General features: G+C 70.0%; 52 protein-coding genes and 1 tRNA gene (1 of these 53 only partly in view). 25 read left to right on the top strand and 28 right to left on the bottom strand.

Going from position 1 to position 56,871, the window contains the following annotated elements; translation table 11 throughout:
* Positions 1-516, top strand: a 516-nt coding sequence (locus BDW27_RS22545; protein WP_146223290.1) for a LytR C-terminal domain-containing protein, incomplete at its 5' end; no start/stop codon positions are given.
* 67 nt (positions 517-583) lie between these two features.
* On the top strand, positions 584-1,408 hold the full coding sequence (locus BDW27_RS22550; RefSeq protein ID WP_158543597.1) for a universal stress protein: 825 nt from the start codon (positions 584-586) through the stop codon (positions 1,406-1,408).
* An 18-nt stretch (positions 1,409-1,426) separates the two neighbouring features.
* Here the strand turns inward: BDW27_RS22550 and BDW27_RS27295 are convergent, their stop codons facing one another.
* The 6 genes from BDW27_RS27295 to BDW27_RS22580 all read right to left on the bottom strand — a co-directional run bounded on the left by BDW27_RS27295 (position 1,427) and on the right by BDW27_RS22580 (position 7,477).
* Positions 1,427-1,561: a hypothetical protein gene (locus BDW27_RS27295; RefSeq protein WP_370446545.1), complete on the bottom strand. Its 135-nt coding sequence runs from the start codon at positions 1,559-1,561 to the stop codon at positions 1,427-1,429.
* A gap of 701 nt (positions 1,562-2,262) precedes the next feature.
* Entirely contained in the window at positions 2,263-5,463 is a 3,201-nt protein-coding gene (locus BDW27_RS22560; RefSeq protein WP_146223291.1) for a hypothetical protein, read from the bottom strand.
* A gap of 269 nt (positions 5,464-5,732) precedes the next feature.
* Positions 5,733-5,806: transfer RNA gene (locus BDW27_RS22565), tRNA-Val, on the bottom strand.
* Between the two features lie 52 nt (positions 5,807-5,858).
* Positions 5,859-6,326, bottom strand: a complete 468-nt coding sequence (locus BDW27_RS22570; RefSeq protein WP_110051574.1) for a peroxiredoxin — start codon at positions 6,324-6,326, stop codon at positions 5,859-5,861.
* Between the two features lie 134 nt (positions 6,327-6,460).
* Positions 6,461-6,886: a DUF3052 domain-containing protein gene (locus tag BDW27_RS22575; RefSeq protein ID WP_026129353.1), complete on the bottom strand. Its 426-nt coding sequence runs from the start codon at positions 6,884-6,886 to the stop codon at positions 6,461-6,463.
* A gap of 180 nt (positions 6,887-7,066) precedes the next feature.
* Positions 7,067-7,477 carry a secondary thiamine-phosphate synthase enzyme YjbQ gene (locus BDW27_RS22580; protein ID WP_017545088.1) on the bottom strand — a complete coding sequence of 137 codons (411 nt, stop codon included), beginning with the start codon at positions 7,475-7,477 and terminating at the stop codon, positions 7,067-7,069.
* A gap of 128 nt (positions 7,478-7,605) precedes the next feature.
* Here BDW27_RS22580 and BDW27_RS22585 point away from each other — a divergent pair, with 128 nt between their 5' ends.
* Positions 7,606-9,273: an alkaline phosphatase D family protein gene (locus BDW27_RS22585; RefSeq protein ID WP_110051575.1), complete on the top strand. Its 1,668-nt coding sequence runs from the start codon at positions 7,606-7,608 to the stop codon at positions 9,271-9,273.
* Positions 9,274-9,365: 92 nt separating this feature from the next.
* Here the strand turns inward: BDW27_RS22585 and BDW27_RS22590 are convergent, their stop codons facing one another.
* Both BDW27_RS22590 and BDW27_RS22595 read right to left on the bottom strand, forming a co-directional pair.
* A complete protein-coding gene (locus BDW27_RS22590) occupies positions 9,366-10,301 on the bottom strand; it encodes a hypothetical protein (protein ID WP_017545090.1) in 936 nt (311 codons plus the stop codon).
* A gap of 296 nt (positions 10,302-10,597) precedes the next feature.
* A complete protein-coding gene (locus BDW27_RS22595; RefSeq protein WP_017545091.1) occupies positions 10,598-11,845 on the bottom strand; it encodes a CdaR family transcriptional regulator in 1,248 nt (415 codons plus the stop codon).
* A 330-nt stretch (positions 11,846-12,175) separates the two neighbouring features.
* Here BDW27_RS22595 and BDW27_RS22600 point away from each other — a divergent pair, with 330 nt between their 5' ends.
* The 5 genes from BDW27_RS22600 to BDW27_RS22620 all read left to right on the top strand — a co-directional run bounded on the left by BDW27_RS22600 (position 12,176) and on the right by BDW27_RS22620 (position 17,105).
* Entirely contained in the window at positions 12,176-13,084 is a 909-nt protein-coding gene (locus tag BDW27_RS22600) for an ACP S-malonyltransferase (RefSeq protein WP_017545092.1), read from the top strand.
* 2 nt (positions 13,085-13,086) lie between these two features.
* Positions 13,087-14,043 (top strand): beta-ketoacyl-ACP synthase III, encoded by a 957-nt coding sequence (locus BDW27_RS22605; RefSeq protein ID WP_017545093.1) that lies wholly within the window; start codon positions 13,087-13,089, stop codon positions 14,041-14,043.
* Positions 14,044-14,141: 98 nt separating this feature from the next.
* The gene (locus tag BDW27_RS22610) at positions 14,142-14,384 is read left to right on the top strand and encodes an acyl carrier protein (RefSeq protein WP_017545094.1); all 243 of its coding nucleotides are present in this window, start codon (positions 14,142-14,144) and stop codon (positions 14,382-14,384) included.
* 131 nt (positions 14,385-14,515) lie between these two features.
* Positions 14,516-15,754, top strand: coding sequence for a beta-ketoacyl-ACP synthase II (fabF, locus tag BDW27_RS22615; RefSeq protein WP_110051577.1), 1,239 nt, complete (start codon positions 14,516-14,518; stop codon positions 15,752-15,754).
* A 181-nt stretch (positions 15,755-15,935) separates the two neighbouring features.
* A complete protein-coding gene (locus BDW27_RS22620; RefSeq protein WP_233515889.1) occupies positions 15,936-17,105 on the top strand; it encodes an EAL domain-containing protein in 1,170 nt (389 codons plus the stop codon).
* 133 nt (positions 17,106-17,238) lie between these two features.
* Here BDW27_RS22620 and BDW27_RS22625 read toward each other — a convergent pair whose 3' ends face one another.
* Positions 17,239-18,180, bottom strand: a complete 942-nt coding sequence (locus BDW27_RS22625) for an SGNH/GDSL hydrolase family protein (RefSeq protein ID WP_193374242.1) — start codon at positions 18,178-18,180, stop codon at positions 17,239-17,241.
* Positions 18,181-18,800: 620 nt separating this feature from the next.
* On the opposite strand from BDW27_RS22625, the gene BDW27_RS22630 reads away from it, so the two are divergent.
* Positions 18,801-21,152, top strand: coding sequence for a hypothetical protein (locus tag BDW27_RS22630; protein WP_110051578.1), 2,352 nt, complete (start codon positions 18,801-18,803; stop codon positions 21,150-21,152).
* A 119-nt stretch (positions 21,153-21,271) separates the two neighbouring features.
* A complete protein-coding gene (locus BDW27_RS22635) occupies positions 21,272-22,030 on the top strand; it encodes a DUF2470 domain-containing protein (RefSeq protein ID WP_017545099.1) in 759 nt (252 codons plus the stop codon).
* 83 nt (positions 22,031-22,113) lie between these two features.
* On the opposite strand, the gene BDW27_RS22640 is transcribed toward BDW27_RS22635, so the two are convergent.
* The 8 genes from BDW27_RS22640 to BDW27_RS22675 all read right to left on the bottom strand — a co-directional run bounded on the left by BDW27_RS22640 (position 22,114) and on the right by BDW27_RS22675 (position 28,933).
* Positions 22,114-22,491 carry a metal-sulfur cluster assembly factor gene (locus BDW27_RS22640; RefSeq protein WP_017545100.1) on the bottom strand — a complete coding sequence of 126 codons (378 nt, stop codon included), beginning with the start codon at positions 22,489-22,491 and terminating at the stop codon, positions 22,114-22,116.
* Complete coding sequence (gene sufU, locus BDW27_RS22645; RefSeq protein ID WP_017545101.1) at positions 22,492-22,965, bottom strand: Fe-S cluster assembly sulfur transfer protein SufU; 474 nt, start codon at positions 22,963-22,965, stop codon at positions 22,492-22,494.
* Positions 22,966-23,163: 198 nt separating this feature from the next.
* Positions 23,164-24,462, bottom strand: a complete 1,299-nt coding sequence (locus BDW27_RS22650) for a cysteine desulfurase (protein WP_110051580.1) — start codon at positions 24,460-24,462, stop codon at positions 23,164-23,166.
* 2 nt (positions 24,463-24,464) lie between these two features.
* Complete coding sequence (gene sufC, locus BDW27_RS22655; RefSeq protein WP_017545103.1) at positions 24,465-25,226, bottom strand: Fe-S cluster assembly ATPase SufC; 762 nt, start codon at positions 25,224-25,226, stop codon at positions 24,465-24,467.
* Positions 25,227-25,234: 8 nt separating this feature from the next.
* Positions 25,235-25,570, bottom strand: coding sequence for a non-heme iron oxygenase ferredoxin subunit (locus BDW27_RS22660; RefSeq protein WP_017545104.1), 336 nt, complete (start codon positions 25,568-25,570; stop codon positions 25,235-25,237).
* The gene (sufD, locus tag BDW27_RS22665) at positions 25,563-26,723 is read right to left on the bottom strand and encodes a Fe-S cluster assembly protein SufD (RefSeq protein ID WP_110051582.1); all 1,161 of its coding nucleotides are present in this window, start codon (positions 26,721-26,723) and stop codon (positions 25,563-25,565) included. The genes BDW27_RS22660 and sufD overlap by 8 nt, the downstream gene beginning before the upstream one ends.
* A 1-nt stretch (position 26,724) precedes the next feature.
* Positions 26,725-28,137: a Fe-S cluster assembly protein SufB gene (gene sufB, locus BDW27_RS22670; protein WP_017545106.1), complete on the bottom strand. Its 1,413-nt coding sequence runs from the start codon at positions 28,135-28,137 to the stop codon at positions 26,725-26,727.
* Between the two features lie 19 nt (positions 28,138-28,156).
* Entirely contained in the window at positions 28,157-28,933 is a 777-nt protein-coding gene (locus BDW27_RS22675) for a metalloregulator ArsR/SmtB family transcription factor (protein WP_017545107.1), read from the bottom strand.
* A 475-nt stretch (positions 28,934-29,408) separates the two neighbouring features.
* On the opposite strand from BDW27_RS22675, the gene BDW27_RS22680 reads away from it, so the two are divergent.
* The 3 genes from BDW27_RS22680 to BDW27_RS22690 are packed head-to-tail and all read left to right on the top strand — an operon-like array spanning position 29,409 to position 32,044.
* Positions 29,409-30,347, top strand: a complete 939-nt coding sequence (locus tag BDW27_RS22680) for an ABC transporter ATP-binding protein (RefSeq protein ID WP_017545108.1) — start codon at positions 29,409-29,411, stop codon at positions 30,345-30,347.
* Positions 30,347-31,183: an ABC transporter permease gene (locus BDW27_RS22685; RefSeq protein WP_017545109.1), complete on the top strand. Its 837-nt coding sequence runs from the start codon at positions 30,347-30,349 to the stop codon at positions 31,181-31,183. The genes BDW27_RS22680 and BDW27_RS22685 overlap by 1 nt, the downstream gene beginning before the upstream one ends.
* A gap of 57 nt (positions 31,184-31,240) precedes the next feature.
* Positions 31,241-32,044: an inositol monophosphatase family protein gene (locus BDW27_RS22690; RefSeq protein ID WP_110051584.1), complete on the top strand. Its 804-nt coding sequence runs from the start codon at positions 31,241-31,243 to the stop codon at positions 32,042-32,044.
* Here the strand turns inward: BDW27_RS22690 and BDW27_RS22695 are convergent.
* Positions 31,986-33,296: an MFS transporter gene (locus tag BDW27_RS22695; RefSeq protein ID WP_110051585.1), complete on the bottom strand. Its 1,311-nt coding sequence runs from the start codon at positions 33,294-33,296 to the stop codon at positions 31,986-31,988. The genes BDW27_RS22690 and BDW27_RS22695 overlap by 59 nt on opposite strands.
* A gap of 175 nt (positions 33,297-33,471) precedes the next feature.
* The gene (locus BDW27_RS22700) at positions 33,472-34,170 is read right to left on the bottom strand and encodes an RICIN domain-containing protein (RefSeq protein ID WP_017545112.1); all 699 of its coding nucleotides are present in this window, start codon (positions 34,168-34,170) and stop codon (positions 33,472-33,474) included.
* Between the two features lie 159 nt (positions 34,171-34,329).
* On the opposite strand from BDW27_RS22700, the gene BDW27_RS22705 reads away from it, so the two are divergent.
* From BDW27_RS22705 to BDW27_RS22715, 3 genes are all read left to right on the top strand, one after another.
* Entirely contained in the window at positions 34,330-34,707 is a 378-nt protein-coding gene (locus BDW27_RS22705) for a hypothetical protein (RefSeq protein WP_110051587.1), read from the top strand.
* Positions 34,708-34,713: 6 nt separating this feature from the next.
* Entirely contained in the window at positions 34,714-35,652 is a 939-nt protein-coding gene (locus tag BDW27_RS22710; protein ID WP_110051588.1) for a DMT family transporter, read from the top strand.
* 178 nt (positions 35,653-35,830) lie between these two features.
* A complete protein-coding gene (locus BDW27_RS22715; protein ID WP_017545115.1) occupies positions 35,831-36,025 on the top strand; it encodes a hypothetical protein in 195 nt (64 codons plus the stop codon).
* Positions 36,026-36,327: 302 nt separating this feature from the next.
* Here BDW27_RS22715 and BDW27_RS22720 read toward each other — a convergent pair whose 3' ends face one another.
* Positions 36,328-36,996 carry a flavin reductase family protein gene (locus tag BDW27_RS22720; RefSeq protein WP_110051590.1) on the bottom strand — a complete coding sequence of 223 codons (669 nt, stop codon included), beginning with the start codon at positions 36,994-36,996 and terminating at the stop codon, positions 36,328-36,330.
* Between the two features lie 64 nt (positions 36,997-37,060).
* On the opposite strand from BDW27_RS22720, the gene BDW27_RS22725 reads away from it, so the two are divergent.
* Together BDW27_RS22725 and BDW27_RS22730 are read left to right on the top strand one after the other, a co-directional pair.
* Entirely contained in the window at positions 37,061-37,771 is a 711-nt protein-coding gene (locus BDW27_RS22725; RefSeq protein WP_110051591.1) for a helix-turn-helix transcriptional regulator, read from the top strand.
* 253 nt (positions 37,772-38,024) lie between these two features.
* The gene (locus BDW27_RS22730) at positions 38,025-39,146 is read left to right on the top strand and encodes a heme A synthase (protein WP_199560743.1); all 1,122 of its coding nucleotides are present in this window, start codon (positions 38,025-38,027) and stop codon (positions 39,144-39,146) included.
* On the opposite strand, the gene BDW27_RS22735 is transcribed toward BDW27_RS22730, so the two are convergent.
* A complete protein-coding gene (locus tag BDW27_RS22735) occupies positions 39,082-40,395 on the bottom strand; it encodes a PrsW family intramembrane metalloprotease (RefSeq protein WP_026129356.1) in 1,314 nt (437 codons plus the stop codon). The two genes, BDW27_RS22730 and BDW27_RS22735, sit on opposite strands and share 65 nt — an antisense overlap.
* Positions 40,396-40,566: 171 nt before the next feature.
* Here BDW27_RS22735 and BDW27_RS22740 point away from each other — a divergent pair, with 171 nt between their 5' ends.
* The gene (locus BDW27_RS22740) at positions 40,567-40,998 is read left to right on the top strand and encodes a hypothetical protein (protein ID WP_110051593.1); all 432 of its coding nucleotides are present in this window, start codon (positions 40,567-40,569) and stop codon (positions 40,996-40,998) included.
* Between the two features lie 809 nt (positions 40,999-41,807).
* On the opposite strand, the gene BDW27_RS22745 is transcribed toward BDW27_RS22740, so the two are convergent.
* Positions 41,808-42,782 (bottom strand): heme o synthase, encoded by a 975-nt coding sequence (locus BDW27_RS22745; protein ID WP_017545121.1) that lies wholly within the window; start codon positions 42,780-42,782, stop codon positions 41,808-41,810.
* 708 nt (positions 42,783-43,490) lie between these two features.
* On the opposite strand from BDW27_RS22745, the gene tkt reads away from it, so the two are divergent.
* From tkt to pgl, 5 genes are all read left to right on the top strand, one after another.
* Positions 43,491-45,584, top strand: coding sequence for a transketolase (tkt, locus tag BDW27_RS22750; RefSeq protein ID WP_110051594.1), 2,094 nt, complete (start codon positions 43,491-43,493; stop codon positions 45,582-45,584).
* Between the two features lie 70 nt (positions 45,585-45,654).
* Positions 45,655-46,761 (top strand): transaldolase, encoded by a 1,107-nt coding sequence (tal, locus tag BDW27_RS22755; protein WP_017545123.1) that lies wholly within the window; start codon positions 45,655-45,657, stop codon positions 46,759-46,761.
* A 117-nt stretch (positions 46,762-46,878) separates the two neighbouring features.
* Positions 46,879-48,429: a glucose-6-phosphate dehydrogenase gene (gene zwf / locus BDW27_RS22760; RefSeq protein WP_017545124.1), complete on the top strand. Its 1,551-nt coding sequence runs from the start codon at positions 46,879-46,881 to the stop codon at positions 48,427-48,429.
* Positions 48,430-48,457: 28 nt separating this feature from the next.
* Positions 48,458-49,378 carry a glucose-6-phosphate dehydrogenase assembly protein OpcA gene (locus BDW27_RS22765; protein WP_017545125.1) on the top strand — a complete coding sequence of 307 codons (921 nt, stop codon included), beginning with the start codon at positions 48,458-48,460 and terminating at the stop codon, positions 49,376-49,378.
* A 2-nt stretch (positions 49,379-49,380) separates the two neighbouring features.
* Entirely contained in the window at positions 49,381-50,127 is a 747-nt protein-coding gene (gene pgl / locus BDW27_RS22770) for a 6-phosphogluconolactonase (protein WP_026129357.1), read from the top strand.
* 78 nt (positions 50,128-50,205) lie between these two features.
* On the opposite strand, the gene BDW27_RS22775 is transcribed toward pgl, so the two are convergent.
* The 4 genes from BDW27_RS22775 to BDW27_RS22790 all read right to left on the bottom strand — a co-directional run bounded on the left by BDW27_RS22775 (position 50,206) and on the right by BDW27_RS22790 (position 53,515).
* Entirely contained in the window at positions 50,206-51,060 is an 855-nt protein-coding gene (locus BDW27_RS22775) for a MerR family transcriptional regulator (protein ID WP_110051596.1), read from the bottom strand.
* A 545-nt stretch (positions 51,061-51,605) separates the two neighbouring features.
* On the bottom strand, positions 51,606-52,112 hold the full coding sequence (locus BDW27_RS22780) for a hypothetical protein (protein WP_146223292.1): 507 nt from the start codon (positions 52,110-52,112) through the stop codon (positions 51,606-51,608).
* Positions 52,113-52,828: 716 nt separating this feature from the next.
* Positions 52,829-53,035: a hypothetical protein gene (locus tag BDW27_RS22785; RefSeq protein WP_199560744.1), complete on the bottom strand. Its 207-nt coding sequence runs from the start codon at positions 53,033-53,035 to the stop codon at positions 52,829-52,831.
* Between the two features lie 63 nt (positions 53,036-53,098).
* Complete coding sequence (locus BDW27_RS22790) at positions 53,099-53,515, bottom strand: DUF6069 family protein (RefSeq protein ID WP_110051601.1); 417 nt, start codon at positions 53,513-53,515, stop codon at positions 53,099-53,101.
* Between the two features lie 120 nt (positions 53,516-53,635).
* On the opposite strand from BDW27_RS22790, the gene BDW27_RS22795 reads away from it, so the two are divergent.
* Positions 53,636-54,724 (top strand): AraC family transcriptional regulator, encoded by a 1,089-nt coding sequence (locus BDW27_RS22795; RefSeq protein WP_110051602.1) that lies wholly within the window; start codon positions 53,636-53,638, stop codon positions 54,722-54,724.
* On the opposite strand, the gene BDW27_RS22800 is transcribed toward BDW27_RS22795, so the two are convergent.
* Positions 54,667-56,184, bottom strand: coding sequence for an alpha/beta hydrolase (locus BDW27_RS22800; protein ID WP_110051604.1), 1,518 nt, complete (start codon positions 56,182-56,184; stop codon positions 54,667-54,669). The genes BDW27_RS22795 and BDW27_RS22800 overlap by 58 nt on opposite strands.
* A 162-nt stretch (positions 56,185-56,346) precedes the next feature.
* Positions 56,347-56,871: the 3' portion of an alpha/beta hydrolase gene (locus BDW27_RS22805; protein WP_370446541.1), read on the bottom strand. 1,065 nt of this gene lie beyond the right edge of the window; only the last 525 of its 1,590 coding nucleotides appear in the window; its start codon lies beyond the right edge, outside the window; its stop codon occupies positions 56,347-56,349.

Raw genomic sequence — 56,871 nt, forward strand, 5'->3', positions numbered from 1 at the left:
TTCGTCACCGTCCCCAACGGCGCCCATCCGGCCGACGAGAACCGCATCATCATGAGCGACGCGGCCCCGGCCCTGTTCGAGGCGATCAACAACGGCGCTGATCTGGCCGACGGTGACGACGGCGACAGCGACGACACGTCCGAGGAGGTCTCGGTGGAGCCCGGGGACGTCGCCGTCGAGGTGGTGAACAACACCGGGATCGAGGGGCTGGCCCTGGAGATCCAGTCGGTGCTGGTCGACGAAGGCTTCGTGGTCACCGGCACCGGTAACCCCGAAGAGCGCGCCCCCGAGGCGACCACGGTCTTCCACGGCCCCGGCGACGAGGAGGCCGCCGAGCTGCTGGCGGGTTCGATCACCAACGCCCGGACCGAGGAGGTCGGGGGCCTGGAACAGACCCTCGAACTGGTCGCCGGGTCCGACTGGGAGGGCTTCGGGGGTTCCTCCTCCGAGTCCGACCTGTCCATCACCGACGACCTCGGCGGCGTCACCGCCGAAAAGCAGGAAAGCGCCTGCTGACAGGGAACCGACCGTGTCGGCGGGACGGCGCCCACCTCGTGGCGACCGAGTTCTGATGAGGAGAACCGTGGACGTTCGACCGACCGTGACCGTGGGTGGTGACGGCTCCCGGGCCAGTCTCGACGCCGTCGAGTGGGCGAGCGCCTACGCGCGCCTCTGGGAGGCCTCGCTCAGGGTCGTGACCGTGGGGTCCGGCCCGGCCAACAGGAGCCCGATCGCGGACTCCAGGAGGCAGATCTCCCGGGAGGAGTTCCAGAGCAACCAGCGGCTCCAGCGCAAGGCCGAGGCGGCCTTCTCCCGAGCCGTGGGGAGCGTGCCGGCGGACCGCATCGAGATGCTGGTCGTCTCGGGTGACCCCGTCGACGCTCTGATCGCCTCCGCTGAGGGCGGCCCGCTGGTGGTCGGCACGCGCCGGCTGGGGTTCCTGTCCGGAACCATCGCCGGGTCCGTGAGTCGAAGGCTGATCGGGCGATCCACCGGCCCCGTGGCCGTCGTATCCGGGGTCGCTTCGCAGGAACGCGGACGCGTCGTCGCGGGCATCGACGGAGGTGCCTCCACACGTGCGGTGGTGTCCTTCGCCCTGGAGGAGGCCCGGGTGCGCGGTGCGGAACTCCTGGTCTTCCGTGCCCTCGGAGATTCCCGGGACGACAGCTCGTCGGAGGCCGCGGCGACGGTGATCGAGGACGCGAAGAAGTCGGACCGGGACGTGCGGGTCCGCGAGGAGAGCCAGCAGGGGGACCCCGTCGATCTCCTGGTGGAGCGCTCCTCCGACGCCGACCTGCTTGTCATCGGGACCCGGAGCCTGGGCCTGACCGCCGGGTTCCTCCATGGATCGGTCGGCCAGAGGCTGACCGTGCGGGCCAGGTGCCCGGTCGTGGTGATCCCCGGCTGAGGGCTCCGGAGCGGCCGCTCAGCGGTCGGCGACCGGCTGCCTCAGGATGGTGCGCAGCTTCTCGGGAGCGGTCCTGCGGGTGTCGCTCAGGTAGATCTCGTGGTGCCTGCCGACCATCCGCAGACCGTGCTCCGGGATGAACCCTTCGTGCATCCGCCCCCTCCAGGGGCGGGACGGCATAGCCCCACATCCGGGGTCCGGGGGTCGTCCCCAGAGGAAACGACGGAACGACCCGGCGAGTCGGAGGACATCCCCCGAGTAGGGTCGTTCCGGAGTGGAGTGGACCCTGGACAAACTAACTACAACCCGACCCAGCTCGCTGCCAAGCGCAAAGCACTCATTCGCGAGCTACCCGTGCCAACAGCGCCACTCACCGAGCGCAAGAAACCCGCGAATAAGCCATGCACCGCAAAGCGCCTCAAGCCCCACGCAATAGATGAGCTGATCGCCGCCTTCCAGGTAGGCACGAACGTCCACAAGTTGGAAGAACGCTTCGACATCACCCGTAAGAGGGAGAGCAACATCTCAAAAGCCACGGCGTCCAGATACACAAGTGTGACCTGACGGACGGAGAGATCGGCGAAGCCGTACGGCTCTATGAGCAAGGCCGGTCGATGACCCGGATCGAGAAACACTTCGGGGGGGACAGCCGGACAGTATGAAGTCGACTGCTGGAGTATGGTGTTAACTCCCACTACTCAACGGGCCACTCTAAACAGGACCACGACAACACGAAAGACACCCCTGATTTACTCACTAGTACTCCTGCGCTTCAAGCCGTGCAGGGTATAGGTGAAAAAGCGCATCCCACGACGGCCCCAACCAGGACGCTCAGCATTGATCTAATCACGGCCTCAAGCGCGCTTCCGGCGCTTCCACCACCTTCCACGTTTCGACCTCAATACCCTTACCAGCGCCTGTTCTTTAGTAGCGATAATATCGCGAACCGTAAGGTCAGCCGCATCCCGATAAATAACGCGCAGCATCCTAGTCTGATTAACAGCCCCCCACCACTCTTTGATGTGCGGATCACCCGGGCCAACGGTTGCTTCCAAGTAAGACTTCCCCTGTGGACCCTGCAAAATAATGGTGTCCTGTTCGACGAGAAAACTCCATCCCACTGCCAACCGTGGATGACCGCTCTCGTCCAATTCATCAGGGAATCCGGCAGCGATCAGGACATCGCGCAATGGATCGATCACTTTCTCGCCGACGTACATCGACGCACTAACAGTGACAAAAGCGAGCAAAGGTTGGTCGTGCATCATCACCGGCCACCACCGGACCTCGCTACCGCCGTCGATGGTCCGAATCAAGCGCACCCCATCAGGCACGCCCGCGCCACCCAGAAGTCCCTCAAACCGCTGCTGCGCTGTGAACGTTTTGAGCGCGACCTCACCAAAATCGACCCAATCCTGCACCTGCTGCGACCCGGCCCCCACACGGCAGATCTCGTCGAGCATCGCACGCAGCTTCGGCACATCTTGGTCGGCGCACGGAACAAGTATCGACAGCTGCTGGCACTGGATCGGGTCGAAGGAGTCGATGTTCCCCTCTCCCCATTCCGCAAGGCGGTTGATCGCAGCTGTCCAACTGGCAGCCGGCGCCGAATGCGGGCGCTCCAGCCTCGAGTGCATCAGCGCCAAACCAGTATCGAGGACCGCTGTGACAGCGTCATGTACGAGCATGCCCGAACTCACAGCCTGGTTCGCCCCGGTGAGAACGCTGTCCACAGCACGTGTCCACTGTTCAGTAATCGCGTATACGCGCCCCCGTTCGTTGACTGAATTAAAATAAAGAAGCCGCCGCTGCAGAGTTGACTCCTCAGACCCGATCAGCTCATGCCCTTTCAGAGCCGTGTCAATCTGCTCACGTAAATGCGCAGAATCTTCCGGCATGAACTGTGTCACCTCGCTCAGGACACGCAGTGAGGGCAAAACCGGAAAGCCTGTATGTTCAAGCTCATCGACCGACCTGCCGTTCAAATGTCGCAGTGACTCTTCAACGATCGGTTGGATCTCGTCAAAGTGACTCTGCCGAAAGACGACTTGCGCCAGGGCTGCGAGTGTTTGGATCTGAGTGGCTACGAGAACAGGCGTGCGCTGCTGATCTGAGACCAGCTCCTCGCGTGTGTTGACCGCGAGACGAAGCCACATTGATGCCGCGTCCAATAGCCCTGTTAGGGTAGCGAGCGTGCCCAGGTTGTGCATCATCGTGGCCGCTATGACTCTCATCATCTGCAGTGCTTGATCGCCATCGTCCTCTGCTACACGTGCCGTCATCAAGAAGATCAAGAGCTTTTCAGCGGCGGGAAGAAGGGCGGACGCCTCGACGAGTCTGGCACCGTCCAAAAATTCGTTCACGATGCCGGCATAAGTCTCCATCCATGGGTAGAAAAGTCCGATCTCAGTTGCGATGGCCTTTGAGAGTATCGCCTGAATTCCCTCGTGCACGTAGAGGGCCTCATCAATACCGCTTATGTTGCCCACATCGCTCCGCAGGCGCCTTTGCAGCAGCGCTGCCCCGGCTAGCTCGTCCAGCACCGCCCGTGAGTCGATATCCAGACCACCCTCTGTCCGCAAGGAAGCAGCCCAGCGGTCGATCACGATGAGCGGGACATGGGCGCCGCCACTGATAATGACGATGCCGAGCACCGCACGACTCGGCGGTGAGAGTCCTTCCCATAGTGCACGGATTACACCTGAGACGTTTCTCGGGTAGCTGCCCAATTGCGTCTCGTCTTTCAGGAGGTCCAACCGGTCGAGCCGCGCCACGAACTCCTGCAAACGTGTATGGTCACCGCCGAGACCACGAACCCAGGCGCAGGCTAGGTCGATAGCCAGTGGCCACCGCCCGAGCCTGGTGGCGAATCGCAGAGCCGTCTCGTCGTCGCCTACCGCCTCCTGCGGCGCGGGCAGCCGCTGCCGAATCAGCGCGATCGCATCCGCATCCTCCATGCCCTTGACCGCCCTCTGCGGTGCGATGTCGATCGGCCAGTCACCGCGACTGGTGGTGATGACGACATGGCCATAGCCGGATGCTGGTATCCAAGCGCTCAACTCTGCACTATCAAGCGCGCCATCGAGGATGAGCAGCCAGGGAACGGGCAGCTCCGCCAGCACATCGCAGAAGATCTGCGCGGGGTCGTCGCTGAGTGTCTCGCCCGCCCCGAGCCATTCCAAGAGCTCCGGGGTCTGCTCAGCGAGAGCCTGGTCAGACGTTGCGTCGACCCAGACAGTGACGGCATAGTGCTCCCGGCGGGCAGACGCCCAAGATGCGACTGCAGCCGACTTGCCCGATCCCGACAACCCCGACAGTACGGCCACGGCCGGGCTGCCTCCATGAAGAGCATCCTCGGTTAGGTGCTCCGCGAGGAAGTCGACAACTGCCGGCCTCGGGACGTACGTTCCCAGGGGCATCCCGTACGCTCGCCCCCAGGAACGCTGCCCGCTCGCATCGGCAAGCACCGCCGCTGACTCATCTAGGATGTCCGCGACCTGGCGGTAATCGATGATCTGCTCTGTGGTCTGCGAGCCACGTGCTAATACGAGATCGATGAGCTGGGCGAGCAAAATATAATGCAAACGCTGACCCAGCCCACCCTTTCCACGCGCTCGAACCCTCGCGATGCGGTCGAGCAATCGCGACACGATGTTGCGCACGTCCTCTTGCCGCACATCGATGAACCTGCGGAGGGATCTCTTCGTCCGCTGTTTTCGCAGCTGCGCCGCGTACTCCGCTGCGGGCGCACCAAGCGTCCGATTAGTCAGCAGCACCAGATTGGCCGCCCCCGCATGTTCGGAGGCCAGCGCGTCGAGGCACCGTTTCGCCGTCGGCAGATCCATCTTCGTCACAGAGGATGTCATCGACGCCTTGACCTGCACAGCCCGCGACGGTGGCCCGACGGAACGGGGATAGACAAGGATGTCGGCCGAATCCTGGCCGTGCAGGTCTACACCGACACGCCAATCCAATGTAGGCGCATGCTCAAAGAGATCCAGAAGCTCCTCGACCGTAATGAGGTACTGATAACGGAACCCGAAGGCCGCTGCCACCCCGCCAGACCCACTAACCATGTCCAACATCGTAGTTTGGAGACACGTCCCTGTGTTGGGAATCTGACAATCACGCCCCCGCAGAAACGACGGATGTCCTGTCGGAAGGACGCAGTCCCCAGGCAAGGGGCGAACGTCAGCGAGTGCCGAGCACTCAATAGCACCCAAGGACCAGCAAGCGCACACCGGGGGTCTGGGGTCGCCCTCAGAAGAAACGATGCCGCGACCCCGCGAGCGTGGTCACGCGCGGGGTCGCTTCCGGAGTCAAGTGGGCGCGAAGGGACTCGAACCCCTGGCCTATTGCTTGTAAGGCAATTGCTCTAACCAACTGAGCTACGCGCCCTTGTGTGCGTCGCGAGAGATCATACCGCTTCGCGGTGGTTCTCGCGCCGGATTTATCCGGCCAGGAGGCGGGCCCGGGCCACGTACTCGGCGACGTCCCGGGGACGGTCGACGGGGGTCAGCACGGTCCAGCGGACGGTGCCTTCGGCGTCGACGAGGAACGTGCCGCGCCGTGCGACGCCCCGCTGGTCGTCGAAGACCCCGTAGGCGCGAGCGGTCGCGCCGTGCGGCCAGAAGTCCGAGAGCAGCGCGAACGGGAAGCCCTCCCGGTCCGACCAGGTGCGCAGCGCGAAGGTCGAGTCGACGGACACCGCCAGCACCGTCACGCCCAGCTCTCGGAGCGCGTCGTGGTGTTCACGCAGGTCCGCGAGCTCCCCGGCGCACACCCCGGAGAAGGCCAACGGGTAGAACACGACGAGCACGGGACCGCCCCGCAGGGAGCTCAGGACGGTGTCCTGGCCGTACTGGTCCCGGAGGCTGAACTCGGGCGCGCGGGCACCCACGGTGACGGTGTCGGTCATGCTCGCGTTCGTGTCGGGCGGCCGCACGGGCCGGTACCGGCGCCCGCCGGTCGGCGGGCGCCCCTCAGCGCCGCGCGCCCTTGTTCGCCGGGGCGCGCGACGCCGGACGTCTCACCCTGTACGGGTGGTGTCCGTCACCGCTTGGGAACGACCAGGCGGGTGCCCGACCAGTCGGCGCCGATGCTGACCGCGCTGGTCTGGGACAGGCCCGAGGTGGTAGCGGCCTCGGCCACGTCGTTGGGGGACACGTGCAGCTCACGACCGGCCTTCGGGGTCAGGACCAGGATGGTCCCTCCGTCGGCGATGGTCGTCACCGTGTCCATCAGAGCGTCGGTGAGGTCGCCTTCCTCGTCGGACCGCCACCACAGCAGTGCCGCGTCGACGTCGCCGTCGAAGTCCTCGTCGACCAGTGCCTCGCCCGTAAGCTCGGCGATGGAAGCGCGCAGTCCCTCGTCGACGTCATCGTCGAACCCGAATTCCTGCACCACCTGACCCGGCTTGAATCCGAGTCGGTCAGCCAAGCCGCGTTCGCTTTGTGCCTGGCCCGCGGTCGCGCTCACGAAAGTTCTCCTCCACAGATGGTTTTTCTCAATCTTGCCTGCACGAAGCAGTTGTCACAACGATGCCGGGCTTTTTTGTCACCCGTCACGTGGGTCCGTAACCATCGCTGATGGCCTAGTTCACACGCTAGTGGCATATCCCGTCAACGCACGGCCGAACCCGGCCCGAGTCGAATCAGCTCATCCGGACTCCAGGAAGGACAACCGGACCTGCCGATCCGGGTTGTCCACGTTCAGGTCCACGATCGCGATGGACTGCCACGTTCCCAGTTCGAGTCTGCCGGATAGTACTGGCACCGTGGTCTGCGGTGCGACGAACGCCGGCATGACGTGCGAGCGTCCGTGCCCCCGGGACCCGTGTCGGTGGCGCCACCGGTCGTCGGCCGGCAGCAGGTCGTCGAGGGAGGCAAGGAGGTCGTCGTCGGACCCCGCGCCCAGCTCGATGATGGCCACACCCGCGGTCGCGTGCGGGACGAAGACGTTGAGCAGGCCGTCGCCGCCGCTCTCGGCGACGAAGTCACCGCACTGCGCGGTGATGTCGGTAACGCTCTCCGATCCGCCTGTGTGCAGCTCAAGGATCAGTGTCCGCATAGCGACACCTTCGCGCAGCCTGGCTCCCGGTGCAACCATCACCTGTGAATCCGCGGGTGGCCGAAGCCCCCTGAAGGGGCCATACTCCTCTCCGACGTGTGTGAAACTGGACGAAAGAAGGGATAAGGGTGACTGTCTCGTTACTTTTGGGACCCGTGCTTCGCCACGTGGGTCCCACCACGGCGACGGTGTGGGTGGAGACGGACGCCCCCTGTGACGTCCGGGTTCGCGTGGACGGCGGGCCGGTCTCGGCCAGCCGCACCTTCACGGTCCACGGCCACCACTACGCCGTGTGCGAAATCGAGGGCCTGGAGCCGGGTGCCGTCCTTCCCTACGAGGTCTTCCTGGGTGAGGACCGGGTGTGGCCCGAGCCCGACAGCCCGCTGCCGCCCAGCGTCCTGCGCACCCTGTCCCCCGGTGCGCCGACGAGACTGCTGTACGGCTCCTGCCACACCCCCACCGGTGACACTCCGGAGGGCCTGGTCCGCTACGGGCCCGACATGCTCCGCGCCACCGCCCGCCGTCTGGCCCGCGAGGGCGCGACCGGGGACAACCAGGTCCTGCTGCTGATCGGCGACCAGGTCTACGCGGACGAGGTGCAGGAGCCCATGCGGGCCTTCCTGCGGGAGCGGCGCGGCGAGGTCGACCCGGACGGCGCTCCCGAGGACGAGGTCGTCCGCTTCGAAGAGTACGCGGAGCTCTACCGCCAGGCCTGGTCCGACCCCCAGGTGCGGTGGCTGCTCTCGACCGTGCCCACGCTGATGGTCTTCGACGACCACGACATCCGCGACGACTGGAACACCTCGGCCGCCTGGCGCGGCGCGATGGACCGGCAGCCGTGGTGGCGCACCCGGGTGACCAGCGGCATCGGCGCCTACTGGGTGTACCAGCACGTGGGCAACCTCTCCCCCGACGCGCGTGCCAAGGACCCGCTGTGGGCGTCCGTGCGGGACCACCGCGATCGCGGAACCGACGCCGGGGACACCGTGGACTCCTTCGCCTGGCGGGCCCACGACGAGCCCTCCTCGTACCGGTGGAGCCACCACCACGACGTGGGCGACGTGCGGGTCCTGGTCGCCGACACCCGCTGCGGCCGGTCGCTGGAGGAGGACGACCCCTCCGGCGGCTCACGGTCCATCCTGGGCGCCGAGGGGCACGATTGGCTGGACCGGCACCTCACCGGCGGCCCCGACCACCTCGTGGTGGCCTCCACCGTCCCGGTCCTGCTGCCGCCCTCCGTGCACCACCTGGAGGCCTGGAACGAGGCTGTGTGCGCGGGGGCCTGGGGTTCGGCCGCGCGGGGCCCCGCGGAACGCCTGCGCCAGGCACTGGACCTGGAGCACTGGGGCGCTTTCCAGTACTCCTTCCACCGCCTCGCGGAGGCCTTGCTCGACGTCGCCCGTGGCGCTCGGGGTCCGGCGCCCGCCACGATCCTCCTGCTCGGCGGGGACGTCCACTTCTCCTACCTGGCGCGTGCGCGTGCGCGCGAGGGGCGGACGACCTCCCGGATCGCCCAGCTGGTCTCCTCCGCACTGTGCAACCAGCTCCCCCCGAACCTGCGCCGTGCCGCCACGCTGTCCGCGAGCTGGCCCCTGCACGTGGCCGGGCGGGTCATGACCCGGCTGGCCGGGGTGCGCCGCAGCCCGCTGTCCTGGGGTCTGGCGGAGCGGCCCTACTTCGGCAACACCATCGGTGAGGTGGTCTTCGACGGCCGCGAGGCCGAGGCCCTCTGGTACCACTGCCCGCAGGGCGGGGACGACGCCCTGCCCGAGGTACGACGCCGCACCCGCGTCTGAACCCCTGGAAACGAAGCAGCTCCGGCGGCGCCCGTCTGGGCGCCGCCGGAGCTGCTTCGGACCGCTCGTGCCGGGAGTCCGGCCGAAGGGCCCTAGGGCTTGTGCGAGGGCGGTCGGCGGTTGGCGTGTCCTCGACGCCGGTTGCGCACGCTCAGGCCGAGCGCGCCACCCTCCTCCAGGAGTTGCCGGGCGGCCCGGTTGACCGTGCCGCGCGTCCCCGATCCCGTCGAGGGGGTGTCCTCGGTCTCGACCAGCTCGGGCTTGGGGAGCAGCGTGGTGGGCTCGTTGTCCTGGTCGTCCAGTTCCTCGGGGAGCGCGTGCAGCTTGCGGGTGCGCTGGAGCCGGGGCCCCTCGGTCCCGGGCTCCTCCCCGACGGGGGCGGCCGCCTCGGTGGGGTTGCGCTTCTCCTCGTCGACGGCCTCCTTCCACGCCTGGTCCTGCTGCTGGTCCTCCTGCTTCTGGCGGGCCAGACGACGCGCGCGGTCGGTGCGCCAGGCGCGGTAGGACCGGGCCAGCGGGGTGAGGACCGGCCAGGTGACCTTGGCGGGGCGTGAGAGGGCGTGCCACAGGTAGGCGGTGGTGCCCCAGGCCTCCATGGCGCGGCGGGCCCTGGTGATGGTGAAGAAGGTGGGCATGGCCAGCAGCAGCTGCGGCCAGGCCAGGGCCAGCGCGGCGAACAGCGGGTACATGCCGCCGCCAGCGATCGCGGCGGCGGCGCCGATGACCACCGGCACCAGGGCCAGCGCCACCCGCAGCTGGGTGAACTGCCGGAACCGGTGCAGGGAGCGGCGGGCCGAGACCGGTGGGGCCAGACCCTCGGGGAGCGGGGTGGGCTGCACGATCACCGCGAGCAGCAGCGTTCCCACGCCCACGCTCGCGGCCAGCAGTATCGTCCATCCGGCGGCGGACATCGCCCCGCCCACCAGCAGGTACACCAGTCCCAGGACCGGGATCGGCGCGGGGAGCCAGAACAGCACCCGCCTGCGCAGCTCACCCTCCTGCGTGGGTTGGAGTACGAAATCGATCACCGGGCGTAGTATCCGGAACCTCTTCCTCGGTCGCTCGACCACAGCGTTGGACCCCCCAAGAACGTCGTGACGGAGCGGTGCGGGGAGCGACGCCCGTGGGTTTTCGTCGTCTGTGGCTCCACCTGCAACCTGCCCGTATCAAAGCTATCTCTTTTCGCGTAGTCCCCGGGCGCGCACAGTCAGTTACACACCTACCCGACGCTGGTGAAACTTCCATAAACCCACGGAAAAGGGAGGCAACGATCAGATTACGACGTGACGGAGGTCACTCTCCCGAGCATGGCCGACACCGGACATCAGGGTGATCCGTCCCGGGTTTCGGACAATCGGCCGAGGGCGACCGCGACCCGGAGCACGAAGGACCCGCGGCCGTCCGAGGGGATGTGCCCGGTGAGCTCGGAGATCCGGCTCAGCCGGTAGCGCACCGTGTTCGGGTGCACGAAGAGCATGCGCGCGGTGGCCTCCAGCGACGAGGCGTGCTCCAGGTACACCGACAACGTGTCCAGGAGCGGGGAACCGGCACCCTGGAGGGGCAGGTACACCTCCGTCACCAGCTGCTGGCGGGCCTCAACGTCACCCTCCAGCGCGCGCTCGGGCAGCAGGTCGTCGGCGAGCACGGGCCGTGGAGCGTCCGGCCAGGCCACCGCGGCCCGCAGGCCGTTCACCGCAGACCGCACCGAGGAGCCCGCCGCGTGCAGGTCGGCCACGGCCGGACCCACCACCACGGGACCGTCCCCGAACAACCCCGCCAGGGGCTCCACGGGTTCGACCGGGAGATCGTCGACCGGGTGGCGCTCACCCACCCCCACCACCACGACCACACGGCGCCCCTGCATGCCCGCCAGGACGTCGTAGCCCAGACGGCGCGCGGCCGAGCGCAGGTCGTCCATGACCTTCCCGCCGTCCTCGTCGCCGATGTCCCCGGCCATCGCGATCACCGGCGTGTGCGACCAGCCCAGCGCCGAACCCCAGGTCTGGAGCCCCTCCACCTGGTCACCGTGCAGGAGCGCGTCGACGATCAGCGCCTCCAGCCGCGCGTCCCAGGCACCGCGGGCCTCGGCCGCGCGGGCGTAGACCTTGGCGGAGCTGAAGGCCACCTCGCGTGTGTAGCGGAGCATGGCCTCGCGCAGCTGCTGCTCGCCTCCGGCGGCGGCCAGGTCGTCGACCTGGTTCTCCACCACCTCGATGACCACGCGGATCATGTCGACGGTCTGCTGGAGGGAGACGGAGCGGGTGAGTTCGCGCGGGGCGGTGCCGAACACCTCCACGGTGATGGCGGGCCGACCGCGGTCGGGGTCGCGGAACCAGTCCACGAAGGCGGCGACCCCGGACTGGGCCACGAGGCCGATCCAGGACCGGTCCTGTGCCGACATCCGGCGGAACCAGCCGAGCCGCTCCTCCATCCGGCTCACGGCGGCGGTGCCCAGCGCTCCCATGGAGCGTTCCAGGCGTCGTACGGTCTCGGCGCGGATCTTGTCCTGTGGGGCGCCGCTCCCGGTCGGCGCGCTCGCGCCGTCCTCGGTCGGTCGGGGTTCGGTGTTCACTTGTCTAGGTTCGCATCCTCTCCGCACCCGGTCCCGGGTTCGCCTCCGTGTCGGCTGTCACCCCCCGGGGCGACCCGGTCCCGGAGGGGGCCGCGGACAGCCCCGCGTAACGTCGGAAAGTGATCTCCTCCACCCGTTTCGGGTTTGTGGGCACATGACCGGCGTCGTTTTGTGGATTACCTACAAACGGTGTCCGGTGAACTTCGTGTCTCTCCCCATCCAACTGGTGATCTCCTACAGGGCAAGGTTGATGTCGTGCTTGTAATCGTTGCTCCAGGCCAAGGCGCCCAGGTTCCCGGTTTCCTCTCCCCGTGGCTCGAACTCCCCGGCATGGCCGAGACGTTCGCGTCGTGGTCCGAGGTGACCGGTCTCGACCTCGTGCGTTACGGCACCACGGCGGACGCGGACGAGATCCGTGACACCGCCGTCGCCCAGCCGCTGCTGGTCAGCGCCGGTCTGGCCGCCGCCACCGCGCTGCTCGGCCCGCAGTCCGCCCCCGGGGCACCGCTGCCCGCCTCGCCCTCCCTCGTGGACGCGACGGCCGGACACAGCGTCGGCGAGTTCACCGCCGCCGCGCTGGCCGGTGTGCTCTCCCCCAAGGACGCGCTGGCCCTGGTCGCCGAGCGCGGTCGCGGGATGGCCGACGCCGCCGCCCGCACCGAGACCGGGATGACCGCTGTCCTGGGGGGTCAGCGCGAGGACGTGCTGGCCGCCATCGAGGCCGCCGGTCTGACCCCGGCCAACGACAACGGCTCCGGGCAGATCGTGGCCGCCGGTACCACCGCCCAGCTGGCGGCGTTCGCCGAGAACCCGCCCGAGCGGGCCCGGCTGCGCCCCCTGTCCGTGGCGGGCGCGTTCCACACCGAGCACATGGCCCCGGCCGTGGAGCGGGTGCGGGCCGCCGCCCGGGACCTGACCCCGGCCGACCCCAGTGTCCGTCTGCTGTCCAACGCGGACGGCGCCGTGGTCGACAGCGGCGCCGAGTACCTGGAGCGTCTGGTCTCGCAGATCTCCTCGCCGGTCCGGTGGGACGCGTGCACCGACACTCTCGCCGACCTCGGAGTGACCGCGTTCATCGAGCTGACCCCGGCGGGCACGCTCACCGGGCTCGCCAAGCGTGCGCTGCGCGGCATCGAGATCCTCGCGGTGAAGACCCCCGACGACCTCGAACGCGCCGGCGCCCTCATCAAGGAGCACGCGGGGACCATCTCCCCCGCGAGCGGCCAGCAGGAAGGCTGAGCATGTTCAACGTCCCGAGCGCGCCCGGCGGCGCCTCGATCCGTTCCTTCGGCGAGTACCAGCCGTCACGGGTCGTGACCAACGCCGATCTGGAAGCCCGTGTCGACACCAATGACGAGTGGATCCAGAGCCGTGTGGGCATCAGGGAGCGTCGCATCGCGGGCCCCGAGGACACCGTCGCGAGCATGGCCGTGGCCGCCGGAGGCAAGGCACTCGCCGCGGGCGGGTTCTCCCCCGAGGACATCGACCTGGTGATCGTGGCCACCTGCACCGTGCAGGACCAGATCCCCAACACGGCGGCGACCGTCGCCGCCCGGCTCGGCATCGCCGCCCCGGGTGCCTTCGACGTCAACGCGGCCTGCGCGGGCTTCGTCTACGCGCTCGGGCTGGCCTCGGACTCCGTCCGGGTCGGAAGCTCCCGCAACGTCCTGGTGATCGGCTCGGAGAAGCTCAGCGACTGGGTGGACTGGCAGGACAGGTCCACCTGTGTGATCTTCGCCGACGGCGCCGGGGCCGCCGTGGTCTCGGCCTCCGAGGACCACGGCGTCGGACCGGTCGTCTGGGGCTCCTCGGGCGAACGCGCCGACACGATCCACCTGCGTGAGGGCAAGTACCTCCACCAGGAGGGCCAGGCCGTCTTCAGGTGGACCACCACCGAGCTGTACAAGGTGGCCCTGGAGGCCCTGGAGCGCGCTGGTGTGGAGCCGTCCGAGCTCACCGCCTTCGTTCCCCATCAGGCCAACCTGCGGATCGTCGAGTCCATCGCGCGCAAGCTGGGGGCGCCGCAGGCGCTCGTGGCCCGCGATATCGTCACCGCGGGCAACACCTCCTCCGCCTCGATCCCTCTCGCGCTGTCGCGCATGGTCGAACGCGGGGAACTGCCGTCGGGGAGCATCGTGCTCACTCTGGGATTCGGTGCGGGCCTGGTCTACGCCGCACAGGTGATCCGCATCCCCTGATCCGTTGGTCCGGTCCCGGCCGGGCGGGCTCGCCCGCTCCCGTTCGGGAACGCCACCCGACTCCACATTCGTCAAGCGTCAAGCAAGGAGAAATAGACATGGCCGACCACAGCGAGCAGGACATCCTCAAGGGCCTCGGCGAGATCGTCGAGGAGATCGTCGGCACCGACCCCGCCGAGGTCACCCCGGAGAAGACGTTCGTGGACGACCTGGACATCGACTCGCTGTCCATGGTGGAGATCGCCGTCGCCGCGCAGGACAAGTTCGGCGTCGAGATCCCCGACGACCAGCTCAAGGACCTGAAGACGGTCCAGGACGTCATCAACTTCATCCAGAAGTAGCGTGTCCGGCCGCCGGGCCGCACACCGGCCCGGCGGCCCGCAAGTCCCCACCAGGACGCCCCAGACCCACTCATTCGCCACGCCTCCCGGCACACGCGCCGGGATCGACCCACGAGAAGGGCGATCGGATCATGTCCAAGACCGATGTCGTCGTCACCGGCCTCGGCGCCACCACCCCCCTCGGGGGTGACGTCGCGACCACATGGTCCGCGCTCCTCGACGGCCGCTCCGGGATCAGCATGCTGCCGGAGGACTGGCACGAGAAGCTTCCGGTGCACTTCGCCGGGCGGATCGCGCAGGAACCCTCCGAGAAGCTGCCGCGCCCCAGGCTGCGCCGCCTCGACCGGACCCAGCAGTTCGCCCTCATCGCCGCGCAGGAGGCGTGGGACCACGCGGGCACCCCCGACGTCGACCCCCTCCGTCTCGGTGTGGTGGTCTCCAGCGGGATCGGTGGCATCCTCACCATCCTGGAGCAGTACGACACCTTCCGTGAGAAGGGCTGGAAGCGGGTCTCCCCGTTCACCGTGCCCATGCTCATGCCCAACAGCCCGGCCGCCGCCGTGGCCCTGGAGTTCACCGCGCGCGCGGGCGCCCACGCCCCCGTCAGCGCCTGCGCCTCCAGCGCCGAGGCCATCGCCAACGGTGTGGACATGATCCGCGCCGGCCGGGCCGACGTGGTGATCGCGGGCGGTACCGAAGCCGCGATCCACCCCCTGAACATCGCCTCCTTCGCCTCCATGCGCGCGCTCTCGACGCGCAACGAGGACCCGCAGACCGCCTCCCGTCCCTGGGACAAGGACCGCGACGGCTTCGTCATGGGCGAGGGCGCGGGCATTCTCGTCCTGGAGTCGGCCGAGCACGCCGCCAAGCGCGGCGCGCACGTATACGCCCACGCCGCCGGTGTCGGCTACACCGACGACGCCCACGACATCGTCATGCCCGACCCCGAGGGCGCCGGTCAGGCCCGCGCCATCACCCAGGCGCTGGCCGACGCCGACCTCAAGCCGAGCGACATCGTGCACGTCAACGCGCACGCCACGTCGACTCCGGCCGGGGACGTCGGTGAGACCCGGGCGATCCGCACGGCGCTGGGCGACTCCGCCGCCGACCGGGTCGCGGTGACCTCCACCAAGTCCATGACCGGGCACCTTCTGGGCGGCGCGGGCGCGGTGGAGTCGATCGCGACGATCCTGGCGCTGCACGAGGGCCAGATCCCGCCGACCATCAACATCTCCGAGCTCGACCCCGAGGTGGCCGTGGACATCGTCCGCGACAAGCCCCGGGAGATGCCGAGCGGGGACGTCGCCGCCGTCAACGAGTCCTTCGGCTTCGGCGGCCACAACATCGCCGTGGCCTTCCGCCGCGCCTGATCCGACCGGCCGCGCCCCCGCGCGCGGCACCTGGTCCTCCAGTGGGCGTCACCGCACGGTGACGCCCACTGTCGTGTCCGTGACCTCGGTCAACCGTTCGTGAACGTTCGGGGGCCCGTGCCGCAAGAACGGTTGAACTCCGCCGCGAGGGTCTTCAGGTGGGCGCGTCCCGCGCGCGACCATGGATGACGTGTCCACGCTGCCCCATCCACACGCCCCACCGGGTCCCGGCGACGACGGCCGGGCCGGTCGTCGTCGCGGTCCGGCCTTCCGCCCCGTCGTGGACCTGGACTCCGGCGCCGTGGTGGCCGTGGAGGTCGTGGCCGCCGTACCGGCGGGGTTGGGCCGCCCGGACGGGAGGGGCGGCGGGTCGGCGGTGGTGGCCGAGTGGCTGGCCTCGCTGGTGCGTGCCGGGGCCGGTGTCGAGAGCCTGCTGCCGCTGGTCCTGCCACTGCCCTCGGCCGCGCTCGTCGACGGCACCGACCTGCCCGGGCTGATCGACGGTGCGCTGCGCCGGGACGGCCGCCGCCCTCGCGACGTGACCCTGATGCTCACCGCGGACCTGGTGGACCTGCCCCGGGCCTCCGTGCTGACGGCAGTCTCGGGGCTGCGCTCCCTCGGGTTCCGCTGCGGCTTCGGCACCGCGATGGCCCGGCCGGATCTGGTCGTGGAGGCCACCCCGTTCCTGATCCGGTTGGACCCGGTCCTGGTGTCGGGGATCGAGGGCGACCAGCGCAACGGGGGGATCGTGGACGGGCTGGCCCGGATCGGGCGCAGCAGCGGCGTGTACGCGTTGGCCTCCGGTGTGGCCCGGGGCGAGGAGATCGTGCGCCTGCGCGAGTGCGGAGTGCGGCTGGGCAGCGGTACGTTCTTCGCCGAACCGGACTGGCGGCCCGGCGAGCGGGTGAACCCGGTGCCGGAACCGGCCGCCACCGCTCTGGCCGACACCGACGCCGGTCCCAGGGTCACCGAGTTCATGGTGCCTCCGCTGGACTTCGACGCCGAGTCCACGGGCGAGCACGTCCTGGAGGCGTTCACCGGCGACACCGCGCTCAACAGCGTGGTCCTCATCGACCACCGGGAGCGGCCGATGGGGGTGATCGACCGGACCCGGTTCCTGCTGTCGGTGACCGGTCGGTACGGGCACGCGCTGCACGCCAAGCGCCCGGCCCTGCGTCTGGCGGAGTCGCCTCGGACGGTGCCCGCGTGGATGTCGGCGATCTCGGCCCTGCGGGTGGCCGGGCAGGACCGCGAACGGGTCTACGACGACCTGATCGTGACGAACCCGTACGGCCAGTGCGTGGGGGTCGTGCACGTCAGCGACCTCATCCAGTCGCTGTCCCGCCAGTGAACCCCGGGGAAGCGGGGACCCCGCTTTCCCACCGCCGGGCTCCCGACGGATCCGACGACCCGTGACGGCACCGTGGCCGCGACCCCTGAGGAACAGGGGGCGCGGCCACGGTGGGGGCGCGGATCCGGCGCGGTCAGCGCAGGGGCTCGGGGCCCTTGGTGCCCGAGGGGCTGCTGGTCGGGGGCGTGTCGTCCGCCGAGTAGTCGTTGTAGTGCGTGTCCGCTCCGCTCCTGCGCAGTTCCTCCCGCAGCTGGTCGCGGGTCTGCTCGTCGTGCAGGTAGTCCAGCTCGGGGCGGCGGGGCAGCAGGCCGTCGCCGGAGGAACGGCCCATCGCGCGGCGGCGCAGCCACGGTACGAGGTACTGACGGGCCCAGCGACGGCCCTCCCTGCGACGCAGGATGCGGGGCAGCTGCTGGGGCGGGGTCGCCCACGGGTCGGTCCAGGACTCGGGCGGACCCATCGGGTGTCCGAGCAGGTCGGCGACGCGCGCCGCGACGATCTGGTGTCCGGCGCCGTTGGGGTGCAGCCGGTCGTCGCTCCAGGCCCGCGGGTCGTTGAGGGCGTTGAGCGCCCACAGGTCGACGATCTCGGTCCCGGTGCGTTCGGCCACGGCCCGCATGTGCATGCTGAACACGGCGATCCGGCCCCGGTACAGGCGCAGAACGGGGATCCACCCGGTGTCGTGGCCCGCGAGGATCACCACGCGGATGCCCGCGTCGCGCAGCTGGCGCACGCCCCACTCGAACTTCTCGGCCAGCTCGTCGAGGTCGCCGCCGGGGCGGAGGACGTCGTTGCCTCCCGCGAGTACGGTGACGAGGTCGGGCTTCCAGGCGAGGGTCTGCTCGAGCTGTTCACCGAAGATGTGTTTCATCCGACGTCCTCGGACGCCGAGGTTGGCGTAGCGGAAGTCCGGGGAGAGCGTGCCCAGGTGTTCGGCGAGGCGGTCCGCGAACCCCCGGTACTCGCCGCCGGGGCCGCTGTCGTCCTCCATCCCCTCTGTGATGCTGTCACCGATCGCCACGTAGGACCGGATGAGCTCCGGTCTGTCCGCGGGCGCAGCAGCGGGGGGATTCATCTCAAGGTCTGTCACGTCAACCAATCATCCGGATCGACCGTCCCCGCGCCTGCCATGCGCCGGGGTGCGTGGGAACGGAAGTCTTGGGCGGGTCGCGGTGTGCCGCTGGCCCGAATGTCCGAGCACCGTCGGCCCCGAGGTGAGCCGCGTCGCGGGCACCCGGCCGGGGGGCGCTCGGGCGAGGACAGTGCCCATCCAGCATACCCGCGCCGAACGTCAGCGCGCCGGGCTCGCACAGGGCTTCGGGGCACCCTGGGAACAACGCCCGGAGCACCCAAGAAGAGCCAAAAGCCCGATATGAGGTAGCTCACAGCACTTGCTGGCCTCTCGGGGCGAATGTCCTTTGTCACGGTGATCACACGCCGAGGTCACCTCCGGGTATCGGTGGACCCGGTCACCCTGGGACTACCCATGAGCGCCCGGGGCACGTACGATCTCGGAGAAGTGCTCACGGCACCCCTGTCCCTCGGCCCGCCGTGCCCCCACGCGGAACGACCGAGTCGGTTCAAGATCCGTCCTCCTCCGGGTCAAGGGCGCGTACTGTGGTGCATCGAACCGAAGGCCCGTGCGGTTCCTCCCCAATTCACGTGCAGACACCAGGAGGTCGAGGTCCCCAGCGGATGAACGCCGTCTCTCCGATCTGCCTCGTCGACCTCGCACCCGCCCTGCGGTGGTCGAGATCGCCGGACGTGGCACCCCTGCTCCACCACGACCGTCTCATCGACGGCTGGTGGCACTCGCTGCCCGTCACCCGCGTGCTGGACATCGCCGGTCCGCCCTGGCTCGCCAACGGGTTGGCCCGCCTCGCGGTCGAACACTGGGGGCACATCGCCCTCTCCGAGTTCCTGCCGAGCCTGCGCACCCAGCACGTGGACTGCTCCGACCTCGCCGAACCGGTCCGCGGCGCGGTCTTCGCCACCGCCGGTGACTGGGACCGCCTCATCGCGTCCAGCCCCCAGGAGATGCACGAGTGGCGGCTCCCGGGCTGCGGTGTCCTGGACATCGTGAGCACCGTCGCCTGGCGTGCCCTCCAGCCCTGCTGTGAGCTTCCCGGAGGCCCCACCCCCTCCCCCGCGCTGATGACGGAGGCCGTGCGCACCATCGCGCACTGGCTGCCCGACTCCGCTCCCGAACACGTGCGCAGCGCGCTGGACTACCTGGAGACCGCTACCGGAACCGGCGACGCACCGGAAGGGGACGGCGACTCCGAGGACCCGGCGAACCCGCCGCAGACCCCGGCCACCCGCGCGATCCGGACCCTGCGTGCCCTGCGCGCCCAGCGGGACCAGGAGCAGCCCTCCGCCGAACACGTCGAGCAGCGGCCCGCCCCCGTGGCCGAGGCCCCGGCAGCGGTCGGCGGCATGGTCAGCTCGGCGGCGATGATCCCCGGCTCGGTCCTGAGCGCCGAGGCGGTGAGCAGCGAGGCGGCCGCCCCCACGACCAGCGGTGTCGGTGACCTGCGTTCGCAGTTCCGCAGTTCGCTCCTGGGCCCCGGACGCACTCTGCGCCGCCCCAGCTTCAGCCGCACCAAGGCCCCCTCCCCCGAACGGGTGGAGGAGCCCCCGGCACCCGTCCTGGGCCAGCACCCGTTGGTGGACCAGGTCGAGGAGATGTTCCGTTCCTGGCCCGAGCTGGAGCGGACGGTGGCCGCCGAACGGCTCTTCGCCACCGACCCCATCAGCATCCGCGTGCTCTCCGAACAGATCTCGGTGGACGTGACCGAGATACGCGGAGCTCAACGCAAGGTGGAGGAACGCCTCCTGCGCTGGCTGGGCTCCCCCGAGGGCGCCGCCATCACCAGGCACCTGCGCGAACTCTCCGAGCAGCTCGGTTCGGCGACCACCATCGACCGGCTCATCAACGCGCACCCCGACCACCCGGTGGACGTGCCCACGCTGCACACGCCGCTGTGGCGCGTGATCATCACGCTGTTCACCGACCGGCGGATGCACAACGGCTGGCTTATCGCCGACGACCCCAACAAGCTGCGCTGGCAGACCCGTGAGCTGCTGGGCGACGCGCCCAACCTGACCGAGGCGGGCATCCGCCTGGGCCGGATCGGTATCCGCCAGCAGGAGCTGCGCGCCTGGCTGCTGAGCACCCCCGGTGTGAGCCTGCGCGACGGCCAGGTGTACGTGGACACCTCCGTCCCCATGGAGGCCCCTGGCGACGGCCACTCCACCGAGGGGTCCGGCGCCACCACCGAGAACGGCCTCCCGATCCGGCGCCGCCCCGACGGCCAGCCGGGTCCCGAGCCCGCGACCCACGCCCCCGAACACATCCACCACCACAGACCCGAACCCGAGCAGGGCGGGTTCGTGCCCGGCCTCCCGTCCGTCCCGTTGGCCCCGCCGCCGGTCCCGCCCCTGGCTCACCCGGCGCACCCGGCCCACCCGGGGCACCCGGGGCACGCCGCACCGGTCCGCCCCGGGGCGAGCGACCCGGCCGCCTCCGCGCGCTGCTTCCGGGCCCCGGACGGCCGCTGGTGGCACCGCATCGACATCACCGCGGACCACCTCAACGGCGCGCCGGTGGCCGTGCCCACCGGATACGCCACCCATCTGGGGTTGCAGCCCGGCCGGTTGCTGTGCCTCACCGCTCCCGGCGCCGACCTGCTCGTGCTGGTCTGGCGCGACCAGCCCGCCTTCGACTCCCTTCGTCCGCTGCTGCGCCGCCAGGCGGCCCAGCCGGGTGACCGCATGTTCATCACGGTCTCCGGCGACCGTCTGGACGCGCGCAAGCTGCCCGCCGGGGACCTCAGCGGTCACCCTCCGGCCGCGCGTGCGCTGCACCTGATCGGGTACACCGCCCCGGCCGCCACGGAGGAAGCGCTCAGGATCCTGTCGCGTCGGATCACCGACAACGGCGACGAGTCGCTGTCGGACCCGCAGGCGCTGTTGGAGGCGCTGTCCATGCGCGGGGACGAGGACATCGCCGGGGAGCTGCGCTCGGCCATGTTCGCCACACACTAGATACCTGGTCAGGAGGGGCCGCACCGGACACGTTCCGGTGCGGCCCCTCGTCGTTGGCGCGGGAGGGGTACCGAACCGAAGCCGGAGGATGTAGGTTAGCCTTACCTAATTGATTTGAGGTGGTCCTCCTGCTGTCGTACCCGAACTCCCTCACGCCCTCCCCCGCCGAACGGGCGCGCTCCGTCCTCTCCCGCCCCAACCCGGCCACGGTCACCAGTGCGGACGTCTCCCTGCACCTGACCGGAGCCGTCTGCCACACCACCTTCCAGGGCGAGGTCACGCTGCTGGTCCCCGACCAGCACCGCGTCCTGGCCGAGATCGGTGAGGGGGTGCTGGAGGCCACCGTCGAGTTCACCGACACGGCCCCGGTGGACCTGCGCGATCCGACCCGCTCCCTGCTGTGGATCAGCGGCGAACTGCGCGCCCCCTCCCCTCGCGAGGCCCGTGACCGCGCGCTCGCCGCCCTGGTCGACGACCCGGACGAACGCCTGCTCGACCTGGGCCACGGCCGCACCCTGATCGTCATGGACCCCCACCTGATCATCCACTCCGACCACGACGGCTGCCACCTGCTGCACCCGGAGGAGTTCACGGACGCGGCGGCCGACCCCTTCGGCCGCTGGGAGGGTCCCTGGCTGCGCCATCTGGAGGACGACCACCCCGACGTGCTCTGGGCGCTGGTCGCCCACTGCGGCTCCCCGCTCCCGCCGGGGCGGCCCCGCCCGCTCGGCGTGGACCGGCACGGGCTGCGGCTGCGACTGGAGGGTCCGGACGGCGATCACGACGTCCGCATCCCCTTCAGAAGACCGGCACGCACTCCGCACGACGTCGCACACGAGGTCCAGGAGATGGCCGGGCTCGACCGGCACCAGTGCTGAGCCCGGGGCGGGGCCAGCGACCCCGGACACACGACGGGGCCGGAACCCCCAGGGGTCCCGGCCCGCGCTCCGACAGGGTCGGATCAGACGTTGAAGCCCAGCATGCGCAGCTGGTCCCGGCCGTCGTCGGTGATCTTGTCCGGACCCCACGGCGGCATCCAGACCCAGTTGATCTTCACTTCGCGCTCGAACTCGTCCAGGGCACTGTTGGCCTGGTCCTCGATCACGTCGGTCAGCGGGCACGCCGCACTGGTCAGGGTCATGTCCAGGGTGATCGACTCGTCGTCGTGGTTCACCCCGTAGACCAGGCCCAGGTCGACGATGTTCACGCCGAGCTCCGGGTCGATCACGTCCTTGAGCGCCTCTCCGATCTCCTCGGCCAGCGCCTCCTGCTCAGGAGAGAGCGGAGCGGCCTCGGGCTTCTCGGCGGTCTCGGTCTTCGTGGTCTCGTTGTCGCTCATTCAGGCGCCTTCCTTCTCCAAGGACTGCGACACCGCGTCCTTCCAGGCCATCCACCCCAGCAGGGCGCACTTGATCCGAGCCGGGTACTTGGACACACCGACGAACGCCACGGCGTCCTCCAGCACGTCCTCGTCCGGCTCACCCTTGCCCTTGGACTGCATCAGCTCGGTGAACGCGTCCAGGGTCGTCATCCCCTCGGCCACCGTCCTGCCGATGAGCAGGTCGGTCAGCACCGAGGTGCTGGCCTGGCTGATCGAGCAGCCCATCCCCTCGTAGGAGACGTCGCTGACGACGGCTCTCTCGTCCAGCTCCGAACCGGAGTCGGGGGTCAGCGTCACCCGGAGCGTCACCTCGTCCCCACAGGTGGGGTTGATGTGGTGCGCCTCGGCGTTGTACGGATCGCGCAGCCCCTTGTGGTGCGGGTTCCGGTAGTGGTCCAGGATGATTTCCTGGTACATCGCGTCCAACTGCATGGTCAGGCAGAATCCTCGTACTAGGAGTGCTCTCTTTGGGCCTCCGCTTCGCTTCGGCCCGTGCTCGGCGCCTTCGCGGAGGGATGCTTCGATCTCGTCTACGCCTGGCTCGTTCCTCGCTGGCGGCTTGACTCGTCCTGCAACACCCTCCCCGGCGCCCGACCGGAAGAACACCCCCAGTAGTTCACCGAACCGTTCCTAGGCCCTGGTCCCGAAGAACCTCTGGGCGGCCCGGATGGCCTCCACCAGCGCGTCCACGTCCTCCAACGTGTTGTAGAGGTAGAAGGACGCGCGTGTGGTCGCGACGATACCGAGCTTGCGGTGCAGGGGCCAGGCACAGTGGTGACCGACCCGGACCTCGACGCCCCTGTCGTCCAGGACCTGCCCGAGGTCGTGCGGGTGGATGTCGTCCACCACGAACGACACCGCGCCGCCCCGGTCGACCGCCTCGGTCGGGCCCACGATCCGCACGCCCTCGACCGCGCCGACCTGCTTGAGCGCGTACTCGGTGAGCCTGTGCTCGTGCGCGGCGACCCGGTCCATGCCCACCTCGGAGAGGTAGTCACAGGCCGCGGCCAGGCCGACGGCCTGCGGGGCCATCGGCACACCGGCCTCGAAGCGCTGCGGCGGGTCCGCCCAGGTCGAGTGGCTCATGTGCACGACGCCGATCATCGAACCACCGCTGATGAACGGCGGCATGGCGGCGAGCAGCTCCCGGCGACCCCAGAGCACGCCGATCCCGTTGGGACCGAGCATCTTGTGCCCCGAGAAGGCCAGGAAGTCCACGTCGAGTTCACGGACGTCCACCGGCATGTGCGGCACCGACTGGCAGGCGTCCAGCAGCACCAGCGCGCCGACCTCCCGGGCCCGCGCGGTGATCGTGGCCACCGGGTTCACGGTCCCGAGCACGTTGGACTGGTGCGCGAACGCCACCAGCTTCGTGCGCTCGTTGACCAGTTCGGCCAGGTCCGACAGGTCCAGCCGGCCCTCGTCGGTCACCGGGAACCAGCGCAGCGTCGCGCCGGTGCGCTGGCAGAGCTGCTGCCAGGGCACCAGGTTGGCGTGGTGCTCCATCTCGGTCACGACGATCTCGTCGCCGGGACCGACCTGGAAGCGGCGCAGGCCCTCCTCGGCCGTGGCGGCGTTGCTCATCGCGTACGCGACCAGGTTCACCGCCTCGGTGGCGTTCTTGGTGAAGACCACCTCGTCGGAGTCGGCGCCGACGAACCTGGCGATCGTCTCCCGCGCCGACTCGTAGGCGTCGGTGGCCTCCTCCGCGAGCTGGTGCGCCCCACGGTGCACCGCCGCGTTGTGGCGTTCGTAGAACCCGCGCTCGGCGTCCAGCACCTGGCGCGGTTTCTGCGAGGTCGCCCCGGAGTCGAGGTACACCAGCGGGCGCTCGTCACGGACGGTCCGGGAGAGGATCGGAAAGTCCTCCCGGATCGCCTTCGTGTCGAGCGGAGCCGTGTCGGGCTGACCGGGCTCGCGGAGGGTCATGGTTACGCGCCCGCCTTCACGAACCGCTCGTAGCCCTCGGACTCGAGGACGTCGGCCAGCTCCGAACCGCCGGACTCGGCGATGCGGCCGCCGGAGAAGACGTGCACGAAGTCGGGCTGCACGTACTTCAGGATGCGGGTGTAGTGGGTGATGAGCATGACGCCGAGGTCGTTGCTCTCCTGGGCACGGTTGATGCCCTCGGAGACGATCTTGAGCGCGTCGACGTCCAGGCCGGAGTCGGTCTCGTCCAGGATGGCGACCTTGGGCTTGAGCAGCTCCAGCTGGAGGATCTCGTGGCGCTTCTTCTCACCGCCGGAGAAGCCCTCGTTCACGCCGCGGGCGGCGAAGGACGAGTCGATGGACAGGTCCTTCATCGCGCCCTGGAGCTCCTTGGAGAACTGGCGGAGCTTGGGCGCCTCGCCGCGCACCGCGCTGACGGAGCTGCGCAGGAAGTTGGACATGGACACGCCCGGGACCTCGACCGGGTACTGCATGGCGAGGAAGACGCCGGCGCGGGCCCGCTCGTCCACCTCCATCTCGAGGATGTTCTCGCCGTCGAGGAGGACCTCGCCCTCGGTGATCTCGTAGCGCGGGTGGCCCGCGATCGCGTAGGCGAGGGTGGACTTGCCGGAGCCGTTGGGGCCCATGATGGCGTGGGTCTCACCGGAGTTGATGGTGAGGTCAACGCCCTTGAGGATCTCCTGCCGCTCGTCCTCGTTGATGAGGACGTCGGCGCGCAGACCGCGGATTTCGAACTTCGTCATTTCAGGCCTCAGGAATTCTTGTCATCCAGCGACACGAGCACGTCGTCGCCGTCGATCTTCACGTCGTAGGTGGGGACCGGCTGGGTCGCGGGCGGGTTGACCGGCGCTCCCGAGCGCAGGTCGAAGCACGAGCCGTGGAGCCAGCACTCGATGGTGCCGTCCTCGACCTCGCCCTCCGAGAGGCGGACCTCCGCGTGCGAGCACACGTCCCGCAGCGCGTAGAGCTCGCCCTCGGTGCGCACCAGCGCGATGGGGGTCTCGTCGTCGGTCTCGATCCCCAGGACACCTTCCTCGGGGATCTCGTCGAGTTCGGCGACCTTGACCCAACCGCCCTGCTCACTCATGCGCGGAGAGCTTCCGCTCGACCTTCTCCATGACGTGGTCGCGCAGGTCCTGGTCGTCGATGCGGTTGACGATGTCCAGGAAGTAGCCGCGGATGATGAGGCGACGGGCCTCCTCCTCCGGGATACCGCGAGAACGCAGGTAGAAGAGGTGGATGTCGTCGAGCCGCCCGCTGGCGCTGGCGTGCCCGGCGCCCGCGACCTCACCGGTGAAGATCTCCAGGTTGGGCACGGAGTCCACACGGGTGTCGTCGGTGAGCTGGAGGTTCCGGTTGTTCTCGTAGGAGTCCGTACCGGTGGTCCCCTCGCCGATGATCACGTCACCGATCCAGACCGCGTGGGCGTCCTTGCCGCTCAGCGCGCCCTTGTAGTCCACCCGCGAGCGGGTGTTGGACACGTTGTGGTCGATCAGCGAGCGGTGCTCGTGGTGCTGACCGTCACCGGCGAAGTAGAGCCCGTAGAGCTCGGCGTTGCCGCCCCGGTCGTCGTAGGACACGCGCGGCGACAGGCGGACCACGTCACCGCCGAGGGTGATCACGATCGACCGGAGGCTGGCGTCCTTGCCGACCCGGGCGTTGTGCTGGCTGACCTCGACGGCGTCGTCGTCCCACTCCTGGAGGGAGATCAGCGTGAGCTTGGCGCCCTCGCCGACGTGGACGTCGAGGCTGCCCGCGCGGACACCGGTGCCAGTGTTCGTGATGATCACGGTGGCCTCGGCCAGCGGCTTGACGTCGATGAGCAGCTGCTCGAAGGCGGTGCCGCCCAGGCCCTTGCGGTCGATGGTGATCGCCTTGTCGGCGGCCAGCGCCTGCGGCACGGTGACGACCGTGGCCTTCTCGAACGACGTGTACGCCTGGGCGATCACGCGGTTGACGGGCAGGCCCGCCCTGCCCAGCCGCTCGTCGTCACGGCCGACCGTCTCGACGGTGACGCCCTCGGGGGCGTCCACGGCGACCTCGTCGGTGCCGTCGGCGACACCCTTCCAGTCGTGCAGCCCCTTGAGGCGGCGCAGCGGCGTGAACCGCCACTCCTCCTCACGCCCGTTCGGGACGGGGAAGGCGTCCACGTCCTTGGAGCCGTGCGTGTCGAGCTTGGAGACAGGGATCTGCCCCAGCCCGTGGCTGTGCGCCTTGGGCTCTGTGTTCGCGGTCGTCAACTTATCCCACCGATCCTTCCATCTGGAGCTCGATCAGACGGTTGAGCTCCAGTGCGTACTCCATCGGGAGCTCCCGTGCGATGGGCTCCACGAAACCTCGGACGACCATGGCCATGGCCTCCTCCTCGCCCATCCCCCGACTCATCAGGTAGAAGAGCTGGTCCTCGCTGACCTTGGAGACGGTGGCCTCGTGCGCGAGCTCGGTGTCGTCCTCGCGCAGGTCGTTGTAGGGGTAGGTGTCGGAGCGGCTGATGGTGTCGATCAGCAGCGCGTCGCACTCCACCGAGGACTTGGCGAGGTGGGCGCCCTCCTGGACCTGGATCAGGCCGCGGTAGGAGGAGCGGCCGCCGCCGCGCGCCACCGACTTGGAGACGACCTTGGAGGACGTGTTGGGCGCGCAGTGCACCATCTTGGCGCCGGTGTCCTGGTGCTGGCCCTCACCCGCGAAGGCGATCGAGAGGGTCTCACCCTTGGCGTGCTCGCCCATCAGGTAGACGGCCGGGTACTTCATGGTGACCTGGGAGCCGATGTTGCCGTCGACCCACTCCATGGTCGCGCCCTCTTCGGCGATGGCGCGCTTGGTGACCAGGTTGAAGACGTTGTTCGACCAGTTCTGGATGGTCGTGTAACGGCAGCGGGCGTTCTTCTTGACGATGATCTCGACGACCGCGGAGTGCAGCGAGTCCGACTTGTAGATCGGCGCGGTGCAGCCCTCGACGTAGTGGACGTAGGCGCCCTCGTCGACGATGATCAGCGTCCGCTCGAACTGGCCCATGTTCTCGGTGTTGATCCGGAAGTAGGCCTGGAGCGGGATCTCCACGTGCACGTTCTTGGGCACGTAGATGAACGACCCGCCGCTCCACACGGCGGTGTTCAGCGCGGCGAACTTGTTGTCACCGGCCGGGATGACGGAGCCGAAGTACTCCTCGAAGATCTCCGGGTGCTCCTTGAGGGCGGTGTCGGTGTCCAGGAAGATGACACCCTGCTCCTCCAGGTCCTCGCGGATCTGGTGGTAGACGACCTCGGACTCGTACTGGGCGGCGACACCGGCGACCAGGCGCTGCTTCTCCGCCTCGGGGATGCCCAGCCTGTCGTACGTGTTCTTGATGTCCTCGGGCAGGTCCTCCCAGGAGGTGGCCTGCTTCTCCGTGGACCGCACGAAGTACTTGATGTTGTCGAAGTCGATCTTGGACAGGTCCGCGCCCCAGTCGGGCATGGGCTTCTTGTCGAAGAGCTTCAGCGACTTGAGGCGGAGCTTGGTCATCCACTCCGGCTCGCTCTTCTTGTCCGAGATGTCCCGGACGACCTCTTCGTTCAGGCCACGACGGGCCGAGGCTCCGGCGGCGTCGGAGTCGGCCCAGCCGTACTCATATGTTCCGAGCCCTTCGAGCTCGGGATGCGCGACAGAAGTCATGCGCGGACTCCTCCTGGACTCAGACGTCCTTCTGGTGAACTGAGCCGCCCGCCCGCTGGCGGATGGCCTTCTTGGACGCGGGGGTGCCGTCCTCCCCGCTCGCCCCGTCTCCCCGTGGGGTGACGTGCGTGGTGCACACACCGTCGCCGTGGGCGATGGTGGCCAACCTGCGCACCGGGGTGCCCAGAAGCCGCGCGAAGGCCTCGATCTCGGCCTCACAGAGCTGCGGGAACTCGGCGGCCACGTGCGCGACGGGGCAGTGGTGCTGGCACAGTTGGTCGCCGCCACCCGGCGCGGGCGCCTGGCCCGAGGTGGCGGCGTAGCCGTCGTTGGAGAGCGCCTCCGCCAGCAGCCGGACCCTCTGTTCCTGGGGTACGGCGTCCAGCAGGGGCTTGTATCGCTGCTCCAGGTCGGCGACCTGACTCCGGGCGAACTCGCCGACCGCCTCGGGACCGGAGGTCCGCGCCAGGAAGCGCAGGGCGTTGGAGGCGAGATCGTCGTAGGCGTGGACGAAGGCGTCACGCCCGGCCTCGGTGATGGCGAAGACGCGGGCGGGGCGGCCCCGCCGACGTCGTCCGTGCGTGGGCCGTGCGTCACGGGCCTCGACCATGCCCTCGACGGTCAGGTTGTCGAGGTGGCGGCGGATGGCCGCCGGGGTGAGTCCGAGCCGTTCCCCCAGTGCGGAGGCGGTGATCGGACCCTTCTCCAGGATGAGCCGGGCGACGCGGGCACGGGTCCCGTGGTCGGGACCACTCAGGGGCCGGGGCGCACCCGGCGTACCGGACAGGTCCGACACAGTGTCCCCCTCCCGCTCGTCGTTCGGCTCTCGGTTTTAGACAACATCAGTGTGGCCTAAATAAGTCCACCTAGGCAAACCCGCCTTGATGCGCTTGATCACGAAGGTCAGGCTTGCCTAATCTGGGAGTTCACGCGGAAGTCACGCACGGACACCCTTTTCGCACACTTCGGAACCGATCCGTTTTCCCATTCAGTGGGATCGCGGTATCACCATCCGACCAACCTGGTGGCCGGAAGGTCGGCTGACCCTGGCGGGAGCCCCGCTCCGGCCCCTCCGAACCCGGCACCGGCGGCACCCACGCCACTCAGGCACAACCAGGGGCCATGCGCCATTCTTCCACCACACGCACCAAAAACACCTCCGTGTTCCGGCTGTCCGAAGTGGGACGTTCGGTCCCTGCCCGAACGCGGTCGGCCCTCCGAAAGGCGGGGTGGTGAAGCGCGGAGCACCGGCGCACGTAAACTCAGGCCCCATGGACACACCCGCCGTCGAGGTCGTCGACCTGGTCAAGCGCTACGGCGCCACCACGGCCGTCACGGGCCTCTCATTCACCGCGCGCCGCGGCGCGGTGACCGCCCTGCTCGGCCCCAACGGCGCGGGCAAGACCAGCACCATCGAGATCTGCGAGGGCTTCCGCCACGCGGACGGCGGGAAGGTGCGGGTCCTGGGGCTCGACCCCGTCGCCGACGCCACCGAACTCAAACCCCGCGTGGGTGTGATGCCCCAGTCCGGCGGGGTGCCCACCGGCGCCCGGGCCGCCGAGTGGCTGCGGCTCATGGCCTCCTTCCACGCCAGACCGATCGACCCCGCCCTCCTCCTGGAGCGCCTGGGTCTGACCTCCGTCTCCGGCACCCCCTTCCGCCGCCTGTCCGGCGGCCAGCAGCAGCGGCTCTCCCTGGCCTGCGCGGTGATCGGCCGCCCTGAACTGGTCTTCCTGGACGAACCCACCGCCGGACTGGACCCACAGGCGCGCATGGCCACCTGGGACCTGGTCGCGGCACTGCGCGAGGCCGGCGTGGCCGTGATCCTGACCACGCACTACATGGAGGAAGCCGAGCGGCTCGCCGACCACGTGGTGATCATCGACCGGGGCGCGGTGGTCACCGAGGGCACCCCCGCCGAACTCACCCAGGGACGGCGCGAGGTCCGCTTCTCCACCGCCGCGCCGCTGGACGCCGTGGCCCTGGAGGCGGCCCTGCCCACCGGTGGCCGGGTGAGCGCCACCGACTCCGGGGGAAGGAACGAGTACTCCGTGGCCACCGACGACCCCGACGACGTCGGCCCGGAGTTCCTGGCCGCGGTCACCGCCTGGTGCGCCTCGACCGGCGTCCTGGCGGAGGACCTGCGCGTACGGCGGCGTACCCTCGAAGACGTCTTCCTCGAAACCACAGGCCGGGAACTGCGCGACTGATGACCGAGCACACCTCAGGGACGGCCGCGTCCGCCGTCACCGACGCCCCGAAGCCCGCCCTCGACGCGAGCCTGTTCACCCCGGCGCCCGGCGCCGCCCCGATGTGGCGGATGGTCGCGGCCCAGGCCGGGATGGAACTGCGGGTCATGCTGCGCCACGGCGAGCAGTTCCTGCTGACCATGGTCATCCCCGTGCTGCTGTTGGTGGGATTCAGCCTGGTCGACGTCCTCGACGTGGGCGAGGGGGCGCGCGTGGACGCGCTGACCCCCGGTGTCCTGGCCCTCGCGGTCATGTCCACCTCCTTCACCGGCCTGGCCATCGGGACCGGGTTCGAGCGCCGCTACGGGGTGCTCAAGCGGCTGGGCGCCACCCCGCTGTCGCGGTTCGGGCTGCTCGCGGCCAAGACGCTGGCGGTCCTGGGCGTGCAGGCCATCCAGATCACCGTGCTGTGCGTGGTGGCGCTGTTCCTTGGCTGGTCGCCCTCGCTGGAGCCGGCGGGTGTGCTGGCCGTGCTCGCGCTGCTCCTGCTGGCCACGGCGGCGTTCAGTTCCCTGGCACTGCTGATGGCGGGCACGCTGCGCGCCGAGGCGACCCTGGCCGGGGCCAACCTGGTGTACGTGCTGATGCTGGGTCTGGGCGGGGTCCTGTTCCCCACGAGCAGCTTCCCCGAGCCGGTGGAGCAGGCCGTGTCGGTCCTGCCTATCACCGCGCTCGGCTCCGGCCTGCGCGCCGTGCTCACCGACGGTTCCCTTCCCGGACTGGGCGCCTTCGCGGTGCTGGCCGTGTGGACGGCCGTCGCCGGTTTCCTGGCCTCCCGCCTGTTCCGCTGGGAGTAGCGCCGCCGTTCCGGTCCGGTCTCCGTCACTGAGGGTCCGCGCCCTAGGGTGTCGGTCATGACCATCGACATCGACGCGGTGACCACGATCCTCCGCGAGACCGCCGAATCGACGATCCTGCCGCGCTTCGGTGCGCTGTCCGAGGACGAGGTGTCGGAGAAGGCGCCCGGTGAGATCGTCACCGTGGCCGACCGCGAGGCCGAGGAGCTGATCGGCCGCAGACTCCGTGAGCTGGTCGACGCGCCGGTGGTGGGTGAGGAGGCCACCTCCGCCGATCCCGGGCTGGTCCGTGTCCTGGGCAGTGAGCCCACCGCCTGGGTGGTCGACCCTGTGGACGGCACCCGCAACTTCGCCGCCGGTGACGACCGGTTCGCCGTCATGGCGGCACTGGTCCGTGGGGGCCGGGCGGTGGCCTCCTGGATCCTGAGGCCCACCGAGGGCACCGTGCACGCGGCCGAACTCGGTTCGGGGACCTGGCGCGACGGCGTGCGGGTGCACCGCGCTCCCGCGCCCGCGGACCCGGCCGAGCTGCGGGGTATGACCCAGCTCCGGTTCCTGTCTCCCCGGGAACGCGACCGCGTGCACGCCGCGGTCCCGGGGTTCGCCCTCCTGGACGGCGGCTCCGGTTGCGTGGGAGTGGACTACCCGCGCCTCCTGTCGGGTGAGCTGGACTTCATGCTGTTCGCCGACCCCACACCCTGGGACCACACGCCCGGCGGCCTGCTGCTCACCGAGGCGGGCGGGGTGAGCCTCCGACCGGAGGGCACCCCGTACCGCCCCGACGAGGAGGGGCGGCTCCTGCTCACCGCCGCCGACGAGACGACGTGGCGGACGGCGCGGTCGCTTCTGCTGGGCGCCTGAACCGGGTCCCGCCGGTGAATCGGGCGACGAACAGCACGGCGCCCGACACCACCACGAGCACCGCTCCGACCAACGGATAGCCGGCGCCGGGCGGCGCCACGGTGAGGAACAGGCCCACGCTCGCCGCTCCCACCGACGCACCCGCGTTGTGGGCGGTGTTCAGCCAGTTCCCGGCACGGGTCCGGTACCCGGCCGTCACCGACTCGTCGGCGAGCAGGTAGGCGGTGGTGATGATCGGCGCGCCGCACGCACCGGCCACGAACAGCAACGCCGCCAGCGCCGCGACTCCCGGCACCAGTGCGGCCGCCGCCACACCGCCGCCCAGAGCCAGGCCGAGCAGGGCCAGGCGGGTCCTGGCACCCGTGCGCCAGGACAGGGCCCCGTAGGCCAGTCCGCCCAGTGCGCTGCCCGCGGCCTGGGCGGACTCCACCAGGACCACCGCCCCGACCGCACCCCGCTGTTCGGCGAAGGCGACGTTGAGGAGGGCGGCCGAGCCCAGGGTCAGGCCCGTCGCGGCGGAGACCGCGACGGCGGAGAGGAAGCCACCGCGGGCGGTGGGGTGCGGAGCGTCCGGCGCGGTCGGCTCGGGTCCGGTCCGTTTCTCCTCGGAGGGCCGGACAGCGGGCGTGGGACGGACGGCGTGCAGGGCGCGGGCGGCGGGCGAGGTCAACAGGCCAGCGGTCCCGACCACGATCAGGGAGGCCCCGAGCGCCAGCCCGGCCGAGGGCGGCCCGACCAGCATCAGGGCCCCCAGGAGCAGCGGACCGGTGAAGAGGATCAGTTCCTCGGCGACGGTGTCGAGGCTGTAGGCCCGCTGGAGCAGACCCCTGTCGGGGACCAGGTGGCTCCACAGGGTGCGGGTGACCGGGCCGAGCGGCGGGGCGCAGGCCCCCGCGACCGAGGTCAGGGCGGCCAGGAGACCGAGGTGTCCGACGGGGTTCCAGGAGACCGCGGTCAGGCCCACCAGGGCCAGCCCGTGGAGTCCGGCCATCGGGGGAAGGGCGAGGAGCGGCCCGTACCGGTCGATGAGCGCGGCCCGCAGGGGCGACAGGACGGTGGCGGTGAGGCCGAACAGCCCGGCGACCAGGCCGACGTCGGCGTAGGACCCGGTGGTGTGGACCACGGACAGGACCAGGGCGAGCGAGACCAGCCCGTAGGACAGACGGCCCAGGAGGGCGGGAACGAGGAAGCGGGGGACCCCCGTGACGCGCAGGACGGCACGGTAGGTCGGCGCCCGGTGGGGCGGGGTCATGGATGTTCTCCGTCAGGGAGGCGGCGCGCGCGGGGGGCGCCGCGAACGTGCGTGGACGCCGAGGGACCACGGGACCGGGCCGTGGTCGGGGCGTCGCATCACGCACAGGGGGAGAACATGCGCACGAGGCTAGCAGGGGGACGCTGGTCGTCAACCCCCGCTGCGTCCTCCGGGGTCAGCCCTCGACCGGGAGCAGGCGCCACTTCTGGTGGGGGTGGCCGCCGTCCTCACCCTGGGCGACCAGCGTGCCGTTGTCGGGTGCGCCGCCCTGCCCCTCCAGAGCCTGACCGGTGGCGCGGTTGAGCAGGCGGACCTCGCCGTCCCCGCTCTCGACCACCCGCCACTGCTGGTTGTGTCCTCCGGTCCGTGTGAGCAGGGCCGAGCCCGGCTGGGCCTCCTCGTCGGCGGGGATCTCCAGCAGCTTGCCGCTGCCCACGCCGACGATCTCGTAGAAGTCGTCCTCCACGTGCGCGAACCGCCACTGCTGGTGGGCCTGGTCGTGGCGGTCCCACAGGTGTACCGGGGCGCCGTTCTCGTCGGAGCCGCCCGCGACGTCCATGACGCGGTCCCCGTGCACGCTCTGGAGGGCGTAGACCTGTTCGGGGTCGAGGCCCGCCGGGTGGGTGACCTCCTCCTCTTCTGCCTCGTCCTCCTCGGGTTCGGCCTCCTCCTCGGGGCCGCCCGTGGGTTCGACGAGGATGCCGGAGACCACGGACATCTCCTCGGGGGTGTCGCTCTCGGCGACGAACATCCCCGCGACGTAGCCTCCGAGCGCGACCGCCAGGACCAGGGCCGAGGCACCGGCGACGATCGGCCACCGGGGTACGTACGACACCTGGTCATCGACTCGCTGGTCACTGCGTCGGGAGGACATGGCGGGGACTCTCCTGCGGGAACGGGGCCGCCCGCGGTCTCCACGGGCTCGGACCATTTCACACCACGGGGACCCCCGGCGCACGTTCGGGCCACCTGTGAGCACGTGTCCCGATTCCCACCGATACGGGACGGTAACGCCTCGATAGGGTGACCGACCATGGAAGCCATCGGAGTCCCCTGGTTCATCGTGGTCCGCTACCTGGGGCCGCCCCTGTTCCTGCTCGTGGTGGGCGGAGCGCTCCTCGTGTGGCGACGACCCGCGCGGGCGTGGATGGTCTGGTCGGCGCTCGCGGTGAACCTGGTGGCCGCCATGCTTCCGTTCCTGTGGATCGGGGTCCAGATCCTCACCAGGGAGGGTGATCTCACGGTGGTCGGGTTGGTGATGACGTTGCTGCAACCGGGCACGGTGGTCGTGGCCTGGCTGCTCCTCCTGCTCGCTCTGGTGACCCAGCCCGGCGCCGGGGCCACCGTTCCCGGTGTTCCCGGGAACGAGGGGACTCATGAGGCGGAGAGGGTCGCGCAAAACGTAGGATGACTCAACATGAGTTCTCGGAGCGGCTCGACGAGCCTCCTCTCCCCCGGCGCCGCCCTGGGGTCCCTGCCCCCGGTCTGGCTGGTCATGGTCAGCATCGTCTCGGTACAGACCGGAGCGGGCGTGGCCAAGAACCTGTTCGAGGTCCTTCCACCGGCGGCCGTCGTCTGGCTTCGCCTGCTCACCTCCGCGGTGATCCTGGGCCTGCTGGTCCGACCCGCGCTGAAGGCACGCAGCCGCACCGACTGGATGGTGGTGATCGGCTACGGAGTGGCCCTGGCCTCGATGAACTACTTCATCTACCAGGCCTTCGCGCGCATTCCGCTGGGCATCGCGGTGACCATCGAGTACCTCGGCCCGCTGGCCATCGCGATCCTGGGCTCACGTCGCCGGGTGGACCTGCTGTGGGCGGGCCTGGCCGGGCTGGGCGTGGCCGCGCTGGGGATCGAGTTCCGTGAGCTCGACCCGGTCGGCGTGCTGTTCGCGGCGCTGGCCGCCACCGCCTGGGCGGGCTACATCCTGTTGAGTGCCGCCACGGGGCAGCGCTTCAGCGGGGCGTCGGGGCTGGCCATCGCCAGTGTGGTGGGCGTGTTGGTGCTGGCCCCGGCGGGGATCGCCGAGGGCGGCGCGGCCCTGTTGGACTGGCGCCTGCTCCTGTTCGGTCTGGCCGTGGGCGTGCTCTCCTCCGTGGTGCCCTACACGCTGGAACTGAACGCGCTGCGCCGTATGCCGCCGAGGGTGTTCGGGGTACTCATGAGCCTGCAACCCGCGGCCGCCGCCATGGTGGGGCTGGTTCTCCTCGGTGAACTGCTGACCGTGTGGCAGTGGTTGGCGGTGGGCTGTGTGATCGCCGCGAGCGCGGGCGCGACCCGGACCTCGGCCAACCGGGACGAGCGGACGCGCACCGAGCGTGACCACACCAACACGGATACGAGTGGGGACAACTAGAGGCCAAGGCCGAACGCCCTCGTCCATTGGGACGGAAGATCACCGCCACTGATCAGGCAAACCTCGTTCCGTCGGTGTTTCCGACGAGTCGGGACCGGCAATTCTTGCCTCTGGGACGGCGGGCCTTCCGGACCGGCCGACCCAATTCCTGAGCACTCGCACTTAAAAGGGGAAACCCATGCGCATCGCCGCCAAGCTCGCCCTGACCGCTTTCTTCTCCGCCAGCCTGCTCGGGCTGGGCGCCGGGGCCGCTTCCGCGGAGTCTTCCTCGGTCTACCACCAGTGTGTCCAGGAGCAGCAGCAGCTCGGTCTGCTGAACCTCAATCTGGACCTGCTGAACCAGTGCATCGCGCAGAACAGCCACAACAAGTAGCGGATCGACTGGTCTGACCCACGATCCTGACGGCGGGGGCCCCGGAGCGTACTCCGGGGCCCCCGTGCGTGCGCGTGGTCCGTCGCCCGGGCACGGCCGATCCGGTGAGTGCCCCGGGGTAGTTCCGCGTTCGCGACCACCAGGTTCCCTCTCGCCGCGTCCCTGGAGCTCGGACAGCCAACCCGGACGGGCCCGCCGCGCGGCACGGCGCACCTTGTGTGGCGGCGCACAGTAGGAGAGACGGCCGCTGGCATCGATGGCGGCCCCGCCACCGCCGCCGAAAGCGCCCGCGAAGCAGCCCCCTAGGAACGGACCGGGCTGACGGGCTCCCGTGGCGGGGTCTGTGAGCGGTGGGAGCGTCCCCGTTCGGCTCCGAGACCGAAGTAGTGGCGGAAGCTGTAGACCAGCGGATTCCAGCGCGCGGGATCGATGTGATGGGTTCCGGGCACCACGATGTCCTCCGCCGCGTGGACACGGACCACTTCAGCCTCGACGATGACGTGGTCGCCGGAGTCGTCCGAGCGCACATGGCGTGCCCTCGCCTCCAGTTGCAGGGGGCACCGCGCCACACGCGGCGGGTCGACCAGGTCCGCCCCCAGGGGAGACAGCCCGGACGCGCCGAACTTGTCGGCCTCGAAGCGGCAGCCCGGTGGCTTCCCCTCCGGGACGGGACTCCGACCGGTCAGGGGCGCCAGCCGTTCCACGTGCTCCCACAGGTCGGCGGAGGGCAGGTTCACGACCAGTTCCGGTCGCTCCCGGAGGTTTCGGGCCGTCTGCCCGGTCGCACCGAGGCCCACGACGAGCAGCATGCCCAGGGCCCACACGGAGGAGACGGGGGCCAGGTTGGGCGACCCGTCGTGGTTGAGCGTGGACACGAGGGCCACGGGGGTACCGAAGTAGAGAATGCTGGGCTCGATCCTCAGGTGGTCCCCGGAGGTGTCCGAGGGGTTCTCGAAGGTGTCAGTGGTCATGGCCGTGACACTAGTAACCGGACACTTCGGTGCTGGCCGAAGCGTCTGCGGGGACAATGGACCCATGGAAACCGAGCGGGTCGCCCCAGGGCTGGCGAAGGTCGCGGGCCTGCTGGCCGACCCGACCCGGGCCGGGTTCTGCCTGGCCCTGCTGGACGGGCGGGCCTGGACCGCCGGGGAACTGGCCCGGCACGCGGGGGTGGCGGCCTCCACGTCGACCGAGCACCTCAACGCCCTCGTGGAGGGCGGACTCCTGGCCCAGGAGCGGCAGGGACGTCATCGCTACGTGCGTATAGCCTCCTCCGAGATCGCCGAGCTGGTCGAACGCCTGGCCGCGCTGGGGCCGGAACCGGCTCCCCCAGCGCCTTCCCTGAGGGCGCGTTCCCGCCAGCGGCACCTGGCGCTCGCACGGACCTGCTACGACCACCTGGCTGGTCGGCTGGGCGTACTGGTCACCGAGGCGATGGTCGAGCGCGGACTGCTGACTGAGAGCGGCGGCCTGGCGCTGACCCCGGCCGGAGTGAGCTGGAGCACGGAACTGGGGCTGGTGACCGCCCCGGGCACCCGGCGTCCGGCGGTGCGGGCCTGCCTGGACTGGACGGAGCGTCGCCCCCATCTCGCGGGCGCCCTGGGGGCCGCGTTCTGCTCCCACGCGTTCGCTTCCGGATGGATCGTCCGCACGGGAACACCCCGCGCCGTCGAAGTGACCCCGGAGGGCATGGAGGCCTTCGGTTCGCTGCTCGGCGCGAGGGCCGAGGAACTGCGCGTTCCCTGAGGACGCCGCCGCACGGGCCGGTCAGCCGGACCGGATCCCACTGGCTCGCCCCCGCCCGGAGACCAGTGGCCTCGCGGCTGCGGGGGCTCCCCGGCCGATCCCGCTCCACGACCGGTCCGTTCGATCCCGTGCGCGTGGCACGCGCCACGACCGAACCAGCGGAACACGATTCCGGCGCACCGGGTTTGCGCAGGCCAACACACAAGCAGAGGGCGCATTCGTCCCCTCCGAAGGATGTACTACAGTCTGTCGTATGTTTGCATCCCCGGCCTCCGCGACGACGGCCCTCAACACGATCACCCCGCTCGCGGCGGACGAGATGGATGACATCGTCCTCCTCGGAGTCCCCCTCTGGGGCTGGCAGATCGTCGTGGCCGCCGCGGGCGTCCTGGCGCTGGTCCTGCTGGCCCGGACCATCTGGACCCCCTCCCAGAGGTCGCTGCGCGCCTGGGCGCTGGGCAACATCGTCGTCAACGCCGGGATCGCCGTCACCGGCGCGACCGTGCGGGTCACCTCCTCGGGCCTGGGATGCTCCGAGTGGCCCCGGTGCACACCGGACAGCTTCGTGCCCATCGACACCGGTCACGCCGCCCTCAACGCGGCCATCGAGTTCGGCAACCGGACCCTGACCTTCGTGGTACTCGCGGTCGCCGTGATCACGCTCATCGCGGTGCTGCGCATGACCCCGCGCCGCCGCGACCTCGTTCTGCTGGCCGCGATCATCCCGTTCGGCGTCCTGGGACAGGGCGTGGTCGGCGGCATCACCGTGTGGACGGACCTGCACCCGGCCTCGGTGGCCACCCACTTCCTGCTGTCCATGGTGATGGTCTTCATCACCGTGGCGCTCTACGTGCGCTGCCAGGAGCCCGAGGGCAGGCCACAGCTCGCCGTGGGACCGATGCTGCACACGGTGAGCATCGGCCTGGTGGTGGTCGGCTTCCTGTTGCTGATCGCCGGAACCGTGGTCACGGGCACCGGTCCGCACGGCGGCGACGCCGCCGCTCCTCGCTGGGAGCTGGACCTGCCCGCTGTCACCCGGGTGCACTCGGTCCTGGGCTGGCTCACCCTGTTGGGAAGCGTCCTGGCCACCGTGATCGCCTTCCGCAGCGGCGCCTCGCGCATCGCGCGGACGAGCAGCGTGAGTCTGCTGGTGATCGTGGTGCTCCAGGGGGTCCTGGGCTACACCCAGTACGCCCTGGAGCTGCCCGAGGCCCTGGTGGTCCTGCACGTGCTGGGCTCCGCGGTGACCTGGGTCGCGATCTCCCGCCTGTACTTCGCCACCACCCGCCTGGTCCCTCCGGGTGAGGAGGTCAGCGGGGAGGCTGACCGTGCCGGGGAACGTAGTTCTGCTGGCTCGGCGGCTGCTGGACAGTAGGCTGCTCGGCCCGCGCCTGGGCGATGACGTGCGCGAAGTCGGCCCGGCGCAGGAAGCCCGAGTCCGTGGGGTTCTCCGCCCAGCCGGGCGTGACCGGCTGGGGGACGCGCCCCAGGAAGGTGTCTCGGGCCACGTGCATCAACGCCAGGAACGAGTCCCGGTCGACCTTCCAGTTATCGCGGGGCAGGCCCGCGTCGAGCTTCTGGTGCAGCAGCGCGAGTTCGGTGGCTGCCAACTGGTAGTCCTTCATCGCCGAGCGGCCCCGGGCCCCCGCGTTGCGGGCGGCCCACTCTCGGGCGCGACGCCTGCCCGTCATCGAGCTGAGCATCGTGATGTCGGCCGGGGTGACCAGCCCCGTGGAGATGTAGGGCGGCAGGTAGCGGTCGATCGCCGCCACCTGGCCGCGCCGGTCGTGGGCGGCGATCGCGAGGATGCCGAGCAGGAACACGAACAGCACCAGGTACGCCACGCCCAGGCCGGTCCAGCCGAAGTAGGTCGAGCCGTTCCACATGCCGTGCAGCAGCACGGCCGTCACCCATCCCCCGATCGGAGCCAGGAACCGCAGTCGGCCGGTGCGCATCGCCGCGTAGGCCACACCCAACCCGATCATCGCGGTGTAGACGGGGTGGCCGAACGGCGCGATGAGGCCCCGGATGGCGAAGGTGGCGACGAGGGTGCCGTCGAAGAAGGCGCTGAGAAAGTAGAGGATGTTCTCGGTGAAGGCGAACCCCGTGGCCACCATCCCGGCGTAGACCACACCGTCGGTGAAGGTGTCGATCTCGTTGCGCCGCCGCCACAGCAGGATGAGCAGGACCATGCCCTTGGCGCTCTCCTCCACGACCGGTGCCACCAGTGACGTGCTCAGGAACTCGGCCACGCCGTCGCCGAACACCGGCTGGGTGAGGTAGGTCAGCCCCCAGCTGTTGAGCAGGAACGACGCCACGACCGCCACCCCGGCTCCCCATGCGAACGCGAAGAAGAGCACCCAGCCGGGTTCGGGTTCGAGCCGGTCGAGCATGAGGATGAGCGGCACGAGGATGGTCACCGGGATGATCGCCGCGACCAGGCTGACCAGGAACCCCGTGGCGCCGTCGATCCCCGCCGCCGCTCCCCCGGCCATCGCCAGCAACCACAGGTACGTGAGCATGCCGATCATGCACACCACGCTGACGGTGGTGCCCAGGATGAGGGTCATCGAGTACCGGGAGCGGCGTCCTTGCAGGATCGCCCTGCTGTCGAGTCGGGGCATGGGCACAGATCGTAGCGGGTCAGCGGGCGTTCGGCGGGGTCGGCTCCGCCCCCGCGCTGGTCCTCCGAAGGCGAGGACGGCGAACCGCGCCACGCCTCCGGTCTCGTGCCCGTGGGCGACCGGGTACGAGAGGATCGGAGCGTTCGTTCAACTCGGAGATGAGGCCACGGCATGGACCCGAACACCACCACCGAGCGCGGGGGAAACCCGCCCTGGCTCCTGCTCCTCCGTGTCGCGGTGGGCGCCAGCCTCGCCGCGCTCCTGTGGGAGTTCCTCACGGCGGGACAGTTGATCACGTTCAACATGGCCGCCCTGCCTCTGCACTGGGGCGGCGCCTTCGCGGTGCACGTGGCCAGCGGCGTGCAGCTGCTGGCCGCCGTCCTGGTGTGGCGTGCGGGATCGTCGGCCGGTCCCGCGCATGACCGGCTGGTGGCGCTGGTGAGCCTGCTGGCCTTCGTGCTGGGCTTCCCGCAGGCCGCCCTGGGCACCTACGGGCCGCTCCAGGCGCACGTGCCGCTGGCCCTGGTACTCGTGGCCACCGTCGTGTGGTCGGCGGTCCTGGTGTGGCGCCGCACTGAAGGGCGCGGGGTCAACCGGAGCTGAGCCCCGCCCTCCGAAGACCCTCACAGGGCATCAGCCCAGGCCAGGGTGACGAGGTGGGGGCGCACGTCCGTGAGGTGGGGGCGCGCGGCCCTCCGAAGCCTCGGTGCCGCTGTGGCCATGGGTGAGCCGGGTCGGGGCCGGGGCGGGGGCTCTCGGCGGCCCACCAGGCACGGCGCCTTGGACCGGGTGGTTTCCGGGGCTGGGTGGTTTCCGGGACCGGGTGGAAGTGGAGTGCCCCGTGGCACGGCCCCCTCCGGAATCGACCCTGTGGACAACCCGTCCGGCCCGCTTCCGGTCGGGGAGACTGGAATCTCCGGGAACCCCGCGGCGGAGGTTCCGGAGTCGGGCTGAGGCGGGGAGGTCCGCACGGGTGTCGGTGATCTGGGTGACCTGGGTGGTGGGGCTGTTGTGCGAGTGGAGGGCGTGGGGCAGGAGGCTCTCCACGGCGGCGCGGGCACGGGTGTCGGCCATCGCCAGAGCCGAGGACAGGGCTGGCAGGACGGCCAGGTCGGTCTCCACCTCGCCGAGCCGTTCGGTGACAGCTTCGGGGAAGCGGGAGCGAGCCGAGGCGGCGAGCGGGTCGAAGCCCTCGAGTGGTGCGGGCAGGCGGTACGGGTATTCCGTGTCGGTCCCGACCCGCGCCACGACGGCGGCCCAGGTGGGAGGGGTGGTTGTTGCCACAGGGGGGTCACAGCGCCCACCCGTGACCAGAAGGTGTGCGTACCCACACGAAACGGTGCTCCTCCGTGGGAGGAACGCCGTCGTGAGGGGCCCGCGCTCGCGGCCGACGTGCCCGCGGGACCGGGTGTCTAGGAGAGGAAGCGGGCGATGAGCGGGTCGACGGTGACCGCCACGAACAGCAGCGCCAGGTAGGCGTTGGTGAGGTGGAAGAAGTTCATCGTCTTGAGCTGGGCGCCGGTCACTCCCGCCTTGGAGCGGCTGAGCAGGCGGTGGGCCTGCACGACCAGCAGCGCCCCCAGCACCAGGGCGACCACGCCGTAGAACCAGGTGGTCCCGGCGACCGGCCAGAAGATCAGGGAGACGATCACGGTCGCCCAGGTGTAGAGCACCGACTCCAGCAGCACACGGCGGTCGCTGGCGACCACGGGCAGCATGGGGACCTGCGCGGCCGCGTAGTCCTCGCGGTAGCGCATGGCCAGCGTCCAGGTGTGCGGCGGCGTCCAGAAGAACACCACCAGGAAGAGCACGAACGGCGCCCAGTCCAGGCTGTTGGTGACGGCGGCCCAGCCGATCAGCACCGGCATGCAGCCCGCGATGCCGCCCCACACGACGTTCTGCGCGGTGCGCCGCTTGAGCAGCATCGTGTAGACGAAGATGTAGAAGGCGATCGCGAAGACCGACAGCACGGCCGAGAGCACGTTCACGAGCACGAGGAAGCCGACGGTGGAGCCGATCGCCAGGATCAGCCCGTAGGTGAGGGCTCCGCGCGGGGTGACCAGGTCCATCGCGCCGGGACGCTGTCGGGTGCGACGCATCTCACGGTCGATGTCGCGGTCGATGTAGCAGTTCATCGCGTTCGCGCTGGCGGCGGACATGGTGCCGAACACCAGGGTGGCGACGGCGGTCCACAGCGGGGGCACGCCCCCGGCGGCGACGAACATCACCGGGATGGTGGTGATGAGGAGGAGTTCGATGACGCGGGGCTTGGAGAGGGCGACGTAGGCACGGGCGTGGTCGCCGAAGGAGGCCTTGCGGGGGGCCTCGGGGGCGGACGCCTCAATGTCGGACTCACCGGTGTGGGGTGCGCGGTTGGTGAGAGCCATCAGATCGGCGCCCTCACGCCCGGAGGCACTCGTGTCCCCTGGGGGGCCGGCTCGGTTTCAGACACGCGGATACCTCGACAACTCTTAGGGAATCGACACTGCTCGCCACGCGGGGTGGATCGGACCGACAAAGCGGCAGGATCAGCGAAAACCCCGTCAACGACAAAGTGTAGTACTTACCTGTCCGGATCGGTGACCAGCCCCCTCCGTACGGATGGCCTCCGGGCCCGGCGACCGATCGCCCCGGGCGCCGTTACTCCCGCCTGGGTGTACAGAAGGGTCGCACAGGCCCCTTCGAGCTTCCAACGTGCCACGCGCCCCGGACGGCCGCACCGCCCGCCCCCTACGGCCGTGGCGGGCGGTCGCCAGGCGGCGCCCACAGACCCCTACCAGCCAGTAACCCAAGGTGTCGGGAAACGACATCCACGGCCACGGACGATAGGCTCACATACGGCCCTGTTCTCGACCCCGTCACCACGGGGCCCGAGCTCCGGACACCGTGACCCAGACGCTGTCGCGCCGACTCCGCGGCCCGAGCCCCGCGCCACGGGGCCACACCGCGCGAGCCGTCGAAGCCGATCCCGCCCTCCCCCGCGATCCGCCGACCCGGTGGGACGCCGAAGGGGTGCCCGGCCTACAGCACGCACACACAACCCACACCCGCCCCGGAACCGGGTGCACGGGTGTCGAGAAGGAGCAGACAAGTCCGTGAACGCCCACACCCCGAAGAACCTGGAGTGGTCGGACCTCGACCTCCGCGCCGTCAACACGGTTCGGGCGCTGGCCATGGACGCGGTAGAGAAGTCGGGTAACGGTCACCCCGGCACCGCGATGAGCCTCGCGCCCGCCGCCTACCTCCTCTTCCAGAAGGTGATGCGGCACGACCCCGCAGCGCCCGAGTGGGTGGGCCGGGACCGCTTCGTGCTGTCGATCGGTCACTCCAGCCTCACCCTGTACATCCAGCTCTACCTCGCCGGATACGGCCTCACTCTTGACGACCTGCGGAACCTGCGCCAGTGGGACAGCCTGACCCCGGGCCACCCCGAGGTCGGTCACACTGCCGGCGTGGAGACCACCACCGGCCCCCTCGGCCAGGGTGTCGGCAACGCCGTCGGCATGGCCATGGCGGCCCGCCGCGAACGCGGCCTCTTCAACCCCGAGGCCGGTCCGGGCGCCAGCCCCTTCGACCACCACGTCTACGCGTTCTGCTCCGACGGTGACGTCCAGGAGGGCGTGAGCCACGAGGCCAGCGCCCTGGCCGGGACGCAGAACCTGGGCAACCTCATCATGATCTGGGACGACAACCAGATCTCCATCGAGGACGACACCCGCATCGCGCACAGCGAGGACGTCGTGGCCCGCTACGCCGCCTACGGCTGGCACGTGGAGGAGGTCGACTGGACCGCGACCGGAGAGTATGTCGAGGACATCGACGCCCTCTACCAGGCGATCCTGCGCGGCAAGGCCGAGACCGAGCGTCCCACCTTCATCCGCCTGCGCACCGTCATCGGCTGGCCCGCCCCCAACAAGCAGAACACGGGCGCCATCCACGGCGCGGCGATCGGCGCCGACGAGATCTCCGCCACCAAGGAGATCCTCGGCCTGCCCGACGCCCCGTTCGCGGTCGAGGACTCCGTGATCGAGCACACCCGCGAGGCCCTGGACCGGGGTCGCGAGGCGCACACCGCGTGGGACGAGGCGCTGGCCGCCTGGCACCGCGGCGCCGGTGAGCACGCCGAGCTGTTCGACCGTCTCCAGGCGGGCAAGCTGCCCGAAGGGTGGGAGGACTCCCTGCCCTCGTTCGAGGCCAGCGCGAAGGGCGTGGCCACCCGCAAGGCCAGCGGCGAGGTGCTCAACGCCATCGCACCGGTTCTGCCCGAGCTGTGGGGCGGCTCGGCCGACCTCGCCGGGTCCAACAACACCACGCCCAAGGGCGAGCCGTCGTTCCTGCCCTTCGACCGGGCCAGCAGCATGTTCCCGGGCAACCCGTACGGGCGCGTGCTGCACTTCGGCATCCGCGAGCACGGCATGGGCTCGATCCTCAACGGCATCGCCCTGCACGGCCCCACCCGCCCCTACGGCGGCACGTTCCTGGTGTTCAGCGACTACATGCGTCCGGCCGTGCGCCTGGCCGCGCTGATGAAGCTGCCGGTCACCTACGTGTGGACGCACGACTCCATCGGCCTGGGCGAGGACGGCCCCACCCACCAGCCGATCGAGCACCTGTGGGCGCTGCGCGCCATTCCGGGCCTGAACGTGATCCGCCCGGCCGACGCCAACGAGACCGTCGTGGTCTGGCGCGAGGTCATGGCCAACCCCGACGGCCCCTCCGCCCTGGCCCTGACCCGCCAGAACGTGCCCACCCTGGACCGGGACGAGTACGCCTCCGCGGAGGGCGCCGCCCAGGGCGGCTACATCCTGGCCGAGGCCTCCGGCGGCAGCCCCGAGGCGATCATCATCGCCACCGGCAGCGAGGTGCAGCTGGCCCTGGCCGCCCGCACCGAGCTGGAGGAGGCCGGTACGCCCACCCGCGTGGTCTCCATGCCGTGCGTCGAGTGGTTCGAGGCCCAGAGCCCGGAGTACCGCGAGCGGGTCCTGCCGTCCTCGGTGCGCGCCCGCGCCTCCGTGGAGGCCGGGATCGCCATGGGCTGGCGCTCCTACGTCGGCGACGCCGGCGTCTCGGTGAGCCTCGAGCACTTCGGTGCCTCCGCCCCCTACGAGACGCTCTACGAGAAGTTCGGCATCACCTCCGAGGCCGTCGTCGCGGCGGTCCGCGACAGCCTGGCCAAGGTCGGAAGCTGACGACGCGGGCCGCCGGGAGGCCCCCGGCGGCCCGCACTCCGTGTGAATTCCAGGAAGGCGTGAGACCCACATGAGCACCGCTCTGAAGGACCTGGCCGAGGCCGGTCAGTCCGTTTGGCTGGACGACATCAGCCGTGACCGTCTACGGACCGGCAACCTGGCCGAGCTGCTGTCGACCCGCCACGTCACCGGCGTCACCTCCAACCCGTCCATCTTCGACAAGGCCCTCGCCGAGGGTGACGCCTACGACATCCAGGTACACGAACTGGGTGTGCGCGGGGTGTCGGTGGACGAGGCGGTCCGGCTGCTGACGGCCTACGACATCCGTTGGGCCGCGGACACCCTGCGCCCGGTGTACGACGCCACCAACCGCTTGGACGGGCGGGTCTCCCTGGAGGTGGACCCGCGGCTGGCGCGCGAGACCGAGCGCACCGTCGCCGAGGCCAAGTCGCTGTGGTGGCTGGTCGACCGGCCCAACCTCATGATCAAGATCCCGGCGACCGTCGAGGGCCTGCCCGCCATCACCCAGGCGCTCGGGCACGGCATCAGCGTCAACGTGACCCTGATCTTCTCCCTGGCCCGCTACGGCGCGGTCATGGAGGCGTTCCTGGCCGGCCTGGAGCTGGCCCGTGAGAACGGCCACGACCTGTCCCGCATCCAGTCCGTGGCGTCGTTCTTCGTCAGCCGCGTGGACGCCGAGGTGGACAAGCGGCTGAGGGAGGTCGGCACCCCGCGCGCCGAGGAGCTGCTCGGCCGCGCCGCCATCGCCAACGCGCGCCTGGCCTACCGGGACCACGAGCAGGTCTTCTCCTCCGAGCGCTGGCAGGCCCTCGCCGCCGACGGCGCCACCCCGCAGCGCCCGCTGTGGGCGTCCACCGGCGTGAAGGACCCCGCCTACGCGGACACCCGTTACGTCACCGAACTGGTCACGGCCGGCACCGTCAACACGATGCCGCAGGCCACCCTGGACGCCACCGCCGACCACGGTGAGATCACCGGGGACACCGTCCGCGCCAACTACGACTCCGCCCAGGCCGACCTGGCCGGGCTGGCCGAGGTCGGCGTGGACCTGGACGACGTGACGCGTCACCTCGAGGAGGACGGCGTGGTCAAGTTCGTCGACTCCTGGGAGAGCCTGCTGGGCCAACTCACCCTGAAGCTCGACGAGCTCTCCTGACCCGGACCCGTTCCCGGTCACCGACCCGCGTCCGCGCACGAGCCGCGCGGACGCGGGTTCCAGCAGCCACCAGGCCGTTCCTGACAGGAAGAGACGGAACCCGTGAAAGAACCGGTGATGCCGGGAGCGGTACCCAACCCGCTCCGCAACGCCCTGGACCGAAGGCTCCCCCGTATCGCCGGGCCCAGCGTGCTGGTGCTCTTCGGCGTCACGGGTGACCTGGCCCGGAAGAAGCTCCTGCCCGCCATCTACGACCTGGCCAACCGCGGCATGCTGCCGCCGGGCTTCGGTCTGGTGGGGTTCGCCCGCCGCGACTGGGAGGACCAGGACTTCGCGGCCGAGGCGTACGAGGCGGTGCGCAAGTACGCGCGGACCCCGTTCCACGAGGACGTGTGGCGCCAGCTCAGCGAGGGCGTGCGGTTCGTGCAGGGCAACCTGGACGACGACGCGGCCTTCGACGAACTGGCCCGGACCGTCCGCGAGCTGGACGCCCACCGTGGCACCGGCGGCAACTACGCGTTCTACCTGTCGCTGCCGCCCAAGCTGTTCCCGACCGTGGTCACCCAGCTCAAGCGCAGTGGTCTGGCCACACCCGAGGAGGGTGAGGGCGCGGGGGGCACCACGCCGTGGCGCCGGGTGGTGATCGAGAAGCCGTTCGGCCACGACCTGGAGAGCGCCCAGGAGCTCAACGCGGTGGTGGACGACGTGTTCCCGCCGTCCTCGGTGTTCCGCATCGACCACTACCTGGGTAAGGAGACGGTCCAGAACATCCTGGCGCTGCGCTTCGCCAACACCCTGTTCGAGCCGTTGTGGAACCGTAGCTACGTGGACCACGTGCAGATCACCATGGCCGAGGACATCGGTGTGGGCGGACGCGCGGGCTACTACGACGGGATCGGCGCGGCCCGCGACGTCATCCAGAACCACCTCCTCCAGCTGCTGGCCCTCGTCGCCATGGAGGAACCGGTCTCCTACAGCGCGGACGCGATCCGTGCCGAGAAGGAGAAGGTCCTCTCCGCGGTGACGCTCCCCGACGACCTGTCCAAGGGCACCGCGCGCGGCCAGTACGCGGCCGGTTGGCAGGGCGGGGCAGCGGTCCCGGGGTACCTGGAGGAGGACGGCATCCCGTCCGAGTCAGTGACCGAGACCTACGCGGCGCTGCGGCTGGACGTGGGTACGAGGCGCTGGTCGGGTGTGCCGTTCTACCTGCGCACCGGCAAACGGCTGGGCCGCCGGGTGACCGAGGTGGCGCTGGTGTTCCAGGCCGCGCCGCAGCAGTTGTTCGCCCGTGGTGACGTGAGCGAGCTCGGGCAGAACGCGCTCGTGCTGCGCATCCAGCCCGACGAGGGGGTCACCCTGAGGTTCGGGTCGAAGGTGCCGGGCGCCTCCATGGAGGTGCGCGACGTGAGCATGGACTTCACCTACGGGCAGTCCTTCACCGAGGCGAGCCCCGAGGCCTACGAGCGGCTCATCCTGGACGTGCTCATCGGCGACCCGCCGCTGTTCCCGCGCCAGGAGGAGGTGGAGCTGTCCTGGCAGATCCTCGACCCGGTCGAGGAGTACTGGGCCGAGTCGGGCCAGCCCGAACAGTACGGTTCGGGTACCTGGGGCCCGGAGTCGGCCGAGGAACTGCTCGCCAGGGACGGACGCCAGTGGCGCCGCCCGTGACCGTCCGCGTCCACGCCGGGAGGAACAGATGACGCTCTATCTGCCGCGCACCACGACCTCGCAGATCACCGAGGCGCTCATGGCCGAGCGCCTCAGTGTCGGCGGGGGCGCCATGAACATGGTGCTCACCCTAGTCATCGTCACCGACGAGGCCGACCACTACGACGCCGTCCGCGCGGCCACCGAGGCGGGGCGCGAGCACCCCTCGCGGGTGGTGGCGCTGATCCGCCGCGACCCGGGGGCCGAGCCCGCCATCGACGCGGAGATCCGCCGTCCCGGCACCTCCGGCCCCGGTGAGGCGGTGCTGCTGCGCCTGTACGGTCCGCTGGGCGAGCACCCCGACTCCGTGTTGACGCCGCTGCTGGTCCCGGACGCGCCCGTGGTCGTGTGGTGGCCCGGAGAGGGTCCGGCCGACCCGGCCGCCGACCCGGTGGGGAAGCTGGCCCAGCGGCGGATCACCGACGCCCTGCGTGCCCAGGATCCGGTAGCCGACCTCCTGGAACGGGTAGCCCACTACCGTCCGGGTGACACGGACCTGACCTGGACGCGGTTGACCCCGTGGCGTTCGCTGCTGGCCAGCGCCATGGACCAGCCGTGCGGCTGGGTGAACTCGGCCAAGGTGACGGCCGAACCGCACTACCCGAGCGCCGAGCTGCTGGCCGCTTGGCTGTCGGAGAGGCTGGAGGTGGAGGTGGAGCGCGACACCTCGCACGGGCCCGGCCTGACCGAGGTCCGGCTGACCACCGACCAGGGGGACATCACGATCTCCCGGGTGGACGGCCGCGTGGCCACACTGTCCAGGACCGGTCAGCCGGACCAGACGGTGGCGCTGTCCCGGCGCGGCGCCTCCCAGGCGCTGGCCGAGGAACTGCGCCGCCTGGACGCCGACGAGACGTACGCGAGTGCGGCCCGCCACCTGGGTCCGCTGCTCGCTGGAAGCGGAGCATGAGGATGACCGAACCGGAGATCGTCCGCACCACCGACGCCAAGCAGCTCGCCGAGAGCGTGGTGTCGCGGTTGGTGAAGCTGATCGTGAGCGCCGAGGCCGAGGAGCGCGAGTTCCACCTGGTGCTCACCGGCGGCGGCGTGGGCATCCAGACGCTGGGTGTCCTGCGGGACGAGGCGCTCGCCAGCGGGATGAGCTGGGGGCACGTGCACCTGTGGTGGGGTGACGAGCGGTTCCTGCCCGAGGGGGATCCCGAGCGCAACCAGACACAGGCGTGTGACGCGCTGATCAACGACATCGACATCCCGTCGCACCAGGTGCACCCGATGCCGTCGTCGGACGGGACCGACCACGCGGAGGCGGAGCGGGCGGCCACCAACTACTCGCAGGCACTCTCCGTGGCGGCTCGTGGGCGCGGCCCGGTGCCCGAGTTCGACGTGTGCCTGCTGGGTCTGGGTCCGGACAACCACGTCGCCTCGCTGTTCCCGGGCCTGCCGGGGGTGCACGAGAACGAGGCCGCGGCGATCGCGGTGCACGACTCCCCCAAGCCGCCGCCCACGCGGATCAGCCTGACCCTGCCGTCGATCCGCAGCTCCCGCCAGGTGTGGGTGCTGGCCTCCGGTGCGACCAAGGCCGACGCGGTCCGCCTGGGTGTGGCCGGTGGCAGCGTGGACGAGGCCCCGGTGGCCGGTGCGCGCGGTGCCGACAAGACGGTGTTCTGGGTGGACGAGGCCGCCGCCTCGAAGCTGTAGCCGCACAGGCGAACGCCCCGGCCGGAAACTCGGCCGGGGCGTCGTCGTGTCCGGGGCCCTTGGCGCGGGCACCGTCGCTCAGGTGTGGTCCCCGCTGAGGGGGCTCAGGCGCACGGCGGTCTCGGTCCCGTCCTCGTGCAGGATGTGGCGCTGCGTGGAGGCGTCGGGGAAGAGGCCCTCGGGCACCTCGGTCACCAGTCGGAGCTGGGCCGTGGCGTGCTTGGGCATGGTGGCCCTGCCCGGCAGGTGGATGGCGAGTTCCTCGCGGGCCTCGAAGGTCTGCACGTCGACACGCTCAGCCAGAGCGGCCAACTGCCGGGCCTCTGCCGTGACCGGGACCTTGGCCAGCCAGTGCGGCCCCTCCGGGGTGAGTGCCCTCTGCCGCTGTTCGTGGGTCTCACCGGCCCACGTGAACCATGGGGCCCCCGCGACCGCGGCACCGTGTTCCTCGGCCAGGGCGCTGAGTTCCGCCACTGCGGCCCTCACCGCTGCGGCGACCTCGTCCCAGTCGTACTGGTCCGGCTGTCCCCTGTGCTTCTCCACCGCGACCACCGCCACCTCCGTCGAGAGCACCGTCATCTCCGGTACCTCCCGCCGCCGTACCTCGGGCCAGGAAGTGAGCAGGCTGCGAGCGGTCGTGATCGCCTCGTCCTCGGCCTCGCGCTGGCGGCGCAACCCCTCGGTGTACTCATGGAGCAGCCCGGCCGCCGTGTCGGGCGCCTCCACCGCCCGACGCACGTCCTTGACACTCATCCCGGCCCCGCGCAGCGCGCTGACCAGCAGGGCCTCCTGGACCTGCTCGAAGTCGTAGTAGCGGTACCCGGTGTCCTCGTCGACTATGGCGGGGACCAGCAGCCCCTCGGAGTGGTAGAAGCGCAGCGTCTGGGGAGAGAGCTCGCTCATCTCGCTGAAATCCTTGATCGAAAGGCCCATGACGCCAGTCTCAGGGTTGCAGTAACCAGAGAGTCAAGCGGTATCTCCGATCAGCACGCACCAGACCGAAGTCCGGCTGACGAGACTCGCCTGGCCACAGAAGACGTGTCCACCTCAGGAAGAGGTCAGATAGCCCACCAGGATCAGAAGAGCGCAGGACAAGCCGATGCATGGCATTAGGTACGCATGCCATCGTTGCCTCCCCTGCAAACCCACGAAGTCCCCTTCATCGGAGGCTTTATACCTTCTGGGGCACGCACCGAACGACGTATCGCGCTTCCCACGCGGTGCCCTCGAACCAAACCGCGACCAGCGACTCCAGGAACGTGAGGCGATGGGGATGGAATGGAAGGACAGCGGCTGCGTCTTCACCCGCCCCGACGGCGCCCCGATCGAAGTGTCCACCCTCACCCGGCCCCTCGTCGGAGCCGCCGTCCGCTGACGTTGCCGTCAACCACCCCAGAAGCCCCGCCAGGACGCACCTGACGGGGCTTCAACCTTGCTGTTGCTATTCAGCGCGAGGGTTGCGGGATCAGGCAGCCAGGCTACACCTCACCCTCCAACCAGCCTTCGAATGGCGCGAACTCTGACAGTTCAGAATTGATCGCCTTCAACCCTCCAGCGAACTCCTCGGCCAATTTTGAGAGCATCGCAACTAGCTCGCGCTGCGTGATGCTCTCACGCACCGGATCTGGAACCCAGCCGGTCCGAGAATCACAGTGAATCATCACGAGATCTCCGCTTGGCCGGAAGGTCAAAGTCCTCTCGATGCCTTGCGAGTAAAGATCCACCTCGACTTCGCGGCGTTCGCGCACGCCCACCAGAAGCGATGGAAGTTGCTCCATGAAAACAGACAAGTCATACGCGACATCAAGCGGCCACTCATCATCCCCGAAGCCGCCAATGTGGAATCTGCAGCCTTCAACTTCGGAGAGGACACTACACGCCTCCATGACGAGAGTTTCGTAGTCTCCATCCAGCTCTAGACTCGCTGAGTCAGGAGGCGGGGCGGCTGGCGGCACGGCCAGAGTGAACGACACTGAGAAGCTCATCTCTCCAGCCTCCTAGTTCGGGCCGATGATCGGAAATCCTGTTTTGTACAGACCATTTCGGCTCGGTACGACGGTAGCTGCGCGTGCCTGGACAATGCTCCCATCCGGCATAATGACCTGACCCATTCCCTCCGGGATCTGCACCGACCTGGGGCCTACTCCTTCGACATGGATCCCCCTGAGAAACTCTGCAGCAGCATCGTTGTCCAACCATTGACCTTGCTGGTTCCCCGTACCGCGCACGATCAGTCAGCGCCTGTGTGTCCTTCGCCCCAGCGCCATGGGTCTTGAATGTATGCCCCAAGCGGGCATATCCGTGGAGCGCACACTGCCATCGGAACGGAGGAGACGGAAGGGTCTCGACGCCGCCCGGGCGGCGGAGGCGGCCGGGACGGCGTGTGCGGCGTCACACGCTGCGGAAGTCGGGGCCCTCGATCTCGGTTTCCGGGCCCGTGGTGACGACGGCGACGATGCGGTCCTCGGGGCCTCCGGGGAGGGGAACCTCCGTGGCCTCGGCCGGGGCGTCCAGGAGGGTGGAGAGCCAGCGGGCTGAGTGCTCCGGATCGGCGGTCTGGATGACGATCGCCCGGAGGTCGCGGGGCCCCGGGGTGAAGCGGCCTGGACGTACTCGGTGAAGATCTGCTCGCGGGGCGGATCGTAGGTGACGAGAAAGGGCACCCTGAAGGGGGCGTCGGGGAGGAAGACCTCACGGAAGCTCACGTCGCGACCCTCGGGGGAGGCGACGACCTCCTCCACGCGGTGTCCCCGCAGGCGGCGGCGTCGGTGACGTTGACCGCGAAGCTCATGGCCCCGCGTCTCGTTGGTGTGTGAGGGAACCCGGCCTCGGTGTACTGACGCACCGCTTCGGGCACGTCCGGGACCCAGTGCAGGAGATGGTCGAACTCGGGACGCTCGTCGGACACGCCACGACCTCCTTGGCTAGGTGTGGCTAGCCTCATCAGAGTGACCGTGGCGTGTCAGTGGCCTCAGGCGCGGGAAGTGCGCCAGAACACGGGGATGACGGCGGCCACGACCAGGTGCGCCAGTTGCAGGACGACGACCGTCGCGGTCGTGGCGCCCACGGTGAGCGGTGGCAGGAACATGCCCGCGACGATGAGCATCGCAACGACCGTCCACATCAGACGGCCGCGCCGGGCACCCAGGAGGCGCTCGGCCAGAGCGAGCACGCCCCAACCGAGCAGGGCGAACCCGATGGTGAAGACCGTGAAGGCGGGCCATGCGAGGGCCCCGGGCTCCTGTCCCTGGGGCGCGACCACCAGGTCAGCGCCGAACAGGGGCGCCGCGAGGGCGAGGACGGTGTTGAGGACGGTGACCGCGAGCACGGCGGCCAGGCGCGGCTGCCATGTCGGGCGGGTAACGGTTCGGGGCTCGGTGACGCTCATGGCTCATTTCCCTGCTTCGAATGGAGGTTCGTAACGACCATAAGGAGCGTGTTCGAGACTTCCTATGCGTGATCCGCTTGAATTTATGCGCGATCGTCCACGAGTGAGTACGATCGCACTATGGATGTACTGAGCGACGTCATCTCCACGGTGCGCACGGGTCAGCCGCACTCGGCACGGATCGAGTGGCACGCCCCCTACGCGACACGGTTCCCGGAGATCCCCGGAGCCAAGTTTCTGGTGGTGTTGCAGGGCTCCACCTGGCTCCTGACACATGGCGAGCAGCGCCTCCAGCTGGGCCCGGGCGACGTCCTCTTCCTGCCGCGCGGCCGGGAGCACTCGCTGAGCAGCTCCCCTGAGACCGAGGGCGCCGTGGACTGCGCCGGAGCGCTACGCCACCAGAGCGACATCGCCACGGCCGCGGCCGGTGAGGCCGTGCCCACGCTGGTGTGCTCACGGGGGTACGCCCGCCCCAAGGACGTCCCGACCACTTTCGGGGCCACCACGATCGGGGACTCCGGTGACGGCGAGCCCACCTGTGTCACGGTGGGCGGCTCCTACCACGCGAGCGCGTCGAGACCGCATCCCCTGCTCGCTGAGTTGCCCTCCGTGGTGCACCTGCCCGCGAAGGTGGGACGGAGATCGGAGCTCCCGTTGGCGGTGGGGCTCCTCGGTCGGGAACTGGGGACGAACCGTCCTGGTGGGGACACCCTGATCCCGCACCTGTTGGACATGCTGGTCGTGTACATCCTGCGCACCTATCTGGAGGAGATCCGGGAGAGCGGCGACAACCCGGGCTGTGGTTTCGCGGGCGCCCTACGCGACCCCGGGGTGCACGCCGCGGTCCAGGCCGTGCACCGCGACCCCGCGCACCCCTGGAGCGTGGCGGAGCTGGGTGAGCGTGCCGGTCTCTCCCGTGCCGCCTTCTCCCGCCGCTTCACGGCGCTGGTGGGGCAGTCGCCTCTGGCGTACGTGACGTGGTGGCGACTGACCACGGCCGCTCGGCTGCTGCGCGAGGAGGACGCCCCGATCAGCTCGGTGGCGACGCGGGTGGGCTACTCGTCCCAGTTCGCCTTCGCCAACGCCTTCAAGCGCGAGTTCGGCCGATCCCCCGGTCGCTACCGCGAGGCGTCCGCCGAGTCCGACGCGGCTCAGAGTTCTCCGGGGCAGGAGGCGCCGGTCGCGGGGACCACGCCGTCCAGGAGGTAGGCGTCAACCACGCCGTCCACGCAGGCCCGGCCGCCCGCGTAGGCGGTGTGGCCGCCTCCCTCGTAGGTGAGCAGGGTGGCCGTGGCCAGCTGGTCGGCCAGTTCCTCGGACCACGCGTACGGGGTGGCCGGGTCGGCCCGGGTTCCGACGACCAGGAGCGGAGGCGCCATCGGGGCGCTCAGGCCGCCGGGCGCGAGTTCGGTGTCAGGCCAGGAGGCGCAGGGCAGGAAGGACCAGATCCCGTCGCCGCCGAAGAACGGGGACACCCTCGCCGCGCGCTGGGCTCCCTCCTGGTACGCACGGACGTCACCGGGCCGCGCGTGGTCGGCGCACTGCACCGCGGTGAAGGCCGACTCCGTCGCACCCCGGTCGTCCCGCTGACCGGCGACGAAGCTCCCCAGGTAGGCCTGGACGAAGGGGTCCCGGGTGTCGCCCCCGACGATCCGGGCCAGGAGGCGGGCGTCGCTCTCCCACTGCCGCTCGGTGTACAGGGAGTCCCGGAGCAGCGCGAGCATCTCGTGGCGGTCGATCCTGGTGTCCCGCACGACGATCGGATCGGCGTCGATCCCGGCCAGGAGGGCCTCGGCCTCGGCGGGTGCCTCCTCCGCTCCGGTGAACGGGCACTCCGGCGCCTTCTCCAGGCAGTAGGAGACGAAGGCCTCCCAAGCCCTCTGCGCCCCCTGGCTCTGCTCCACGCCGTCCGCGATCAGGCCGCGTTGGTTCTGGAGGGCCCCGTCCAGCACCAGTGCGCGGGTGTTCTCCGCGAACATCTCGGCGTACAGGGCGCCGACGTAGGTTCCGTAGGAGAAGCCCACGTAGGTGAGCCGCTCGTCGCCCAGGGCGTCGCGGACCAGGTCGAGGTCGCGGACCACATTGACGGTGCCCAGGTTGGCGAGGAACTCCGCACCGACCTCGTCCACACAGCTCCACGTGAACCTCCGGGCGGTGCGTTCGAGGTCCCGGAGCTGGTCGAGTCCGACCCTGTCGGGCTCGACGCCCTCGACCTCCTCCAACGGCCGCTCCATGGCGTCCCACTCCGGACAGGTGAACCCGGCGCTCTCCCCCACACCGCGCGGGTCGAAGGAGACGAGGTCGAAGGAGTCACGGATCCTCCTGCTCACGGGGAGGGGTCCGGACTCGAACTGAGCGACGCCCGCGCGGCCGGGGCCGCCGAAGTTGAACACCAGGGAGCCCCGGTGCTGCTCGGCCGGGCCCTGGGCCGGGTGCCGCACCACGGCGGTCTCGATGGTCCGGCCGCCGGGGTCACCGTGGTCGACAGGGACCGTGACGGTGCCGCACTCCAGGCGCGCCCTCCAGTCGGGGTCGCCCTCCGCGGGTTGGACCGCGGCGAGTTCCTCAGGGGAAAGGCAGGGCCGCCAGTCGATGTGCTGACCGTAGAAGGAGCGTGCGTGGTCCTGCTCGTCGAGTGGCGCGAACCCCGCCGTCACGACCAGTGCCAACGCCGCCCCCACGGCCCCCAGAGCCCGCCCGCCAGCGCAACGCACCCGAACACCCGCCCCCGCACAGAGTCGTCCTCCACCGGGATCCATCCTCCGAGCGACCGGGTGCGCGGCCGCGCAGAACATTCCGGAGAGCGGGTAAACAGTCCGTCCCTTCGGGCTTTACCAGGCGGGGCAGGACAGCCCGGACTCCGGGACCGCCCCTTCCAGCAGGTAGGCGTCCACGGCGGCGTCCACGCACTCCATGCCGTAGCCGTAGGCGGTGTGGCCCGCGCCCTCGTAGGTGACCAGGGTGGCGGTGGCCAGCTGGCCGGTCAGCTCCTCGGCCCAGGTGTAGGGGGTGGCCGGGTCCCCGTGCGTGCCGACCACGAGGATCGGCGGGGCGTCGGGGGCGGAGAACCCGGTGGGCGCCTCCTCGGTGTCCACCCAATAGGCGCACGGCAACTGCTCCCACACGAGGTCGGCTCCGAAGTAGGGGGACTCCGCGGCCGCGCGCTGGGCCGCCTCCCTGTAGTCGTCGGCGTCGGTCGGGTCGGCGCGGTCCGCGCAGTTGACGGCGGTCAGGGCGGCCTCGGTGTCCTCGAAGACGCCGGGTTCCTCGGGCTCATCCGACTCCTCGACCTCCTCCTCGTCCTGGGCGAAGGTCTGGTCGTAGAGGCGTTCCAGCTGGGGTCCGGCGCCGTGGAT

It is taken from the genome of Nocardiopsis sp. L17-MgMaSL7 (assembly GCF_003182025.1).
In the GTDB taxonomy this organism is placed as follows: domain Bacteria; phylum Actinomycetota; class Actinomycetes; order Streptosporangiales; family Streptosporangiaceae; genus Nocardiopsis; species Nocardiopsis prasina.

Excerpts from the sequence above, each read along its gene's own strand:
- BDW27_RS27295 (WP_370446545.1), bottom strand. The coding sequence starts at position 1,561 with ATGCACGAAGGGTTCATCCCGGAGCACGGTCTGCGGATGGTCGGCAGG.
- BDW27_RS22570 (WP_110051574.1), bottom strand. The coding sequence starts at position 6,326 with ATGACCGACACCGTCACCGTGGGTGCCCGCGCGCCCGAGTTCAGCCTC.
- BDW27_RS22580 (WP_017545088.1), bottom strand. The coding sequence starts at position 7,477 with ATGCGGACACTGATCCTTGAGCTGCACACAGGCGGATCGGAGAGCGTT.
- BDW27_RS22600 (WP_017545092.1), top strand. The coding sequence starts at position 12,176 with ATGGCCGAGACGTTCGCGTCGTGGTCCGAGGTGACCGGTCTCGACCTC.
- BDW27_RS22605 (WP_017545093.1), top strand. The coding sequence starts at position 13,087 with ATGTTCAACGTCCCGAGCGCGCCCGGCGGCGCCTCGATCCGTTCCTTC.
- BDW27_RS22610 (WP_017545094.1), top strand. The coding sequence starts at position 14,142 with ATGGCCGACCACAGCGAGCAGGACATCCTCAAGGGCCTCGGCGAGATC.
- fabF (WP_110051577.1), top strand. The coding sequence starts at position 14,516 with ATGTCCAAGACCGATGTCGTCGTCACCGGCCTCGGCGCCACCACCCCC.
- BDW27_RS22620 (WP_233515889.1), top strand. The coding sequence starts at position 15,936 with ATGGATGACGTGTCCACGCTGCCCCATCCACACGCCCCACCGGGTCCC.
- BDW27_RS22625 (WP_193374242.1), bottom strand. The coding sequence starts at position 18,180 with ATGAATCCCCCCGCTGCTGCGCCCGCGGACAGACCGGAGCTCATCCGG.
- BDW27_RS22630 (WP_110051578.1), top strand. The coding sequence starts at position 18,801 with ATGAACGCCGTCTCTCCGATCTGCCTCGTCGACCTCGCACCCGCCCTG.
- BDW27_RS22640 (WP_017545100.1), bottom strand. The coding sequence starts at position 22,491 with ATGAGCGACAACGAGACCACGAAGACCGAGACCGCCGAGAAGCCCGAG.
- sufU (WP_017545101.1), bottom strand. The coding sequence starts at position 22,965 with ATGCAGTTGGACGCGATGTACCAGGAAATCATCCTGGACCACTACCGG.
- BDW27_RS22650 (WP_110051580.1), bottom strand. The coding sequence starts at position 24,462 with ATGACCCTCCGCGAGCCCGGTCAGCCCGACACGGCTCCGCTCGACACG.
- sufC (WP_017545103.1), bottom strand. The coding sequence starts at position 25,226 with ATGACGAAGTTCGAAATCCGCGGTCTGCGCGCCGACGTCCTCATCAAC.
- BDW27_RS22660 (WP_017545104.1), bottom strand. The coding sequence starts at position 25,570 with ATGAGTGAGCAGGGCGGTTGGGTCAAGGTCGCCGAACTCGACGAGATC.
- sufB (WP_017545106.1), bottom strand. The coding sequence starts at position 28,137 with ATGACTTCTGTCGCGCATCCCGAGCTCGAAGGGCTCGGAACATATGAG.
- BDW27_RS22680 (WP_017545108.1), top strand. The coding sequence starts at position 29,409 with ATGGACACACCCGCCGTCGAGGTCGTCGACCTGGTCAAGCGCTACGGC.
- BDW27_RS22685 (WP_017545109.1), top strand. The coding sequence starts at position 30,347 with ATGACCGAGCACACCTCAGGGACGGCCGCGTCCGCCGTCACCGACGCC.
- BDW27_RS22690 (WP_110051584.1), top strand. The coding sequence starts at position 31,241 with ATGACCATCGACATCGACGCGGTGACCACGATCCTCCGCGAGACCGCC.
- BDW27_RS22695 (WP_110051585.1), bottom strand. The coding sequence starts at position 33,296 with ATGACCCCGCCCCACCGGGCGCCGACCTACCGTGCCGTCCTGCGCGTC.
- BDW27_RS22700 (WP_017545112.1), bottom strand. The coding sequence starts at position 34,170 with ATGTCCTCCCGACGCAGTGACCAGCGAGTCGATGACCAGGTGTCGTAC.
- BDW27_RS22705 (WP_110051587.1), top strand. The coding sequence starts at position 34,330 with ATGGAAGCCATCGGAGTCCCCTGGTTCATCGTGGTCCGCTACCTGGGG.
- BDW27_RS22710 (WP_110051588.1), top strand. The coding sequence starts at position 34,714 with ATGAGTTCTCGGAGCGGCTCGACGAGCCTCCTCTCCCCCGGCGCCGCC.
- BDW27_RS22715 (WP_017545115.1), top strand. The coding sequence starts at position 35,831 with ATGCGCATCGCCGCCAAGCTCGCCCTGACCGCTTTCTTCTCCGCCAGC.
- BDW27_RS22720 (WP_110051590.1), bottom strand. The coding sequence starts at position 36,996 with ATGACCACTGACACCTTCGAGAACCCCTCGGACACCTCCGGGGACCAC.
- BDW27_RS22725 (WP_110051591.1), top strand. The coding sequence starts at position 37,061 with ATGGAAACCGAGCGGGTCGCCCCAGGGCTGGCGAAGGTCGCGGGCCTG.
- BDW27_RS22730 (WP_199560743.1), top strand. The coding sequence starts at position 38,025 with ATGTTTGCATCCCCGGCCTCCGCGACGACGGCCCTCAACACGATCACC.
- BDW27_RS22735 (WP_026129356.1), bottom strand. The coding sequence starts at position 40,395 with ATGCCCCGACTCGACAGCAGGGCGATCCTGCAAGGACGCCGCTCCCGG.
- BDW27_RS22740 (WP_110051593.1), top strand. The coding sequence starts at position 40,567 with ATGGACCCGAACACCACCACCGAGCGCGGGGGAAACCCGCCCTGGCTC.
- BDW27_RS22745 (WP_017545121.1), bottom strand. The coding sequence starts at position 42,782 with ATGGCTCTCACCAACCGCGCACCCCACACCGGTGAGTCCGACATTGAG.
- tal (WP_017545123.1), top strand. The coding sequence starts at position 45,655 with ATGAGCACCGCTCTGAAGGACCTGGCCGAGGCCGGTCAGTCCGTTTGG.
- zwf (WP_017545124.1), top strand. The coding sequence starts at position 46,879 with ATGCCGGGAGCGGTACCCAACCCGCTCCGCAACGCCCTGGACCGAAGG.
- BDW27_RS22765 (WP_017545125.1), top strand. The coding sequence starts at position 48,458 with ATGACGCTCTATCTGCCGCGCACCACGACCTCGCAGATCACCGAGGCG.
- pgl (WP_026129357.1), top strand. The coding sequence starts at position 49,381 with ATGACCGAACCGGAGATCGTCCGCACCACCGACGCCAAGCAGCTCGCC.
- BDW27_RS22775 (WP_110051596.1), bottom strand. The coding sequence starts at position 51,060 with ATGGGCCTTTCGATCAAGGATTTCAGCGAGATGAGCGAGCTCTCTCCC.
- BDW27_RS22780 (WP_146223292.1), bottom strand. The coding sequence starts at position 52,112 with ATGAGCTTCTCAGTGTCGTTCACTCTGGCCGTGCCGCCAGCCGCCCCG.
- BDW27_RS22790 (WP_110051601.1), bottom strand. The coding sequence starts at position 53,515 with ATGAGCGTCACCGAGCCCCGAACCGTTACCCGCCCGACATGGCAGCCG.
- BDW27_RS22795 (WP_110051602.1), top strand. The coding sequence starts at position 53,636 with ATGGATGTACTGAGCGACGTCATCTCCACGGTGCGCACGGGTCAGCCG.